This is a genomic window from Arcanobacterium phocisimile, from assembly GCF_016904675.1.
GTDB lineage: Bacteria > Actinomycetota > Actinomycetes > Actinomycetales > Actinomycetaceae > Arcanobacterium > Arcanobacterium phocisimile.
In genome coordinates this window covers 1,730,147-1,787,817 of the sequence record NZ_CP070228.1, presented here as the reverse complement: position 1 = coordinate 1,787,817, position 57,671 = coordinate 1,730,147, and the positions used below count along the sequence as shown (strand labels likewise).

Here is a 57,671-nt window from a genome sequence, read left to right as displayed (position 1 = left end):
CGCCTGAGCTTCTTCCACATCCATGCCAGTTAAGCGCATGATCTTTCGAGAGTAATGGCCTGCATCAACGACTTTAGGTTGGATTGATAGGTGAGATCCATCGATGTCTGTTTTCATCTCGAGTTCGCCTACTTCGAATCCGAGTTCGTTTAAGTGTCGGATTCGGGCATCTACTCGCCACCGTTCGTTGAGAGAGAATGATTCGGCGCTTGTGAGTTCGTTCCAGAGTTCGCGATAACGTCGTTCGAATCGGTCGCCGACGGTGATGGTGTTGAAGTCTTCGTCGAGGACCCCGCCAGCTTGTAGGTCCATAAGCTCACCGATGATATTGGTACGTGCCACGTCGATGTCATACAGTCGTTTGCGTTCGGAGAGGTTGTTTTCAATTTCACCAGTTTCAGCATCGACTAAATAAGCAGCAAATTCACCTGCGGAACGTAAAAATAGGGTATTTGATAGGGAGACGTCTCCCCAGAAGAAGCCGAGAAGATGTAGGCGGACCATTAATACGGTTAATGCGTCGATTAGTCGGTCAGCTGTTTCTGCTCGCATCACTTGCTGGCCGAATAAGGCTCGGTAAGGTAGCGAAAAAGGTAGATGTTTAGTGACAAGTGCAGCGTTGAGTGGTTCTCCCGAATCGGAGGTCCGGCCGGAGACGACTGCGAATGGTTCTACGCAGGGTGCGTCCAAGCGTTCTAGATCGCGTAGGGTTTCGTATTCGCGATATGCAACGGTTTCGCCAATTTCTTTGACTGCGATGATCTGATTTTCCAGCCGGACGAATCGAACGATATGGCGGGAAATGCCGCGCGGGAGCTTGGTGACAATCTCATCGGGCCACTCTTCCAACGGAATATTCCACGGCAGGTCGAGAAGTGCTGGGTTCACAGTAGCGGAAGTGATTTGCAGTGTTTTTGGCATGAGTTGTAGTCCTGAAAAGATTGTTCAGATGTGTCGAGTCGATGGTAACTGTTATGAAACCAAAAATCGAGGGTATGGTTGGAAGTTTGCTATCTCCAACCATACCCTCGATGAGTGGTGTTTAGTCACCTATACGGTTGCCGGTCACTGCTGAGAAGTAGTGAATACGGTCTGCACGTGGACGCAGGTAAACGACGTCGTTCGCGCTTGGTACGTTCTCTGGTGGGATGCGTACCACCATGGTGTCGGAGCTGTCACCGGAACCGAAACGCTGAGTTTCATCGGTGTGACCGACGATTGTTCCGTATACGTAGGCGTCAGAGCCGAGACCTTCAACGAAGGTGACTTTGAGTGGGATTGAGTGTGGTTCAGCTTGTGGAAGCACGTCGAATGCTTCTGGGCGCATACCGATGGTCAATTCGTTCTTTGCTTCATCCTTGATTGCGTCAAGGATGTTTTGTGGTAGATCGAGGCGAGCATCGCCGAAGGCAGTCTGGGCGCCCTCAACACGCCAGTTGCCGAGGTTCATTGCGGGGGAGCCGATGAAGCCAGCGACGAAGGCGTTTGCTGGGCGGGCGAACATTTCGGCTGGAGATGCTACCTGTTGGAGCAGGCCATCCTTGAGGACGGCGATACGGTCGCCCATGGTCAAAGCTTCGGTCTGATCGTGGGTGACGTAGACGGTGGTGACGCCGAGTTCGCGCTGCAGTGAAGCGATCTGTGTACGGGTTTGTACACGGAGCTTCGCATCCAAGTTGGACAGCGGTTCGTCCATCAAGAACACTTGTGGCTTACGGACGATTGCACGTCCCATAGCGACGCGCTGACGTTGACCACCTGACAGAGCCTTTGGCTTGCGCTCGAGATATTCGGTGAGGTCAAGGATCTTTGCAGCTTCTTCTACTCGCTTGCGGATCTCTGCCTTATCTACACCGGCAATCTTGAGAGCGAATCCCATGTTATCTGCGACTGTCATGTGTGGGTAGAGTGCGTAGTTCTGGAACACCATCGCAATATCGCGGTCTTTTGGCGAGACATCGGTGACGTCACGATCGCCGATGAGGATGCGACCAGCGTTCACATCTTCGAGACCAGCAAGCATGCGAAGTGAGGTGGACTTACCACAACCAGATGGTCCGACGAGGACGAGGAATTCACCGTCGGCGATTTCGAGGTTGAGCTTATCTACTGCAGGTTTGTCTGCGCCTGGGTATACGCGTGTTGCGTTTTGGAAAGTAACGGTAGCCATTACTGTATCCCTTCACCGGCAGGTACGTGCCGGACGATCCGTAGTGAAAGGTGCCTGAGTGTCGACTCTGACACGAACTTTGCGTCGGTGCAAAGCTGAATTTATTTTCGCACATTTCAGCACTTTTCGCTACGGCTATGATTGTGTGTGGGATGGTTAGACTAGGCTGGTATTGAGCATACCTTGTGCGATATTAGAAAACTGGGGAGGTGGCATGCGCGAACGCGAAGAGTTGTCAGGCTATAGGCTGCTCAAGAAAATTGGCTACGGCGGTATGTCTACAGTTTTCGAAGCGCTGGATCCGTCGGGTGAACGGGTAGCACTCAAACGTATGAATCCTGGTTTGGTTGGCGATCCGGTGATGCGTGAAAGGTTACTCCGTGAGGTGTCGATGCTTCAGCGAGTGTCGAGTTCGCATGTTGCGCAAATTCTCGACGTCGAACTAGATGATGACGTTTTCATTGTTACTGAGTTGATCGATGGGCCTACGCTCGAAGCTGACATAGCCGATAATGGTGTTTTCAAGGTGCAGGATTTAGCTGATTTAGCAGCTGAGTTGGCACAGGCATTGCGTTCGGTTCATGACGTCGGAGTGTTACACCGCGATATTAAGCCGTCCAACATCATGATTGGTGAAGATGGGGTGGTCTTCATTGATTTTGGTATTTCGCAGGCTGTGGGGGCTACTCGGCTCACGCAGGCAGGTTCTATTGCGCACACTCCGGGCTATATCGATCCGCGTATTATTACGGGTATTGAGCCAGATGAAGGTGCGGATTGGTGGGCGTTAGCGGCCGTGGTCGGATTTGCGGCATGTGGACATCCGTTATTTCATGGCGCTCCGGCAGCGATTATGCGTCAAGTTTTACAGGGGGAACCGGATACTTCGGGAATGGATGTGCGTGTGGCTCAGATTATTCGGGCAGCGTTAGTTCCGGATGTTTCCCAACGGTTGTCGTTTGATGATCTAGTTGAGGAGCTGAGAGCTCTCGACGAATTTTCGGCAGTTGATAGTTCGGTTTCTGATGATTCTTTCAACGACGTGGTGAGCGAAGTCGTAGACGAGTCAGAAGAGGATACTCGCGTGCTAGCGGCAGATCCAGTTGCGCCCACGTTGATTGCGCCGGTTGCGATTTCGTATCCACACAGTTCCCAAGCGGATGCTCCCCGAGCAATGTCTGACGAATCTGAGGGGCGGTCGCAGTTATACGACGAGTCTGTTGCTGTACAGGATTTAGGTGCGGGCGATCCTTACGATTTAGCGCCAGCGCGTTTTGTTTCCACGGTGAGTTTGTTGGGATTGTCCATGGTGGCGGGCTGGGATGTGGCAATAGCGGGGTTAGTAGCTGGTGTCACGTTTTTTATTTTGACTGTTATTGGGTTACTCCGTGAGCGCTATGTTTTGCGTCGACGCCGGGGTAAGCGAGGCAATTTCGCATTGGTTGCGCGGTTGCCGTTGATCGTTATTCATGCCGTTCTGTTGCTTGCTATGGGTGGTGGAATCGCGGCTTTTGTTGGCGGGGCGGGTGCGTGGTTCGGAGCGGATCTCGCTTATAGCTCGGATGTGGTCGAGTTGCGTTTTGTGATTGTCGTGGCGATGATGTTTGGGCTAGTGGCGTTATGGTTCGGTGCCTGGGGACATCATGCACGCAGTGGTTGGCGATTGGTTGTCCGTGAGATTGCACCCTCTGTCGGATACTACCTGTTTTGGTCTTTGGTGGCTCTTCTGGCTCTATTTATTCTGGTAAGTACCGTGTGGTTCGGATATCAAGGAATATATCAGTCGGATATTTATAATATTCTTTCAGCATAGTTTCAGACGTTACTGTTTAATTTCGAAGACAATCGGTTTAAAATCGAAACAGTTTCATCACGTCCATGAAAAGGTAAATAATGACTCCAAAGAACACTCCTGGTCTTTCGCAAGAGCGGATGACGAAAGAAGAACGGCGCCAAGTGGCACGCGAAAAGGCGCGTATGCTCAAAGAGTTAGAAGTAAAGCAGGCCAAGCGGCGTAAAATGATTACCCTTGCGGTCAGTGTGGTGTCGTTGCTTTTAGTGGTGTTTGCAGTTTGGCAGATTGTCACATCGGATAAGGGTGACGCAAAGCAACTTGGTTCATACACCGGAACCTCTCGTGAGGTGTTGACAGATCACGTCGCTGCTGATGGCGGTGTCCTCTTTGATCAAAACCTGGTTGCTACATCTGAGGAATCCGGCACGTCGATTGTGGGTCTGTGGTCGGACTACATGTGCCCTGCATGTGAGGTGTTCGACACGAAGTATGTCCCGCAAATGGAGGAATACGGAACTGCGGGTGAGCTCCAGCTTTCGATGCACGTAGTCAACACGCTCGGTACGGACTTTTCCACAAAGGGCGCTGCGGCATTCTACTATCTGGCGCAGTACGCACCAGAAAAGGTTTGGGAATTCAACCATGCAATGATGGAACGCGGTCAGCAGATCCACGCGCAGAGTGTGCCAGCTAATCAGACTGCGGCTGATATTGCTGACATTGCGAAGAGTGTTGGCGTGGCTGAGGAAGTAGTAAACGACTTGCCAGCTTCGATCCTTGATTCGAAGTGGCAAGATGTTGTGGCAAAGACTGTCAGCACGTTCCGTGATAACGGATTCACCGGGACTCCGACCTTGACTGTTGACGGTCAAGCCGATGATTCGTGGACGAAGGGGAACCCGGACGAAGTTATTCCAGAGATCTTGAAGAAAGCCGCTGGAAAGTAACAAAAGCTAGCGACTAGCAGGAAAACGTGTCGAAGATTACCCGGTAGTGCGATTGGCATTACCGGGTTTTCTCTGACATTATAGTTAAGCACCCCGGTTCGGTTAAACGTTTCGGATGTGTAAGCCTCCTTAGCTCAGTTGGTAGAGCGACGCTCTTGTAAAGCGTAGGTCGTCAGTTCGAGTCTGACAGGGGGCTCTTTTTATTTGAGAGAGCTCCTACAGTGTATTTGTTGTTTCGGTTATTTTTATGCTAGAGAGTGACGATCTGACTGTCGGCAAGGAAATGGCTGTACATCAGTCACGTGTTCGCTGAAAGCTGTGACTTTCACCCAAGGGATTAGTGTCTTCTCATATTGTGGATAGAATCTTAAGGTTTTAGTAAAACGCGTTAACATGGTGACTTCGGCAGCGCTAGACTGCCAGAAAAGGAGAATGTTCCATGCTGGAAATCTTTGACAGCCTAAAAGCCTATTTGTCAGGCTTTAACGATATTATCTACTCATGGATTTTGATTCCGTTGCTTATCGGGGCTGGAATTTATTTTACGATTCGTTCTGCTGGACTTCAGTTTCGGTTATTCGGCAAGATGCTCAAAGTTATTGGCCGTAGTCGAGAAGCAAAGCGTGGTCAGATCTCGTCATTCCAGGCATTCGCGATCGGTTTAGCGGCACGCGTGGGTACTGGAAATATCGCTGGCGTTGCAGTCGCAATTACTCTTGGTGGTGCTGGCGCCGTATTTTGGATGTGGGTAGTGGCCTTGCTTGGCATGGCAACAGCTTTCATTGAGGCTGCGCTGGCTCAGCTATTCAAAGTCCCGTGGTATGACGGAACCTATCGTGGAGGTCCCGCATACTATATCTGGAAAGGCCTAGGGTCTTGGCGTTGGGGTGCCGTATTTGCGGTCGCGCTACTGTTCACATACGGAATCGCGTTCGAACTTGTTCAATCCAATACAATGTCTAACTCTCTCCACGAAGCATACGGATGGCCGACATGGGCAACTGGTATAGTTGTCACAGCACTGACTGGAGCAGTTATTCTTGGGGGCTTGAAAACAGTAGCCCGTGTGACCGAAATTTTGGCACCGGCCATGGCATTGGTGTATATCGGTATTTCGATCCTCGTAATTTTGATGAACATCGAACATATCATTCCAGTCTTCATCGAGATCTTTGAATCTGCTTTCGGTTTGAATGAGGCATTCGCTGGAACCACAGGTGGATTCATGGCGGCTATGATGAACGGCGTCAAGCGTGGACTGTACTCCAACGAAGCCGGTATGGGTTCGGCACCAAATGCCGCATCCACAGCAACCACAATTCACCCAGCTCGCCAGGGGCTTATCCAAGCAATGGGCGTATTTGTTGACACGATGCTTATCTGTTCCGCAACTGCATTCATCATTCTTATCTCAGGTATTTACTCGCCAGGTCAAGAGGTTGAAGGTGCAACCCTGACAACCAATGCTGCTGAATCAGCGCTTGGTCCGTGGGTGCAACCAGTTATGATTGTGCTTGTCATGGTCTTCTGTTTCTCCACACTTATTGGAAACTACGCATACGCTGAAGTGAATATGGACTACCTCTTCCCGACGAAGAAGGCCGGAAATATTGTGTTGCGTATCGTTGTTGTTCTAGCTACCTTTGTCGGTGCTGTTGCCAAGCTCGGCCTTGTCTGGACTATCGCAGATACGTCGATGTTCTTCATGGCAACAATTAATCTGGTTGCAATCCTTTTCCTTGGCTCGTGGGCGCTAGGAGTTCTACGAGACTTCGAATCAACCAAGGGTGAAGGTGCGTTCGTCGCTGTCGATAATCGTTATTTGCCGGGAAATGTTCCAGATACTATCTGGACCAAGGAAACTGCTGGATTAGAGCACTGACCGAAGGTCATTCCTTCTAAACAGGTGGTGGGTCACGGCTTTGAAAGCCGTGACCCACCACCTGTTGAAACGGTTGTGTGCCTAGTTAGCTGTGGTCTATTGAGTAAGCGCCTATTCAGCAACGATAGAGGCGATAGTCTTTGTTGGTCCTACCGCTAAAATCTCATCACCAGGCTCTAACACAGTCTCTGCATAGGCATTAATCCAATGGTCGTTGGGACCTTTAACAGCAATCACCGAAATACCCTTCGAACGGCGTAAACCGAGCTCGGCAAGTGGCTTTCCGGTCATTTCTTGATTGACTGTGGTTGAGACTAAGGCGTACCCGTAACCTAGTTCAACGTAATCATTAAATGACTGTGCGACGATATGTGCGGCACGTCGTCCCATGTCTGATTCTGGATAGAAAATGTGAGTGACACCCATCTGTTCCAGGATTTGACCTTGTTGTGGGGTAGAGGCCTTGGCCCACACTTCTGGGCCATTCATCTTCAACAATGCTGACGTAACCAATATAGATGAAGCAAGATCGTTTCCGATTGCTACCACGACGCGAGAAAAATCTTGGATACCTAACTCGTGAAGTGTTTCCTCATTCGTTGGGTCAGTTGCGACCACATGCGGAAGCTTATTCGCCAAGCTTTGTACAACTGCTGGAGACTTATCAATACCGAGCACGCTGTAGCCGGCGTAAACCAACTCCAATGCCAGAGCGGAACCGAATCGGCCTAGGCCGAACACTGCGACATCGTGTTTGTGGGCAGAATGGCGCAAACGCATACCATCTATCCTTTCCTTAGCCGATTAACGGCCGATCTTTTGGAAGTTCATAGGTCAGTGGGCTTGTTCGCAATGCTAGCGCAGTTGCGATCGTCAATGGCCCCAGACGTCCAATAATCATTAATATTATCAGCACCACTTGGCTTGTTTCGGGCAGAGTTGCGGTGATACCAGTTGACAGGCCAACAGTTGAGAAGGCAGAAACTGACTCAAAAAGGGCCTGATCGAGGTTAGCAGTTGTTTGAACCATGATCATCATCGTTCCAGTCATCACTGCAATTGACGACAGCGACATAACAGTTAACGCTTGGCGTTGAGCTGAACGTGGAAGACGCAGACCCAAAATATTGACTGCGCGACCACCGCGCATCTCTGACCAGACGACGAAACCGATGACGAACGCCGTCGTGATCTTCACTCCGCCAGCTGTGCCACCTGGTCCACCGCCGATGAACATCAGCATATCGGTCATCACGCGGGAAATGTCAGTCATAGAGCCGACGTCGATCGAATTGAATCCTGCTGTGCGCGGAGTTACCGAAGCGAAAAACGCCATCAGGATCTTACCGGCGGAATCCTCGGCAGTGCCCAAGGTGTTCGGGTTGGTCCATTCGGCGAGTGCGAAGAAAACCCAGCCGGTAAGTAATAATCCGGTGGTGCCAACAACTACGAGCCGCGTCGTCATCGGCCAACGCCACCAGTGCATACCGCAACGATAGAGCGCTAGCAAAGCCGGGAAGCCAAAACCGCCAATAATAATGCCGGCAGAAATTGGGATGATAATCCATGGGTCGGTAGCGTAGTCCATCAACGAATTGGTGGAAAGTGCAAAACCTGCATTGTTGAATGCGGATATTGAATGGAACCAGGCTTCGCCAAGTGCGGACTTAAACGAGTGGCCTAAGAAAATAAAACGTAATAGCAATGTGGTCGCAAGTATTGTTTCGACTGTTGCAGTTAAAATAGCGACGCCGATTACTACTTTTCGTACATTGCCTGGTTCGACACCACTGACGGAAGCTGAAGCTACTTCGCGGGTGCGCATATCTAGCCGTCGTGCGAGGACCATCGCAACAAGGGCAACGATGGTCATAGTGCCCATGCCGCCGATCTGGATAAGCAGAGCAATAACTGCTTGGCCAAATGTTGAATAATAGGTGGCGGTATCGACGACTATTAAGCCGGTCACGGCAGTTGCCGACGTGGCAGTGAAAAATGCGACGGAAAATGGAGCGCCGCCTTCGAATTGTGGACCGTACTCGTAGGGTGGTGTTTCCAACGGATACGGCCAAGGAGGCTGCCCGGTCACAGAGACCGGGAGCATTAATAGAAATGTTCCCACCAGCATCGTCGTGATGAATGCCGATATTAGAATATAGGTGGGTCGCATCTTTCGGAGACGGTTCACTTAAGCGATTCTAGATCCCAAGGTTACGTTAGACAACACAAACAGCTATCGTATGTAGTGAACGATTCCCTCTCTACCCTTTCCAAGGATGGTCTATGCGTGCGCTTGTTAAACCTCTCGAAGGTCCTGGTTTAGATTTACGTGATGTTCCAGAACCAACGCCGGGCCGTGGCGAAGTAAAAATTAAGGTGATGCGTGCCGGCTTGTGCGGTACGGATCTTCATATTTTATCGTGGGATGATTTTGCGGCCGCTCATGTGAAGGCCGGACAGACGATCGGACACGAGTTTTATGGCGAAATTGTTGAGCTTGGCCCTGATGTTGCTGAAGGTGAGGGGCAGGGTCAGTTCCATGTTGGGCAGCGTGTTTCAGTAGAGGGTCACGTGGTGTGTGGCCACTGCCGTAACTGCCGAGCAGGTAACCGACACATGTGTCCTAATACTGTGTCTATCGGTGTGGATTGTGATGGTGCGTTCGCTGATTATGTGGTTGTCCCGGTGACGAATCTGTGGGTTCAGCCCGACGAAATCGACCCGGAATTAGGTGCCTTATTCGATCCGCTAGGTAATGCAGTTCACACGGCGTTCCAGTTCCCGTTGACTGCAGAAGACGTACTTGTCACTGGTGCCGGCCCGATTGGAATTATGTGCGCAGCTATCGCCAGGCATGCAGGGGCCCGTAATGTGGTGTTAACTGATATCAATGATGATCGCCTTGAATTAGCGAAAGCGATAGGCGGCGTTGTGGGAATTAATACGGCCCGGGATAATCTTCGAGATCATTTTGCTTCTCTGGGTATGACGGAAGGTTTCGACGTCGGGCTGGAGATTTCTGGCGCGCCGATCGCAATGTCACAGATGATTGACGTGTGTGCTCATGGTGCAAAGATTGCTTTGTTGGGCTTGCCGGCTCGCCAGTATGCGATTGATTGGAATTCGTTGATTTCCCACATGCTCACGTTGAAGGGTGTGTATGGTCGAGCGATGTTTGATACCTGGTTCCGTGCTACATATTTGATGACTGGATCGGAGAAGTTCCGTGAGCAGATCCGCAGCGTCATCACTCACCGGTTTGCTCCGGAAAATTGGGAAGAAGCTTTTGAAACTGCACGCAGTGGATGTGCAGGCAAGATTATTTTGGAATGGAATGACTGATGTTTAGTATTCGGGAAGAATTAGCGAACACGCTCGACGAGATCCGGGCAGCTGGCCTGTTCAAGACTGAACGCGAGATTCTGTCTCCGCAATCGGCACATATTCGTACCGCGGCAGGGGAGTTGTTGAACTTCTGTGCGAATAACTATTTGGGTTTGGCGGATAATCCAGAGATTATCCAGGCGGCTCGCGAGGGCTTGGATAATTATGGTTATGGTACGGCCTCGGTGCGTTTCATTTGTGGTACACAGGATATTCATCGTCAGTTGGAGCGCAAGATCGCTGACTATGTGGGGATGGAAGATGCGATTTTGTTCCCGTCGGCGTTTGATGCCAACGGTGGTATTTTTGAGGTTTTGTTGAGTAAGGACGACGCGGTTGTTTCCGATGAGCTTAACCATGCGTCGATTATCGACGGGGTACGTTTAAGTAAGGCTCAGCGTTTCCGGTACAAGAATTCTGATATGGCACAGTTGCGTGAGCAGCTGGAGGCTGCTCGGGCACAGGGTGTGGGTCGGATTTTGATTGTTACTGACGGTGTGTTCTCGATGGATGGTTACTACGCTAAGTTGCCAGAGATTTGCGATTTGGCAGAAGAGTTTAACGCCATGGTGATGGTTGACGATTCCCATGCGACGGGTATTGTGGGGGAGCACGGCTCGGGTACGCCGTCACAGTTTGGGGTTGCTGATCGGGTAGATATTTTGAGTGGTACCTTGGGCAAGGCGCTGGGCGGTGCTTCGGGTGGCTATATTGCTGGACCGGCAGAGTTGATTGCGTTGCTTAAGCAGCGGGCTCGGCCGTATTTGTTCTCTAATGCGGTGGCTCCTTCGCTGGTTGTGGGATCGTTGAAGGCGCTTGATATTGCGCGTGAGGGCGATGACTTGCGTCAGAAGGTTGCCGATAATGCGACGCTGTTCCGTTCGTTGATGTCGGAGGCTGGTTTTGAGTTGTTGCCTGGTTCGCATGCGATTATTGCAGTGATGTTCCCTGGCGACGACGGCGCTCGGCTTGCGGGCGATATTGCGGCTCGCCTGGGTGAGTTGGGTGTGTATGTTACGGCGTTCTCTTATCCGGTGGTTCCGTTGGGTAAGGCGCGTATTCGTGTTCAGCTTTCGGCTGCGCATTCGGAAGAGGATATTCGGGCGGCGGTTGCGGCCTTTATTCAGGCGCGTGAGGATGTCGTCAAATAGGTTGATGTCTAATGCAGAACTGATAGCAGTGTTGCGGCTAGCAATATGCTGGCGGTGACGATCGTTGAGCGGGCGGGTGCACTTGTGTGTACCCGCCTCGCTTTATGTGCGTGTGCTCTGTGCGTGGAGTGGGAAGCCGGGGTGTGAAGCACTAGTTCTGCCCCAGTGTGGATAATCTGCTTGGTGTGGATAAGAATATTTGGTGATTCGTGATAGTGTTTAGTCTTTTTTGGTGAAAGCATATTCCCAAAATAAGGACCTTATATGAACACTGTGATACGTATAGTGGCGCTCGCTATTGCGTCACTTTTTGCCCTCATTCCCGCGAGCAGTGCCTACGCGGACGATGCCGATCAGCAAGTCTCTAACTCGAACTATCGAATCGAACCCCAAGAACAGCAGCTTCGCGGTTTTTCGATGACCTACCGGCCAGTGGCAGATAGTCATGCGCGTAACGGATACAGTCGCCAAACATTCCATACCAGCCCGATGCTTTTCACTATTTCCGGTGACGATAATGATCGCTATCGCGCATACTGCTTGGAAATCACTGTGTCGATCAACCGTGAATCGCCCACGGCTGTCACCGACTGGGATGGGTTCCTCGGAGATAACGCATTCGGCATCGATCCGCAGGTACGCCGGAAAGTCGGGTGGATCGTTCAGCATTCATACCCGGCGCGAAACCTGGACGAGCTTGCATCAGATATCGGTGTTGCGCAGCTGTCTGTAGCCCAAGCAATTACTGCAACCCAGTCCGCAATCTGGCGGTTAACCGATGGCGTGGAGCCAGATTTTGCCGATTTCGCTGCGCGTTCGCGTGACAAGGACAACGTTGAGGGGATAACGAAGCTCTACGAATACTTGTTGTCTGAACAAAATGTCGGTCTAGAACAACAAAATATGGCAAGCGATATATCTCTGCGCCTCCCGCAAGAAACCGGGGTCGCTGGAGAACTCATTGGGCCGATCGACGTCGTCACCCAGATTTCCGAAGTCCAGATTGACGTGCCGGACGGTGTCATGCTCGTCGATGCTTCCGGTGTTGAAATCGATACGGCACACGTTCATCCAGGTCAAGAAATGTATATTGACGCGCGCAATGCCCGCGAGCAGGGAACAGCTCGTATCGTTGCCAGTGCGAGTGTTGCGCGATATCACGGAAGTTTAATTACGCCGTTAATCTCTGTAGATGAGCACGGGCAGAGCCTTGTGATGGTGCGCGAGTTCCAGAATCACATGGCTGTCGAAGCGAGTGTGAACTGGCTCGGAATGGCAGATGTGTGCCGAGATGTAGAAGGTAAGCCGGTGCGTGACCAGGATACCGGGCAGCCAGTGCGTGCAGATTCGGCTCAATGTGTGCCTGAGGTTCCGTCAACGCCGCAACCGTCTGTGGGACCGGAGCCCCCGAGCCCGCAAGCCGTTGTCGAACAGATCTCCGGAGAATCTAAGACCCCACCCGTGCCACAGCTAGCTAAAACAGGCGCCGAAATTTATCTCCTGTCAGCGTTTGCGGGAGTGTTACTTGCGTCAGGTTTCTTCTTTTCAGTCCTACATGACAAAGAAAGAAACTAGGTGAGTGTCCAATCCACTGGCTGGGCACCTTGCTCGATAAGTAAGGCGTTCGTCCGCGAGAACGGTCGAGAACCGAAAAATCCTCGATGGGCTGAAAGGGGAGAAGGATGCGGGCTGGTAATGCTCGGGACGTCAGGCATGAGACGTGCTAGGGACTGCGCTTGTTTGCCCCACAAGATTGCTACGAGCGGTTCGGAACGTTGCGCCAGAACCCGAATCGCGTGATCGGTGACTGTCTCCCAACCCCGGTTCGCGTGCGAACCGGGGTGCTCGGGTGTTACTGTCAACACTCGGTTTAACAGCATAATTCCGTGCTCGCACCACGATGATAAGTCTCCATGGTCCGGTGGGGTGATTCCGAGGTCGTCATGCAATTCACGATAGATATTGACTAGCGATCGGGGAAGTGGACGCACGTTGCGTTCTACCGAGAATGACAAGCCGACCGGATGGCCAGGTGTTGGGTAGGGATCTTGCCCAACGATGAGCACACGAACGTCAGGGAGAGGATACTGGAAAGCTCGTAGGACATTCGATCCACTGGGAAGATAGCCGCGATGTTCCGCGTTTTCCTCACGTAGGAAATCTCCCATGTGGTGGATGTGGGCGGCAACGGGTTCCATCGCGTGTGCCCAAGAAGGATGCATAACAGTTTCAAGTGTGCTCATAGTCTTCATCTTAATGGGGTACTTCTCATGGGTTCCAATGGGCTCGAACCGAGTAGACTGTTGACTATGGAGCAAGGTAAGAAGGATGAATCAGCTCAACTAACTGAGATGGAAGAGAAAGTTCTTCATGTTGAACAGTCGTGGTGGACGATTGCCAAAACAAAAGAACGGGCGATCAGCCAAGAGCTTCACATCTCTCCCATGCGTTATTATGCGCTCTTGTCGCGTATGCTTGATGATGAACGTGTCTGGAAAGCGAACCCGCAACTTATCGATCGCTTACGTCGGTTGCGAGATGCGCGGATTGAAGAACGCTTTCCACAGTAGTTCTGCTGTCATGGGAAGTTACAGGGAAATAGGTAGGCTAACGCGTGAATGCATATATTGAAGACGAATTTGATCGGTTAGCGAGAGAACGTCAAACCCTTGGTGCGCATCGAAAACCGCGTCGAGTAAGTCCGTGGCTTATTGCGCTTGTTGCGGTGCTTGTTATTGCGCCTCTAGTTGGCTGGGGGATCGGTCTTTGGGCTGCAAGTGATTCGGCGTCTGAGGACGACGCAAATCCACCTGCCACTTCCCAAACTGAACAGCAAGCGCCAGCTGAACAACCAGTAGCGCCAGAATCAACTGAAGAAAACCCAGCAGGGCAGCCAACACCGCAACCTACTGAGCCGGTACTGAACAAAGATGTGAGTGTCCAAGTACTTAATGGCAGTGGAGTAAACGGAGCTGCTGGTCAAACTGCTGAAATGCTAGGCGGGCAAGGGTATACGGCGGTTGAACCTGGCGATTACACTGCTGGACTGCCGACAGAAACCACTGTCTACTATCGAAATGCTGGAAGTATCAAGGAAGCAGAAGATATTGCGAAAAATATCGAAGGTGCAACCGTTGATGATGGTTCCGATCTCGGGTTGTCTGCCGATATCGTCGTCGTTCTGCGCTAATAATCAAAGGCTGAACTTGAGTGCCCTTACCGTCAAAGTTGCGTTAAGGGCACTCAAGTTTTCTCTACTAGAGTAATGTTAAGCTCTCCAACGTCTGTCACCTTGCACTCTCAGCCAGAGAGTGCCAGAATCAATACTGGCACTCTCGACTAGAGAGTGATAGAAACGTTGGTTGGTGAGATACGAATCGTGCACGAAACAGAACGTGTTCGAGAAATATCATCCGTCGCGGGCACCAGCCGTCAACCACCCAAACGGGAGGAAAACCATGGTAAAGATCATTGCTTACAATGAAGAAGCACGCCGGGGAATGGAGCGCGGTCTTGACGCGCTTGCAAACACTGTTAAAGTAACCCTCGGACCAAAAGGCCGTAACGTCGTCCTCGATAAGAAGTGGGGCGCACCAACCATCACAAACGACGGCGTTTCCATCGCCAAAGAAATCGACCTCGAAGATCCATTCGAGAAGATCGGTGCAGAACTCGTTAAAGAAGTAGCGAAGAAGACCGACGACGTCGCCGGTGACGGTACCACCACCGCAACCGTTCTTGCCCAGGCACTCGTCAAGGAAGGCCTGCGCAACGTTGCAGCTGGCGCAAACCCAATCGCGTTGCGTAAGGGCATTGACAAGGCAGTTGCCAAGGTTGTTGAGCAGCTCCTGACAAACGCAAAGGAAGTCGAAACCAAGGAAGAAATCGCAGCCACCGCTGCTATCTCTGCTGGTGATAAGGAAATTGGCGAGCTCATCGCTGAGGCCCTCGACAAGGTCGGCAAGGAAGGCGTTGTGACCGTTGAAGAGTCCAACACCTTCGGCACCGAGCTCGAACTCACCGAAGGTATGTCCTTCGACAAGGGTTACCTCTCGCCATACTTCGTCACTGACGTCGATCGCCAAGAAGCAGTCCTCGAAGACGCATACGTCCTCTTGGTTGAATCCAAGATCTCCAACGTCAAGGACATGCTCCCAATCCTCGAGAAGGTTATGCAGACCGGCAAGCCACTGGTGATCATTGCTGAAGATATCGAAGGTGAAGCACTCGCAACCCTCGTCGTCAACAAGATCCGTGGTACCTTCAAGTCCGCTGCTGTTAAGGCTCCAGGCTTCGGCGATCGCCGTAAGGAAATGCTCCAGGACATGGCTATCCTCACCGGTGGTCAGGTTATTTCGGAAACTGTTGGCCTCAAGCTTGAGAACGCTGACATCGAGCTTCTTGGTCGCGCACGCAAGGTTGTGCTCACCAAGGATTCCACCACCATTGTTGAAGGTGCTGGAACCGCAGAAGACATCGCTGCTCGCGTCTCCACCATCAAGACCCAGATTGAGAACTCCACCTCCGATTACGATCGTGAGAAGCTTCAAGAGCGTCTCGCAAAGCTCGCTGGTGGCGTTGCTGTTATCAAGTCCGGTGCCGCAACCGAAGTTGAACTCAAGGAACGCAAGCACCGCATTGAGGACGCCGTCCGCAACGCAAAGGCTGCTGTTGAAGAAGGTATCGTCTCCGGTGGTGGCGTTGCACTTATTCAGGCAGCAGACCAGGCACTTGCTGACCTTCACCTCGAAGGTGACGAAGCAACTGGTGCAAACATCGTTCGCGTTTCGGTGGCAGCACCACTCAAGCAGATCGCAGTTAACGCTGGTCTCGAAGGTGGAGTTGTTGCTGAAAAGGTTCGCTCACTTCCAGTTGGTCACGGCTTGAATGCCGCAACCGGTGAGTATGAGGATCTTCTCGCCGCTGGCGTGAATGATCCAGTGAAGGTTACCCGTTCTGCACTCCAGAACGCAGCATCCATCGCTGGTCTCTTCCTCACCACTGAAGCAGTTGTGGCAGACAAGCCAGAACCACCAGCTGCTCCAGCACCAGGTGCTGAAGACATGGGTGGCATGTACTAAGAACCGGTAACTGCTTAGTTCTTTCGGCCAGATAATGGCCAAACACAAAGGAGCGAACCTCGGAGATTTTCCGAGATTCGCTCCTTTTGGTAACCAATGCACTATGGGAGCTATAGGCTTACTGTTGTTTCCTTGCCGTGCCTACAGGTGAGGCAGACGTAGGCGAGGGTGAGGGCGATAATGCCAGCTAATCCAGTAACGGGAGTCCATATCTGCTCGATGGCGTTGTAGCGAACATGACCGAAAGCGTCGGTGCGTGCGATGTATTCGAGGATGGCAAGAATTGCGTCGTAGAGTCCGTGAGCGATGATTAACGGTAGGATGCGTCCTTGGCGTGTGACGTATATGGCTGCGAAGATTGCGTCAGGAAAAAGCCATAATACTATGCCGAGTGTTCCGTAGTACAGGTGTAGTATCACCCGGAAGATGAATACTACTGCAATTGATAGGCGTGATGGCATGCGGAAAATATAGATCAAGGTTAATAAAATTAACGCATAGGCAAGTTCTTCCATGCCGCCATTGAACGTGCCGCGGAAGATGTCCCATATTGAAGGAGTATGTAGCAGAGTGTCTATGCCATATTTATCGAGATTAGCAAACCAATGGTGAAAGTCGGTTCCGGTCGCCATTCCCCAGGATCTGAAATAGGTACGAAAAGCGCTTCCTTGCACGAGGAAGATAGAAAAAATTACTCCAAAAATTATCCAGGAGCTATGCCGGGTGGGGAGCGATTGGCGTGAAGGAAACGTATTCCGAGAGAGCATATACCATGCTGCTACTAGCAGGCCTCCGATGATAACCGTGCTCCAGAACCATTGTGACCGGCTTTGTTCAAGGAATGAAAAATAGACTCCAGGAATATAGATGGGCAATGATTTTTGCCAAAAAAGCTGGATGATGCCGGCAATGAATCCGCCAACAGTGATGGTTGTTGCTCCAAGAATCATTGTTGTGCGTAGAGCGGAGAGTATAGTTTTTGGTGCCGCGGGTGTGCGTGCTGTGGGTGTGCGTGTTGTGGTGTGGTTGAGGATTCGTGTGATGAGCCAGGTGGTTGCCCAGCACATGATGATGGGCAGGACGACGTCGTTGGCGGTAGTTTTCAGCGTTCCTAAGAGTGTTCCGGCCCAGACGTCGTTTGGTCTAAATGCGATGGCGTTAAATAGTGCGTGGCTTAATGCTAGTGGCCATACTCGCCGATAGTTCCAATAGTAGTAGATGGAAAAGATTGCTACCCCAGCCCATTGAAGGCTTGACAAGGTGTTAGCGTAAGGGGCGAAGAATATGCCGCGAAATACTGCTGATAGAACCACAGCAAGGGTGAAGCGTAGCGTGAAAGATAAACTTATTCGGCTAAGTATCCACCAGGTGAGGGCAGCACAGATGATTTCAGTGATAATCCCGATAGTAATACTCAGTGCCCATAGTGCGGGCGGGGGGAAGTGTTGGATGAAGCCGAAAGTATCACCGATGAATCCGGCAGTTGAGGTAAATCCTAGTTGCTGAAATTCTTGGGTGTGTATGAGTGCAAAAGATGCTAGTCCGCTAAAGACCACGCAACCAAACAACGCATCCCGAAAGGACAACCGCCGACTGCTAGCCATCCCCCTCGCTGCTCGGTGATGAGACTTTGTTGTCAGCTAATGTTGTTAGCATCGCGAGTTACACCTTTCACGCCAGTCTATTCACTTGAGAGGAAATAGGGTAAATATGCACAGAACCTTTTGTAATAGTTTAACTAATATTTACTATACAGTGCTGTGGTGCGCTCGGTGTTTATTGAGCTAACGATTTTTGCTGGACTACTTTTCCCTAACCGCAGCCAGGGCGCAGTAGGCATCAGTACCAGTAGTGGTGACGACGACGAAGACCTCTTCAACATCTCATCACCTGACGCGACTTGTTCAGTCGCGACCTTCACGCTCTTCACGCGCCTCGTTTTGTTTACGCTCAATTGTTTCCAACGTTTCTTGGACAATCTGTTCGCGGCGCGCAGCCTCAGCCTGCGAATGGTCCAAAACGCGCGGCGGAGCGCCCGGGGTGAACGCATCGTCGAGCTCTTCGAGTGAGGAACGCTTCACAACCGGCACATGTGGTTGAATCACATCAGAAACGACGTCGTCTACAGCGCCGTTATCGTTCTCGCCATCCGCGTCCGCAGTATGAGTCTCATCGAGAATACGTTCAAGCTGAGCTGTTTGGAATAGTTTCGCTGTAGGATCTTCCTTAGCTACCCCCGCCGCTTCGATCGTAGCGTCTGTATCTGGCGAATCCGCCGCCTGATCAGCACAAAGAATAAGCGCGTCAATGCGTTCGAGCTCGGCACGCAAGTTCTGCCGTGCAACCGGCTCCCACGCGGTTGCGAGCGGGGTTAAGAAAATCCGCTTTCGCGCCAACAAATGTTCGGCAATGAGCCGACGAGCCATCAACCAGTCACGTTCGGGAACGTGAGCATATTCTTCACGAACCAGTTGAACATAGGACTTATAGTGCTGCGGAGCAGTAGCTAACGTACCAAAATGAGCATCATAAAGTGCCAGGCGATCGACGTCGATCGAATCAAATCGTGACGTTTCATCCGAACGCTGCGAAACGCCAGGAACATCGTGACGCTTATGCATATGAGTAATCAGTGAAGAGATACGCTCAATGTTCTCTTCCGGAATCCCGATCTGGGAAAAGTATTGTGCCGCAACACGTGCCGACGCAGGCTCATCCTCCCCACCATTGCGCGAATAAACCGCCTCGGGAGAAATATTGAACACCAACCCGTGACCCCACGTAGCTAAGCGAACCAGGCACGGATTTTGCGTCTCCGGAGAGAGAGTATCGACGCGTTTGAGCATATCGAGAAGATGACGCGTATTGTGAAATAAGCGTTCCGGCTCAGCCCAAATCGCCAGGAGATCATGGGCAGTTTGCTCAATGAGCGTACGTTGCGCAGTGGCGCCGGCATCAAGTGCGCTACGCACGAAAGCCTGTACGACCCAACTAGGAACGTTCATATCAAGCATAGATCCTCCATAACAGACGTTCCACGATTCTATACCCCGCTAAGAAACTACCCAAACGCAACAAGGAAAGTAACTAGATAATGGACACGAAGGTGCCAATAAAAGTGCTCTCGCCCCGGAAGTGTTCTAACGTAGGTAATGTGAATAAACAAGGTTTGGAAACAGTTCTGACAGGTCGAGCGCTCATTACCGGCGGAACGTCTGGAATGGGTGCGGCTTTTGCCCGCGCGCTCGCCAAAAAAGGATGCGATCTCGTCCTCGTGGCACGTAACGAGCAGCGATTGAACGACGTCGCCGCTCAAATATCGAGCAAAACTGGTGTTGACGTGCGCGTCATCCAAGCCGATCTCAGCCAGCGTGAAGGAGTCGAGCGCGTCAAAGCTGCCCTCCTTGACCAAACTGACCCAATCTCTATCTTTATCAACAATGCCGGCTCGGGCATGTATTCGCCTATGGCAACCGATGATGCCACGCAACTACGCGCCGGCGCTGAACTCATGGCCCTCGTGCCCATGGAGCTCGGCGGGGCAGCTGCCTACGCCATGAAAGAACGCGGCGCAGGAATCATCGTCACCACCGCCTCGGTCGCCTCACTAGCACCGATGGGAGCCTATGGTGCAGTCAAAGCCTTCGTGCGCGTATGGTCGGAATCCCTGTCTATCGAAGTTGGGCAATACGGCGTCCAGGTCGTCTCGTTCCTACCGGGCTGGGTGCGAACTGAATTCCACGAGCGTTCCGGAGTATCGACGTCGTCGATCCCATCCTGGCTCTGGCTCGATAGCGAACGCGTTATCGACGAAGCTCTGCGCGATATCGAACGCGGAAAAACCCAAACGATTCCATCGAAGCGATTCAAATCACTCGCATTCTTCGCTAAGCACACTCCACGGTTCATTGTCCATAAGGCAGTGAAGAAGTTGAATAAGGGTCGGCGATGAGCGAATATAACCCGGTAGATGATTACTGTTCGGAACGCAAACGAAAGATACGTAAAGCCGTACGCAAAGTGGTGACCCGCCCAGCAATGAACGCATTGCTGGGAACCACCGTGTGGGGCGAGCACAACGTCGAAGGTCTCACCGGGGCCTATATTGTGGTCGGCAACCATTCCTCCCACTTAGATGCGCCGATGGTTTTCTCGCTGCTGCCAGACCACATGACCGACAACCTCGCCACCGGTGCCGCCGCCGACTACTTCTACCGGAAGAAGGGGATCGCCAAGCTCACCTCCGTATTTTTCAATACGTATCCGATTGAGCGTAAAGGAAAAACGACGACGCCGAACACCTCGCGTGCCACCGGCATGACTAGTAAGTTGTTGCGTGCCGGTATCCCGATTTTGATCTTCCCGGAAGGCACCCGTTCCCGCGACGGAAAAATGGGTGTGTTTAAGCCAGGCGCGGCAGCTATCGCAAAAAAAATCGGTGTGCCGATTGTGCCGCTTGCGATGTCGGGCGGGCACGAAGCCATGCCAGTTGGGCGTGTGCTACCTACACTGAATCACCCGGAAGTCAATCTTTTTATCGGCGAACCGATGTTTGGTAAGCTCGAAGAAACTCCGGAAGAATTTATTGCCCGGGTACGTCACCAGATCGAGATGATGCTTGATCAGAAGACGGCGAACCCAGATCCGACGCTTGACTAGTCAGCGTTAAGCGAGTGGCTCGCTGTGACCAGATAGGGTCCGGGGAAGCGGGAACGCCAACCGGACAGTTAATCCGCCACCAGGGGTTTCTTTAATCGTCACCTGGCCGTGGTGTGCGGTCATGATAGCTGCAACGATAGCTAATCCGAGCCCAGAGCCTTCACCACCGCAACGTGCACGCGACGAATCGATCTTGTAGAAACGTTCGAAAATATGGGCGCGATCTTTTTCCGGAATGCCCTGCCCATGATCGCGCACTTCAACAAGGGCTTGGCTGGCATCTTCCGGATCAATGCCAACGGCTACTTCCACCGCAACATCAGGATCGGTGTGAGAACTGACGTTGCCTAACAGGTTTGTTAAAAGCTGGGTGACGCCATCGTTATCGCCCATGATGACGAGGGATTCGACTTCGCCGCCATCGAGATTCGTCACTGCGGCACTGCGCTGAGGGGCGCGGGCAAGGAAGTCTGAGACAGTGTTGAGCGCAACTGCAGCAAGATCAACCGGTTTGGGTTTAATTTCGCCGCGTTCATCGAGGCGTGCGAGCTTAAGTAAGTCTTCAACGAGGTTGGCCATTCGGCCAGACTCGGATTCGATACGGCCAAAAGCTTGGGGTACCGATTCGGTTGGCACGCCGCCGAGTCGATACAGTTCAGCATATCCGCGGATTGTTGCCAGCGGGGTACGAAGCTCATGGGAGGCGTCGGAAACAAAGCGCCGCATACGCTGTTCGGAGGCGGCTTGGGCGTCAAAGAGTGTCTCGATTTCGTCCAGCATCGCGTTGATTGATTCTCCCAACGCATTAACTTCACTACCGGGCTTCATCGCAGGAACACGGGCGGCGAAGTTTCCCCGACGCACGTCGGCACTCACGTGGTTAACAGTGCGCAAACCGCGCAGTGAACGGTGGACAAGCACAATAGATACAAGTGACCCGATGGACATAATCGCCAAAATAAAGAACGTCAAAACTTGACGGAGGTTACCGACTGTACGCTCTACCTGTTCCAACGGCAGACCAATGAGCACATGGCCAACAGTTCGTGGATGAGGGCCGGTTGATGTCAGAGGGACTGAGATAATACGCCATTCGGTATGTGCAAGAGTACCTGGTACAGACCTCGGTTGGTCAATATAGTTTGCGGCAAGCTCGGGCGCATTAAGTGGTTTTCCGAAACGATCTTCAACCGCGTGATGCACTTCTTCAACAGCAGTACCAAAATCGTCACGGATGTAAAGATAAAACTCAGAGGGAAGCAAGGTACTTGAGGAACCTTGGATCAGCGCATCAACGGTCTGTGAGGCGACGATTTGCCCGGAAGATGAAAGGGTCTTATCGGTTTCGGACGTCAAAAATGTGCGCAGGGAGATCGTTGTAAAGGCAGAAACTAACACGAGCGCGCTGCCAAGAAGAACGAGAAAGACCGCAAGGAGCTGCCATGAGAGCCGTCCGGTGAGTGGGGGACGAGATTGACGTTCCGGCATGCGTCACTTATCTGTGCGCATGACGTAACCAATGCCGCGTTTTGTGTGGATCAGCGGAACCAACTCGGCAACTTGGGATGGATCAGTGATACCGAGGGCTTCAGCTGAATCAATTTTGCGACGCAAGTATGAAATATAAGATTCAACAATGGAAGCTTCGCCAATCCAATCATAATCCCACACGTGGTCGAGAATCTGAACTTTAGAAACTACGCGCTCGGCGTTAACCATGAGGTAACGTAAAAGTTTGAATTCTGTAGGAGAGAGCTCTACGAGGTGCCCGGCGCGGCGAACTTCGTACGTGTCCTCATTTAATTCAAGATCGTGATAGCGAATAATGGCCGGCTCTGTTTCGGCGGGATTTGTTCGGCGCAAGATAACTTGGATGCGCGTCACGACTTCTTCGAGTGAAAACGGCTTAGTGACATAATCGTCTGCTCCGGCATTCAGCCCGTGAAGTTTATCTTGGAGGTCATCTTTTGCGGTGAGGAAAAGCACGGGCACGTTCTCGCCGCGCTCGCGGATTCGTCGAAGGACTTCGTAGCCATCGAAGTCAGGCAACATGATGTCAAGCACGATGAGATCAGGAGAAAATTCTTGGACGACGCGTAATGCTTGGTGTCCGTCAGCTGCGGTTTCTACCGAAAAACCAGCAAACTTTAGTGATACTGAAAGTAATTCACGGATCGAAGGCTCATCGTCAACAACGAGAATTTTTGCTGATGTTTTTTCCTCTGTCATATTTCTATTGTTCGTTAAAAAGCTGAAAATCTCCTGAAAATGTTCCGATTAAAGGTATGGATACGGATCAAATTCATCGATGTCGACAGGATGTGTACGATTGAGTGGCAAATTAAATGCCTGCACGTCCAGTTCGAGATCGTGAATAACTAGGCCTTTGTCTTCCAGCTCAGCGAGTGGCAAGGCCAGGAATTCTCGGAAACACATGATTGATACTCGATGACCGGCATCGAGAAGTGCCTCGATTTGTGGCAGGTAGTCGACGTCGTGTGTTCCCAAGACAACATCAGCCCCGGGCCGTTCCTTCAAGATAGCTTCTAGCGTGCGCTGAATACCTTCATCGACAACTTTACGTTCAGCATCTGGTGAAGTGAGCTGAATTGGCTGCCAACCGATAGCGAGAAGTGCTTGGATAAAAGCATTGGCGCTACGCTGCGAAACGTTGAGGAAGAAGAGGCCTTTAGCTGGGTGGTCTTCGCCGTCGCCTGTAGCGTGGTTATTGCCGGTGCGGGATGGGAAGGGACGGAACTCCAAGACTCGATCCCAGCGGGGGCGTTCTTCACCGCGTGGTGGACGCTTAAGGATATTTACGCCGAGCGTGGCATCGATATTTTCACCATCAATAAGAATATACATACTTGTATCCTAGCGCGATGAGTAGAGAAATTCACGGATTTCTCATCTTTACATCGATGGAACTAGGACAGTTGCAGTCCATAATCGACATTATTCCGAAAACGCTGTTGGCATGAACGCCGGTGGGTGGGACAAGCTCTATGCTTGTCCCACCCACCGGCGTTGGTGATCATGGAAGTTGTATTTCCTACCCCGATAATGGACGGGGTAAAGCCACTGGTAATTTGTTGCTTAGCTTTCGATTTGTTCTGGAGCGACCGTAGCTTGTAGTGCTGCTAGGCGAGACTCAACTTCATCATTCGCTGACGATGAGGTCAGTTGTGCAAACTGTTCATCAAGGGACGATGAAGATACTTCAGCTTTTCCGAGAGCGATAGCTTCTTGACGGCGAACTGATTCTTCGAAACGGCCGATCTCGGTTGATGGATCAAGAACGTTAATCGAGCTCATGGCATCTTGTACCTTATTTTGAGCTTCAGCAGACTTAGCGCGAGCTACGAGCTGATTGCGCTTGGAACGCAGATCTTCGAGCTTGGAACGCATGATGTTCAAGCCATCCTTGAGCTTGGTGACAACTTCACGTTGGGAAGCAATCATTGGCTCAGCATCACGTGCTTCTTTTTCTGCAGTGATCTGACGTTCCAGAGCGATCTTGGCAAGATTCTCCATTTTTTGTGCGCCCTCTTCATTACCAGCGGCGCGTAGTTCGTGAGCCTTAGCGACAGCGGCCTGAGCCTTCGTACCCCACTCGTTTGCTGCACGGACGTCTTCGTCATAGTCGGCTTCAGCTAGACGAAGATTTCCAATGGTGACCGCCACAGCGTCTTCAGCTTCGGCAATCGAATTTGTATAATCGCGAACCATTTGATCGAGCATCTTCTGCGGATCTTCAGCCCGATCGATCAACGCATTAATATTCGCTTTCGCGAGCTGAGTCATCCGCCCGAGGATTGATTGCTTTTCAGCCATGATAGAACCTTTCATTGTGACTGAGTGTTTCAGTCATCATTATTACCAGATATCTGTGTTTTGTGTGGTCAGTACGAATAATTAGAAGGATTTGCCGAAGCCGCCGCCGCCCGATCCGAAGCCGCCGCCCGATCCGAAGCCGCCGCCCGATCCTCCGCGGTGTCGGTGGGATGAACCCCCGGAAAATGCGCCATAAATTAATGAACGAGCAACACCGGTTAAAATAGCCCCAGCTAACTCACCACCCAGTTGTTGGCCATGCGACCCACGACCAGAATTTTGATTCGAGTCACGGTAGTCATCTAAATCCGATGTCAGGGCACGATCTGCACGCGAAGCGTAATCCATTGCTGAACTATAAGCAGTGAGCTGTTCAGTTATTGATAGCTGTTGAGCCGATTCGAAAACTGCGTGTGCACGTTGAAGAAGAGTGCGGGTATCAGCCGAGACCACTTCACGATAGCGAGTGACGTCTTCATCAAGCCGGACTAATTTAGCACGAACTTGTTCTTCATAGCGCACAATATTCGTCTGGACGCGTTGGCGCTGTTCATCTTCGGCACGTACACCAACAAGTGCTAAATCAAGATTTCGTTCGGCCTCAGAAAGTTGATCGTTGAGTAGCAATAGATCAACCTGTGAGCTTGAAGTCGCCCGTGCGACAACTGCCTCAGCTTCTTGACGGCGCAACGCAATTGTTTCGTCCGAGCCACCTAGTCGGCGCGCATCAGCAATATCAGACGACAACGATCGGATTGCCGAACTGAGTTCTTCGCGCGCATTCATCAACAGTTGCGGTGCATCGTCAATTCGTTGAATTAACTGAGACGCCTGATCCAACGTTCCTTCAGCAAGTCGGGCATACTGCACACCCTGATTCTTATTCGATGCCGAAATCTGTTCTTGAGCCGACGCCAAATGTTCTTCAACCGCGGAAAGTAAAGATCTGATCTGCTCCGGGTACGTCATCAACGTCACCAGAGAGTCCTTCGGAAAACTATAAGCAAGATTCGCCAACTTATCTGTCAGCAACGGCAACTGAGCACGTAATTCGTCAGAGCGCTCTTCTAGTTCGGCCAGTTTTTCTTCCAAACGCTGAGCAAGATTACGTAACTGGGAAAATTCTTCAGCTTGTGACTCCATAGCTTGCCGAGCACGTTGGGCGGCCACCAAGATTTGGTTATTCATGTGCTGTTGTTGCTCGGGAGTTTCTGGTTCGTCATCATCAAGCAACCGGCGCAGCTCAAACGCTCGCTGAACATCCTGCTGAGCACGTGAAAGTGTTTCGCGAAACTGCGCTGTAGCCTCCATGCCAAACTCGATGCGTGCGAACTCTAATTCAGTTGCGCCGGCGCGAACATCGTCGTCAGCTGCAAGTAATTCGGTAGAAGCCCGCTGGGCAAGTACGTGAGAATCCGCCTGACCCGCAATGAGTTTCTTCCGCTTGCGCCAATAAGCCAGCCCGGCAACACCAGCGCCGCCGACTCCAATAACACCCAGAGCTGGGAGAATATTGGGAACCGTCGACGTTGTTGGCGACGTCGGTGCACTACCACCACTACGCAGTGTACGTACGTGTTCGGCAAATAACCGAATACCACTATCCCATTCGCCGTCGTGGAACTTATCTAACACGTCTTGCGAGGTTGCGTTGTTCAATAACTCTTTAATGGAGCCGCTAGGGGAGTACGCGTAAAGCTCAGAGGTGCCCACACTGATAGCCAGTAAACCATCGCCCTGGCTCAGACCAGACATCTCGAAGGTCTTTTTCGTCCAGTTATCAGGAGCCATAGAATCGAAATCGTCGACAGTAAGAACCCATAGATTACCGTTAGATACTTCCACTACGAGGTTAGACAGCGCACCGCGTTCACGTGAAACGTCTGCATAATCTTCATAGTTGTGAGTAACATCTACAGGTTCAACCGCAAACGCAACTGTGGGAAATAAAGATAAGAATCCAGCTAAACAAGCAGTATAGACATGCGTGCGTTTCATAGCTACGACCTTTCCGTGCATGGGTTAGCTCAAACCTACCAAGGTTTTCCGTCAAAGTTTGGATATCAAATACGCCAGGCGCAAAATCCGTTAGCGGCTACCTGATGGAATAGTGCACTCAAAAAGTGTCATAATGAGATCTAGTAAAGTCTTCGTATCTGGAATTAATCCAGTACCTTGAATATGAAAGAGAGAATGCCGTGCCTACTGGAAAAGTAAAGTTCTTCGATGCTGAGAAGGGCTTTGGTTTTATCACTGGGGACGACGGTGCCCAAGTCTACGTCGCCCAAAGCGCAGTGCCGATCGGGGTTAAGTTGCGTCCAGGAACCCCAGTGGAATATGGGATTGGCGAAACTCGCCGCGGACCGGCAGCTTTGTCCGTTTCTGTTATACGTAAAGAATCCTCACTGCTCGAAGCGAACCGTCGCTCACCGGAAGAACTGGTACCACTCATCGAAGACTTAATCAAGATTCTAGATGTTTCTTCCACACAACTACGTCGTGGCCGATACCCTGAAGGCGGTCCACGCATTGCCCAAGCGCTCCGTGCACTAGCAGATGATTTCGATGTCTAAACGAATTGTACCTGGAAAAAAGGCCGTCAAGGACAAGATTCTTGGGGCGGCGATCGACGTCGCTCGCGAGGCCCTGACCGATATTACGAGGCCGGATAGAGTCGGTGATCATGTTGGCATGGTTCAAGAAGATGAACGCCTTGTGACACATGCCTTCGAGTGCTTGCTACCGGGATACCGCGGCTGGTACTGGACTGTGTCGTTAGTGCGTGCTCCACGAGCCAAAAAAGCCTCGGTTGCGGAATTATCCATTCTTCCAGGTGAGGATGCGTTACTAGCTCCGGACTGGGTACCATGGTCAGATAGATTGCAGCCATCAGACGTTAATCCTTCGGATCGTATGCCGTACAATCCGAACGATCCGTTGTTGGTCGCCAATGTCGATCCTCGATTAGATCAGGGATATGAAACTGTTGGCGTTGACGAGGATGCTATTGCGGCTTGGGAGTTTGGTTTAGGTCGTGCCCGAATCATGTCGGAAAAGGCGCGCTCGCAGGCCTATCGGCGCTGGTATCGGTCAGATGCCGGTCCGCGGAACCAAGCAACACGAGATGCTCAGGCTCCTTGTTCGACATGCGGCTACCTCTTACATATGGGTGGGTCCGCACGTCAGCTATTCGGCGTATGTGCAAATGAATGGTCAGCGTTTGATGGTCGCGTAGTGTCGATGGATCATGGTTGTGGTTCACATTCGGAAACCGATGTGTTGCAACGTGAACGCTTGTGGGAACAAGCTTCGCCAGTTATTGACGACGTCGACATCGAGGTTGCAAAGCAGTAGGGCATGAAGTTCCTGCAGGGTAGAGTTCGAGATTATTCGTGGGGATCGCATAGTGCGATCCCCCGACTTTTCGGCTATTCTCCTGCTGCAAGCCCGGTTGCTGAGTTGTGGTTTGGGGCCCATCCAACGGCACCTTCGTTTGTTTTCGATGATCCGAGGAGGCGATCATACGAACCGCGGGGGGAAGGGAACCAAGCTGGTGTTCTCGATGCTGCTATCTCGGCAGGAGATGTCTACGAAACGGATACGCTCGATGCTTTCATTGGCCGAGATCCACGCGCAGTGCTCGGTGACGATATTGTCGCCCGATACGGTGAGCAGTTGCCTTTCCTGTTAAAGTTGATCGCTCCTAACGAACCGCTATCGCTACAGGTTCATCCTTCGATACAGCAAGCCCAAGCAGGATATGAACGAGAAAATCAGGTCGGGATAGAACTTTCTGACCCGATACGTTGTTATCCAGATCCTAACCATAAGCCGGAAATGGTTTATGCGATCACTAAGTTCGAAGCTCTGGTGGGGTTTCGTAGCCCGCGGCGAATTTTGAGCGTATTGGCTGGGCTAGATTGCGACATTGCTCGCAAGCTTCACGCTATTGTGTTGGCCGAGCCGAATAATCATGGTGTACAGCGCGCGTTCTCTCGGCTTATTTCGCGCGAAACTCGGCCGTCTCCGCAAGCCGTTGCTGAGCTCATCGAAGCATGCGAACGACGTCGTCCAGAAGATTCTCCTTCACCTCGTGCGGATGCGTTGGCGGTGCGTATCGGTCAGTTTTATCCTGGGGATCCGGGAGTTGTGGCGTCACTTTTACTCAATCCAGTTACTTTACATCCGGGCGAGGCATTATTTACGCCGGCGGGTATTGTGCATGCCTATATTTCCGGGTTAGGTGTTGAAGTGATGGCCGCTTCGGATAATGTGTTGCGGGCAGGTTTGACCCGAAAACACATGGATGTTGATGAGTTGCTACGGATTACAGATACGGTGGCCGCTCCACCTATTCGTATCGCGGCTGAGCGTATCACTCCAGTGCAATCGACATTCTATGTGCCGGTCGATGATTTCGAGTTGTCGATCGTGTCTTTGCGCCATGCTGATGAGCGGGTGAGTGTGCGCGGTTGTGGCCCACGTATCATTTTATGTCTTCGCGGTGCGGTCGAACTGTGGGTCAATGGTGAGAATTACTTTGTTAATACCGGGCAATCGCTGTTTTTAGGAGCTGACGATAGTCAGGTTTTTGTGCGGGGCGCGGGTGAGCTCATACAGGTTGAATCCCCATAATCTTACATAGTGAGCAGAAATCGTCTCGAAATGCGGTATTATCTGGTCAGGGTTTCGGTGTTGTGTAAAAGTAGAGCAAGTGAACAGCACTACGGGAGCTGCCCCAGTAAAACAGCCCATTACTGAGACTACATCTGTATCCCTCTTAGAGAAGTACTTTAAAATTTCGCAACGCGGTTCGACGTTACTTCAAGAAATTCGTGGCGGCATCGTTACGTTCTTCTCTATGGTTTATATTCTCGTCCTGAACCCGATCATTCTTTCTGGTCCAGATTCAACCGGTGCATACCTCGGTGGTGGTTCAGAACCAAATATTCCAGCCATCGCCGCAGCGACAGCGCTCATTGCAGGGGTTATGAGCATTATGATGGGTGCCGTTGCAAACTTCCCGATCGCGCTCGCCGCCGGTCTTGGCCTCAACGGCATGATTGCCGGCTTCGTTCAAATTCCAGGAATGACGTGGGCAGATGGTATGGGGATCGTCGTGCTCGAAGGCATTGTGATCGTTCTTCTCGTGCTTACTGGCTTGCGTGAGGCGATCTTCCGCGCTGTTCCAAAGTTCATGCGCTCTGCTATTTCTGTTGGTATCGGACTGTTTATCGCATTTATTGGTCTTGTTAACGCTGGTATCGTGCGCCCTGGATTAGGCACCCCGGTTTCCTTCGCCGTCAACGGCTCCATCTCTACATGGCCGCTCGTTGTTTTCGTCGTTGCGTTGTTGACAATCATCGTCTTGATGGTTCGCAAGGTTAAGGGTGCTTTGCTCTTCGGTATCATCACCGGAACCGTTCTCGCAATCGTTATCGAAAAGCTCGCCAATTTGGGAAATGTTGGGACGGAAAACCCAAGTGGTTGGGGCTTGACGGTTCCAGCTTTCCCAGGAAACCCAATACAGACTCCTGACTTCTCCACAGTAGGCCAGTTCTCCATCACTGGACCTTTTGAGAAGCTTGGTGTTATCGCAGTTATCGTTCTTACCTTCTCGGTTATGCTCGCAGACTTCTTCGACACCCTCGGTACCATGGTCGCTGTGGGAACCGAAGCTGGGTTAGTTGACGAAAGCGGTCAAGTGCCACGGACTCGCCAGATCCTTCTGATTGACTCCCTCGGCGTTGTTGCTGGTGGTATGGGAGGCGTTTCTACCAACACCTCCTTCGTCGAGTCCTCAACTGGTGTCGCTGAAGGCGCGCGTACCGGTTTGGCGTCCATTGTCACGGGTATCGCTTTCCTGCTCGCTACTTTCCTCGCTCCACTGTTCTCCGTTGTTCCAACTGAGGCGGCCGCTCCGGCACTGGTTGTTGTCGGCTTCTTGATCATGCAGCAGGTAACCGAGATTTCATGGGAGGAATTGCGAATTTCGATTCCTGCGTTCATGGCAATCGTCTTCATGCCGTTTACCTATTCCATTACAGTAGGTATCGGTATTGGCTTTATTGTTCACGTGATTGTGGAGATGGTTTTGGGTAATGCGAAGAAGGTCCACCCGTTGATGTATCTCACCAGTGTCGTCTTCGTTATATACTTTGCGCTCGATCCCATCAGCTACCTCTTGGGAATTAAGTAATTCCACTATGTAAATAACGCGTTCAGGACCGGTCTGGCTTTGGCTAGATCGGTCCTGAAATTATGTGTCAGGCACCCGATTGCGAGTAGATATAGGGAATAAAAAGGTCTACGGAGCGTTAAAGTTTGTAGATTTGACTAGAGCGATGAAGTACTATAACTGTAGAGAAGAGGTGTCATATGAGTGATCTGTTAGATACCACAGAGATGTATCTCAAAACTATTTATGAGCTCGTTGAAGAAGGAATTCCCCCGTTGCGAGCTCGCATCGTTGAGCGTCTTGGCCAATCTGGCCCCACTGTTTCAGAAACGGTTGCACGCCTCGAGCGTGATGGCCTCATCGTTATGGGCCGAAACCGTGAAATGTCGTTCACTCCCGAAGGTTACTTGCGTGCAGCGGCAGTTCTGCGTCGGCATCGATTAGCTGAGCTTATGTTGCTTCATGTTGTGAAGGTGCCGTGGGCTCAAGTCCATGACGAAGCATGCCGTTGGGAACACGCAATGTCTGACGATGTTGCGCAACGCATTGATGCATTATTGGGCAGTCCCACACATGATCCTTTTGGGAATCCAGTTCCGCGTGAGGACCCTGAGCCAGGAGACATGCGTTGCGGTTGTGACGACGGGTTGGTTCCGTTAAATAACTCTGCGGTCTTAGATCGCGATGTTCGAGTCGAGCGTATTGCGGAATTTTTACAGTTGGATGTCGATAGCCTCCAAAACCTGGAAGACTTGGGTGTCAAGCCGGGATTGCATGCGAAAGTGGAATCGTTAGAGCCGGTAGTTGTCAGTTTTGATGACGCGCGAATAGTAGTTCCGGATGACTGGGCGACGCATATTTTTGTCTCTTTCGATAACAAAAAATAACAAAAAGTTACCGAATATAACGGCGTGTAATGTGAATCACGAGTAAAGTTATTCGTTGGTAAACTAAGAAAAAATCAGGTTTTCCAGCGTGGAAAAAAGGGGAATTGTTATATCTACGTGTCAGATTGTTGCCTAATCGTTATAAACGATGTAGTCTCTTGCTTGTGCCTACGGGTGCGTTAGATTCAATCTAACTAGAATGACCTAGACATAAAATGGAGAAATAGCTATGGGCCGTCACTCGATTGCCAAGACAGTAGATGTCAATAATCCAAACGCAGTACGCGGCTTAGCGTTAGCTGGAGCTCTTGGCATTATTGCTGGCGCGGGAATTCCTGTAGCAGTTGCAGCACCTCAGGGGCAAGCTAAGGCGGCTCCTCAAAATGCATTGACTGAGTCAGTCTCTCTCAGCGGGGGCGTGACCAAGTCAGCCAACGTAGACATCCAGAGTGTAACGCTTGGTGAAGAGGCTGAATCTGAATGGTCCATCCGGGCAGTTGCTGCTGAAATTGATTTAGGCAATCCGGTTGTCGAGGCTGTAGATAGTGCTCCTGTAGTTACGTCGAACCGAAATGTTTCAGCGGATTCTGGATCGCTTTCTGTGCAGCCTGCCGTTGCCGCTCCAGCGATTGCTTCCGGGGATATTGCATCGATTGCTCGCGCTTATGTTGGTACGCCATACATGTGGGCAGGTTCCACACCAGCTGGTTGGGATTGTTCTGGTTTTACCTCGTGGGTATATTCTCAGGTTGGCGTTGCTCTTCCGCACACATCTGAAGGTCAGCTTGCTTCTGGTACCGTCATTTCTCGTTCGGAGGCTCAGCCTGGAGACATAGTATACTGGCCAGGTCATGTTGGCATTTACATTGGCAATGGTCGTCACGTCGCAGCTTCGACTCCATCAAGTGGAACTATTGAAGGTGAACTTTACGGTAACCCCACGTTCGTTCGTATCGGCTGATAAGAAGACTTTTATATCGGAGGACAAGCTTTTGCTTGTCCTCCGATATGTATACCGTTCTTCATTGAAACAATAAGTGACTCTCGACACATACGGTGAATCCGTGCGATAATGGAAGCAATCAAAGGAGATTGCTATGTCACACGAGAACATTGTCGTAGTAGGTGTTGATGGCTCGCAGGGTGCATCTAGTGCCCTCACCTGGGCGCATGCCCAAGCAAAAGCACGAGGTGCGCGCCTGCATCTCGTCTGCGCCTATGAACTACCCAGCTATGCACCAGAATTCATGCCTACATCGGGAGCGGCCATCCCTGCTGGTGACACCGGATTTTTAAGACAAGCCGCTGAAAAAATGATTAAGGAGAAAGCCCAGGCACTCCAGGGGCAAGGTGTCGACGTGACGTGGTCTCTCGAATTCGGTGATCCCACCGAAGTGTTGGTAGAAATGTCGAAGAAAGTTGCCCTTGTCGTCGTCGGTGGACGCGAAGCGAACTCCAATTCGCTTGCCGATCGGCTCCTGCGTACGGTTTCCTCAGCAGTCCCGTCGAATGCATGTTGTCCTGCAGTGGTCGTTCCGACACAACACCCGGTAGCACAACTACCCGTTAAGCATATCGTCGTAGGTGTCGACGGTTCTCAACATGCAAAAACTGCCTTGCAGCGTGCCGTCTGGGAAGCCGATAGGTGGAATGCGCGCCTAACAGTTGTCGCAGCCGTCAATACGGCGGCAGTAACCTGGATTCCTGCCGAAACATTCCGGGACGGCTTCCTTGAGGAGGTAAAAGAATCCGTCAAGGCCCAGCTTGACGAAGTCGACGAAGGGCGCAAGATCGACGTCGATATCCATGCGTTAGAAGGCAACCCAGCCGAAATGCTCGCAGAATTTTCGCGCGACGTTGATCTCGTTGTTATTGGGACCCGTGGGCGCGGTGGCTTTGCCGGCCTACTCCTTGGGTCAACATCGCAAACACTACTAGCGACAACCTCGTGTCCAACGATGGTTGTGCCACGCCGAGTACGGCCAGGCGACGACGTCGGGCCAGAACCAAATCAAGTTATTGATGATGAATAGGTCGCTGATAAGAATGTGAGATGCGAATCGATGAACCTATGGGCATGCCCAGGTTCATCGATTCCGTCTATATCGGTTAGACTAGACGAGGACTCTTTTAAAAAAGAGTGTGCGCCCTCGTAGCTCAGTGGATAGAGCACGGCTCTCCTAAAGCCGGTGTCGTAGGTTCGATTCCTATCGGGGGCACGCATTTCCACACCAGAACATCTCTGGGCACTGCAAAAAAGGGGAAATACTGTGGCAATTTCGCGAGTTTTACTGTTCTATAAATTCACTCCAATCGCTGATCCAGTAGCTATGAAGCTCTGGCAGTGGGATTTATGTGAGCGCTTGAAACTCCGTGGACGAATTCTGATCTCGAAGCATGGAATTAACGCCACTGTTGGAGGCACTGTTGATGCATGTAAAGCATATGTTAAGCGAATGAAGCAGTATCCAGAATTTGCGGATATTGAGTGGAAGATTTCCGAAGGGCTTGGCACAGATGGGGAGGGCTTTGCTCATGATTTCCCTCGTTTGTCGGTCAAAGTGCGTAAAGAAATTGTAGCGTTTGGTGCTCCAGACGAACTTGAGGTAGATGAAAACGGCGTGGTAGGCGGCGGGCGTCACGTCCGTCCTGAGGAAGTTGAAAAAGTCATTGCGGAGAATCCGGATCTGGTGTTCTTTGACGGGCGTAACGCTATCGAAGCTGAAGTTGGTCGATTCGATGGAGCCGTCGTACCGCCCACCTCTACTACGCATGACTTTATATCGTTGATCGAATCCGGTGAATTTGATGATCTGAAAGACAAACCGATTTTGGCATACTGTACCGGTGGAATTCGCTGTGAAGTTTTAACCGCACTGATGAAGAAACGCGGTTTCGAAAAAATTATGCAGCTGGATGGCGGCATTGTTCGTTACGGCGAAATGTTCGGTAATACCGGACGTTGGAAGGGCTCACTGACAGTTTTCGATAATCGCGAAGTGATGGATTTCGACCGGGGCGAGGTTAACGTTATTGGTTCGTGCCATTCATGTGGAGAGCCTACCAGCAAGCTCCATAACTGTGATGAGCCTTCCTGTCGCGAACGCTTAGTGACATGTGAATCCTGCGCGCAACAGCCAGTATTCTGCCAAAAACATGCGAAAGCACTCGCGTAGATTAATTCCCGAGTGAAGAAGTAGACGGCGAGAGGTACTAACGTGAGCTTTTTTAAGTGGAAGAAAAACGCACAGTCGCAACCAATATCCGATGAATATATCGAAGAGCCCGAAGTATCAGCGGACACCCACGAACGTGTCGATGATGCTCCAGAGCCGAGCGAAGAGCCAACGTTACCTACTCGCACCCCGGAATTGCTTGCTTCACGTGAAACGCTCATGAATGAAGCCTTTAAATCATGGCATGCTGAACTGGAAGAACGAGTAGTCGCAGCTGATGAAAATGAAGCCGGACGTGAGCCAGGTCGAATCGATCTGACGCAGATCCATCCAACTGGTTCTGCTCAGTTTTACGCTTATCAAGCAACACGGTTGTCATCGTTGATTCGCGAAGAGCGTGCTCTTGCGCAAGCAAAAATGCAACTAGCGCGACTCCGGGAAGATCTTGACCTAACTGCACAAACGTATGGACACGCACCAGCAAGTTTGGCGGTTGGGGTTATGACGTGGACCGAATTGCCTGAACCGAAGCATGCTGAAATTCCTGAGGTTAGCTATACAGTAACCGGAGAATTGCAGTTATCGGTAGATGATGCTCTCGCCTCAGAAGTATTTGGCTCAGATTCGGCTGCTGATACTGCTACGCACAAAGCACTGAACAACCAGGAAACATCTCATTCTACTGGTGAGCAAAACTCAGGCATTGTTCATGACGAGGAGATTCGTCAAGCCCGTACTCTTCGCGAGGTTGCCCTTTACCGTCCAGTACGACTTTTTTTCCATTCACAAAAAGATGCTCTGCTCCAGCTCTTGCCAGTTCTCGACATCAACACAGCCGTGATTCGGGCCCTGCGCAACCACGGAGCCGCTTCGGAAGAATTGGCAAATCTTCGACAGATTGCTAGCGAAGGAAGCTCCGTCGAAGTACTGATCACTCGACTAACCGAGCTTGGCCGAATCTATCTTCCGGGTTTTGCCTACGAGTCACAGATTGTTTTAGGTTCCTTTTTCCAACCGGAGCGAACGATGCTTGCTGATTTGGAAGCAATGGAGCCCTATATTCGTACCTCGGGAACTATGCTCGCCCTTGCCGGGGATACTGAGGCTCGTGAGCTAACATCAATTCCGTTACCTCCAGGAAATCCAAAAGATCGCAATCCAGAGCTTGAACGCGGAGTAGGTGATCTCGACCCCGCCGAACTCGATATCGTGGAAGCAGTTGCGGCAGGTCGCTCTCTTGTCGTTGATTGCCCGCCAGGGTCCCAAGGATCGGCAACAATGGCAGCAATTGCTGCAGATACCGTAGCTTCCGGACGATCTATTATGATCGTGCCTTCACGAGCTTCCAGTGCAACCGAGCTCATTGCCGAACTCGAAGCTCATGGTCTGGGTGATTTGGTTGCCGATTTTTCTGATGTTGAATCCATGCCTCATCGTTTACGGACCGGAATGCGTGTGGAACGTCCAGAATTACCCACTGAGGAAACTTTGGAAAACCGTACACAGCTCATGCACGTACGCTCTTCGCTCGAAACTTTCATATATGAGTTGCATGATGTCGATCCACATTGGGGCGTTTCTGTTTACGATCTGCTCGAAAAGCTTGCTGCCTCGACAGAAGGCGAGAATGCCCCGCTCACCAAGGTGCGCTTCGATGCCCAAACACTCGAGAGTATTTCTGGGGAGCATTTGGAAGAGATCAAGGAGCTCTTAGCAACTGCTGGTGAACGCCATGCCTTCGATCCGCAAGTGGCACGGTCGGCCTGGATTGCAACGGATATTGCTGATCCTGCACTGGGTAGTCAAGCTTTAGACGCAGTGCGCCGGCTAAATGAGTTGTCCATCCCAGCTATAGTTGCTCAATCTTCTCGTGCCGCAGGGGAGACTGGTTTAGCTCAGGCGAACACGGTGGCACAGTGGCAAGAACAAATCGATGTGCTCGATGGAATTTCTGAGTCGCTCGATATTTTCCTCCCTCAAATCTTCGAGACCTCTGCAATGGACATGGTGATTGCAACGGCCTCGCGCGAGTGGCGCGACAAGCATGGGCACAACATGCGTGGAGGCGAACGGCGTCGATTTAAGAAACAAGCTCAAGATTTGGTGCGTCCTGGCGTGGTGGTTAAGGACTTGCACGCCGAGTTAGTCAAAGTTCAAGAACGCAGGGAAACGTGGCGGCGATACACAGCTGAGGGCGGTTGGCCTCAGCTACCGCAGGGGCTCAACCAGATGCGTGCTACCAGCGAAGAATTGTTCACCGACTTAAGCTTCTTGTCAGATCATCTTGCTGGTGAAGATTTCTTTTCGATGGACTTCGAACAGTTGCGTACGCGGGTCGGTCATCTTGCTACGGACGCGCCACATATGGCTATTTTCCCAGAGCGTAATGCCGCGATGAATGAGTTACGTAGTCGGGGGCTTGGGCGTTTCTTGGACGATATGCTGGGGCGCGATGTTCGAGCTGAAGATATCGACGCTGAATTCGAACTGGCATACTCGTCGTCGATTTTTGAACAGCTTATCGTCCATTCGACGTCGCTGGCTCATCTTGGTCCACAGGATTTAGCCCGCTTGCTCAATTCGTTGCGTGAACTTGACACTGCTCATTGTGCTTCGAAGGCTGGCCCCGTGAAGTTAGCAGTAGTGAACAATGCTCGCGATTTGATGATTGATCGCCGAAATGACACGTTGAAGCTTGACAGTATGTTAGCCCGAAACGGCGTGTCTGTTCTGCGCGATGTGATTGCCACCTACCAGCGGCTGGTACAGGTTGCTCGTCCGGTGTGGATTGTCCCGGCGACGATCGCAGCGGAGTTTATTCCTCCTATGCCATGGGTTGATCTTGTTATGATGGATGTCTCCGATAACGCAACTGTTGCTTCGGTAGCTTCGTCATTAACTCGCGGACGCCAAATGGTTGTTTTTGGTGATCTGCGCCGTGCCCAACTGGTTGAGCGTGAGAATGGAGTTTTGCGTGCTCTATCTGCAGTTTTGCCGGTATGTCAACTGCCAACAAATCGGGCGCAGCTTGATGAGTTGTCACTTCGAGCGTTGCGTGCTCACGGCTATGATGATGTGCTTGAGCAAATCCCAGCAGTGGATTCTGAGCGCAAGTCGCAACTCGTTGTTGTTGATGGTCGAGGTGTTCCAAGCGCTTCGGGTGAAGGAGCAGTAGAAGCTCCTAAAGTTGAAGTTGATGCAGTTGTTGAAGCTGTTTTGGCGCATGCAATGAGCCGTCCAGATGAGTCGCTGGCAGTGATCACGGTTTCTCCCGTTCATGCTCACCGTATCCGGGAAGCATTGCGGCATATTGGTACTGATTCCTCTGAGCTTTCAGCGCTATATAGCGGCGATAAAGGCGAGCCTTTCGTGGTAGTCGATATTATGGCCGCAGGGGGTTTGCATCGTGATCATGTGATTTTATCGGTCGGTCTGGGCAAGACCGTTCATGGTAGGGTTTTACATTCCTTTGGTGCACTTTCTACGCCGCTTGGCTTAACAGGCATGATTGATGCCATCGAAGCAGCTCGTACTTCGATGACAATTATTTCCTCGATTGCTCCTGGAGAGATCTCGTTGAATCGGGTCTCAACTCCAGGCCCACGGTTATTAGCTGAACTACTTTCTGAGGCTGGCGGATACACCCGTGAAAGTGCGCTACCTGAATCAGAGGGTGACGTGGCGCCGTTGCTCGCTGATTTAGCTCGACGAATTGAGAGTGCAGGGTTCACTACGCGAGCCAATGTTGGTCAAGGCCAGTGGCGCATTCCGCTGATTGTGGGCCACCCTGATATTCCAGAACAGTGGACTGTAGCAGTCGTGTATGACGACGTGAGATATGCAGATACGCAGTCGTTGCGTCGTCGCGATCGCTATCGCCGCCAGACTCTGGAATCGCGTGGCTGGTCAGTTTATCAAACCTTTTCAACGTCTCTTTTTATCGACCCACAAGGTGAGGCGCAACGTGTGATAGATGCAGTTCGGTCGTCTTCTGCAGCGTTACGCGATCCACAAGTCGAGATGGTGCCGAGCGTGGATGAGTGGGGAGAACCTTCTGAATCTGCGGACTCAGCGCGATCGGAGGTTGCGGCAAGCAAGCCTCGCTCCCATCGGCCAGCCGTCATTCCTGGTTTGCAAATTGCTGGCTACACAGATAATGAGCTTGAAGAACTCGTTATGTGGATTGCCTCTGATGGTATTGAGCGCAGCGTTGCGGAATATGTGACTGAAGTGCGAAACGAACTAGCATTGCGCCGTGGTAGTCAGATTGAACGAGTTTTGGCTAATATTGTGCGCCGTGTGGGAGTTGCTCGGGATGAGCAATAGAAAATCGAGACGAGTGGTTCGTTTGTCTCGAGTTGATGCGCAACGGTTGGCTCGTGGCGAGTTTAGTGCGCCTGAGGAGGCGTTACATGTAACAGATGCAGGTCCGGTGATGCAACGATCGAAAACTGGTGTTGTTCAACGATCTGCGCAACCTCAGGCGCTCAGTCCTCACGAACGTGAGTTGATAGAGAATTTACCGCCACATTTCGGAAAAATCTGATGTCGTTTGCGTGGCGGAGCGGGTGGCTGTTGTTTAGCGCTGTGCGAGTAAGTCGCGGATTTCGGTCAGAAGCTGGACGTCTTGTGCAGGTGGTTCACTTGTAGCTTCGATCTTCTTACGCGCCTTTAAAGCGTTCATTGGCACAACGACGCAGAAATAAATGACGGCTGCTACGATGATGAAGTTTGCTACTGCAGTGAGGAAGAAACCCGGTTGGATTGCAGTTTGTCCGATGTGGAATTCGCCAATATGGTCAAATTTTGGCTCTCCGACGATCGCGGAAACCAATGGCATTAAGACCTTTTCAGTTAACGATGAGATTACTGGTGCAAATGCAGCGCCAATAACAACAGCTACTGCGAGGTCGACGACGTTTCCGCGATTAATAAAATCTTTAAAGCCTTGAAGCATAGTGAGTTCCTTTCATGAATGGTGCTTATATACCTTATAGTTACTGAATCTGGGAAGAACGTGATACCACCGCTATGAGCGGCGTGTGCGTCCCTGCGCCCAAAATTACCTTAACGGCTGACTCGGGTATTTCTAAGAAGAACCTGGTTGTGTCGGGGACATCACGGAAGAAATTTGAGTCTCCGGTGTCATGAGCGATACCCGCTACGCGGATATGTTGTGCAAGTAGCACAGCTTCTGGGGTGCGATTGTCGAAGTTTTCGCTAGCGGGGGCAAATAAATCTACGTAACTTCCAGTTTGTAACATGGATAGACCGCCAGTGTCTGCAAGAAGAACAGATGCAATGACGAAACCCGGCGGAGCTTGGTTGAGAAAATCTGGTGAAAGTACTTGGTTTTTTGTGATGGGTGAACCAGCAGTAACAGAGGTGAGAAGATGTAGTCCTAAGAGGTCAGTGGCATCTGAGGGCATGCCGGGTAAAAGTTCATGGACCAATTGGGTTTGAAGATCGTCTGAGGTTATTTCGTGACCTGCTGGTAGATCAGTTGAGGCAACAAATGTATGGTGCGGAGTTTGGTGGGAGAGTTCTAAAGCGGTAGTGACCTGCTGGATGGATAGGGCGGCGATGAGTGTTATTCCAGCCCATCTCCAGCGCCACATTGCTGCGCGAAGTCGCTGATATTTTTGGATTGTTGTAGGCATAACTTAAGTCTGCCAATTTTTCACATGTCCAAGCGTGCTAGTTATCGATGATTGTGGAAAACAGAATCTTGGTGTGAATGTGGATAACAAGCGCCTCACATAGATATATGGCCTAGTTACCGTAGCGTTGCGGCGTTTCACAACACTGTGCAGTGTTTAGTTACCACCAGCAGCAGTTGTAGCGACCCATTCTGACGGCAATAGAGCGTAGGGGATAGGAACATCGAGCTCGTCTTGGGGAAGGTCATCAGAGACGTATTCCCAAGGAAATACCATCTGACCAATGCGTCGAGTCAAGTTTTCAGTTTTCAAAACTCGGTCATACCATCCGCCGCCTTGCCCCATGCGTTGCCCAGAATGAGACACCGCAAGTCCAGGGATAATCATCGCATCAACATTGGCTAGTACGTCTTGTGGTAAGGCCGGGCCAGAGGGTTCTAGTGGTCGACTAGGAGCTAGCTGCGCTAAGTCTGCTTTTCCCCGATATTCTCCCCAAGCACGGGTTAGTCCAGGTCCAAGTTTTGGCAATAAGATCGTTTTCCCTGAAGCTTCCAGTGCGTCAAGAACTGGGCCGGTCGGGGGTTCGTTGGGTAAAGATACGTAGCAGGCAACGACGTCGAGACCAGCAGTAAAATCCATGACCGGCCCAACCCATTCATCAGAAAAAAGATGTGCCTTGGCGTTGCGTCGTTCCCGTATGAGGGCGCGAATCGCCTGTTTTGCTTCTTCGATATCCATTTTTGATGTGTCAGGTAATCTCAGCACGGAGTTCATTTTTCTATTGTCCCACGAATCTCGGTCAAGATGCGCAACCTTCAGCGCGAAGCAGATAAACTGGAACTAACACTAGTTCGAAGGAAGAGACATGAAGTCAGTTGCCGATCACCTTGCCGATTGTTTAGCAATCGCTTCACCCCTACCTGCGTTTACTGTAACTTTGCACGACTCAGTTGGCACAATTCTGGCAGATAACATTCGCTCTTTAGTGGATTTACCGGCAGCTGATTTGGCTGGACGTGATGGATATGCAGTTCGTGCGGCAGATGTTTTTGGTGCAACTGAGGCTATACCCGTAAAGCTCCCCGTTATCAGCGAGATACGTGCAGATTCTACCGGTGCGCAAAGCATTGTTGACGGTGCCTGTATGCGCATCTCGTCTGGTGCCCCTATGCCAACCGGAGCAGATGCGGTTGTTCCGATTGAAGTTACCGATCAAGGACGTGCAGAAGTTACTATAACGGCCGGTGTAGAGCCCGGTGCAAACGTGCGTGGGCGGGCTGAGGATCTACAAGCGGGAACAATTATTTTAGAACCTGGCGTTCGTATTGGTTCACGTCAGGTAGCTATGTTGGCTTCCGCTGGGCACTCGCGAGTGATGGTTCATCCTCGACCACGAGTAGTTATCATGTCTGTTGGTGATGAATTGCAAGAGCCTGGTACCAAAGCACATCGAGGTCGGGTTTTTGATGCGAATTCACATGCATTGGCCTCTGCAGTTAGTGACGCAGGTGGTGATGTTTTCAGAGTTGGTGCAGTTCCAGACGATGCTCGTGAATTGCGGGACATGATTGAGGATCAACTAGTTCGTGCCGATATCATTATTACGACTGGTGGGTTGTCTTACGGTGGCGGAGACACCGTTAAAGATGTCATGCATCAACTAGGTGACGTTCGGTTCGACAACCTTGCAATGTCTCCAGGGCGGCAGCTTGGCGTCGGACGGATAGGCGCAACCGTTGTTTATTGCTTGCCTGGCAATCCAGTTTCTGCGTTGACAAATTTTGAAGTTTTTATTCGACCATCGTTACGTAAGATGGCCGGTCATTCCCACATTCATCGCCAATCGATCAAGGCACGAGTGATTCGGGGTTGGGAATCACCTGCGGGACAGCGTGAGTTTGTACGGGCGCGCGTTTTGGGTAATCCGCGCGATGGATACCAACTCGAGCCAACCGGTGATCCGCGTCGTCCTCTGGTGACTGCGTTATCGGCAGCTAACTGTTTGGCGATCGTGCCAGAAGACCGCACGCAGGTAGCTGTAGGCGATGAACTGGTCTGTGAAGTGTTAGATCGCTAATAGTGTGGTAATACTGTGGCTCATGTCTGATTTTTTCGACAACATGAGCAACACACCATATCGAAATATCCGCTTTATTGAAGGGGTTTATTACCGTTAGAGCATGGGTTTCGGAGGATTTGGCATCGCGATTGTCGCTGTCTTTCTGCTCATTTATCTTGTTCCTCAAGCTTTGCGTGTGCGCCAAGTTCTCGGGGATGCACAGATTGATGATCGGTTTGCAGAAGACTTGCGTTTGATTGACGAGTGTACTTTCGCCGTATCGCCGTCGCCTGCTACCCACGGGAAAATCTTTTTAACGGAGCGAATCATGACACCACTAATGACGAGCGAACAGTTACGTCGCGTCGCACGAGACCGGTCACGTGCTCGTGCTCGAATGGCAACCCGCCATGCCCGACAGATGCGCGGCATGATGATTGGTCTCGTCCTCATGTTATTTACTGTAGGTGCATGGATTGCTGTGGGTATCGCCAGTATTTCTTCTGCCCTTGCTATTGGGGTTACCTCCGTCATGGGTATTTACTCGGCTGGGTTGGGTTTCGTTGTGAACGAGATGCTCAAAGCTGATAAAGAGGATTCAAAGCGTATTGGTGCTGCTAGTAAAATTCTGCGGGAACACTCACGTGCTGGCATGTCGATACCAGAGGCGCAACCTCAAGTGCACTCCGCTGTGCAAATACCTGATTTTAATGAAAACCAGGTGAGCACGGTTGCTGACGACGCCGCAGGTGAACAGACCCCACTCCAAGCGCCAGTCGAGATCTCACCGGTTCGTAAGATGACTCGCGAAGAAATCGAGGCTCGTACGGCTGCTCTCGCAGTTCCAGCCATGCCGTCATATACTTTGAAGTCTGTTGTGCCTCACCAGCCGAGCGAAGCGCAGATGGTCGATGTTCCTTTCCGTCCAACTCGGCTACATGAACGTGTCGGTGACGCTCCAGTTGCTCAAGCACATGCACCGGTTGACGAGGAACAAACAAGCCGTGACGATGTTTTAGGTGGCGGTTCGATGCTCGACGCGTTGCTATCTCGCCGTCGGGCCTAAGACCGATGACAACAGTAGTTTTTCTTCATGCTCCCGGTGAGTCTTTTGATTCCTGGCTCGAAGTGGCGGATCATCTCCCACCTGCATGGGCGCTAGCAGCTCCTCATCTGACGCAATGTGCGTCTCGAGAAGCAATAGGTGAACTTATTGATCGAGATGCTCATAAGGTATCTGATGAACCGGTTGTTCTTGTTGCTCGTGGCTTAGCAGTTCGCGTCGCACAAGATTTCTATAGAACGTTTACGCATCGCGTGGAGTCCGTCATTGCTATCGATGCTGAGTATAGGCCGTCATTGCGTCAATTATTTTCGTTGCGGTCAGAGCCGTATTTTCAAGCTGTGCGAACCATTACTGCTGATATTTCCATAGACATGACTGTTCTTTCGCCGCACGAAGTGCAATACCCGGCACAAACCGCCGCAGCGGTGTACCGGGCTATTGCTGAAAAGTAGCTAGCTAAGTTCAGTTTCCGCAGTTGCAGTTACAATTACCGCCGCAGCCTCCGGAGCCGTTTTGATAGGCTTCTTCGTCGAAGATTTCAATGATGTGACTGGAGTCGAAGCTGATTTCATCGCCGGCTTGTAGTGAAGTAATTACTTCCGGATCAGTGTCTAGTGTTCCGGTAAATCCAGCTGCATCAAGACCGTTGACCATAACCCACATGCGTTCGGCAGCGATCTCGGTTTCTGGGTTAACGAGACCAAAAACTAATTTCACGATATCGCCAGGTTGAACCTTGGCTAGTTCTTCTGCCGCAGGAATAGTTAAGCCGTCAAGCATTGATGCAAGCTCTTGGGCATTCCACAGTTCCCATTCGTGAGTTGTTTCAGTGGTAGTCACGATCGCTCCTTTAATTTGTGATAGCGCACATAGGTTACTGGATAACCCTACATTGGATAAGCCAACGATGTCTTGTCAGGTATGAAATGGTGTATGAAAGTGTGTGTGCCCTGCAGAAAATCTGCAGGGCACACACTGTTAGATCGTATTATTGGCTTATAACACGATGTACCGTTAGGCGTTCTTACGACGCTTGACAGTGAAGGCTATTCCAGCACCTGAAATCATGAGCAGGGCAGCTAGCCAGCCAGCGGTTCCAGTTGAGATACCGGTCTTTGCAAGACCTGGCTTTTCTGGCATGGTTGGCTGAACTGTTGGCTTAGTTGGCTTTTCCGTTGGTTCAGTCGGCTCGGTTGGAGTTATTGGCTGTGCCGGAACTAGCGGGGTGAGGTGTTCAGCGACGGTGACCTTGATGGTCTTGGTTACTGAGGAGCCGTCCTTGAAGGTGATCTTCACGGTCTGGGTCGTTTCGCCAGCTTTGGTGGTGTCTGCTGGGGTAACGATCGTGACGGTTGCGCCTTCGGGGAGGTCAACAAGGCCATCGGTTGGTTCGACTGTGTCGCCAACGAAGACGTCGAGGTCGGTGGTTTCAACGTCTGGAATCGGAACGAGTGGAGTCTGGTTGATACGGAAAGTCACCTTGGTGTTTTTGCAGACCTTACTTGCGGAGGTAAAGTCACTTTCCGGAGCTGGGTCGAAGATGACGAACTTGCCAGAAAAACCTGTCGGGACCTCAGGGATGGTAAAGAAGTCAACACTGTTGAGTTCTTCGTCGACATTGGTTCCTGCAATAAGCTTGCGAGTATCAGCGGGCATATCATCGGTTTCATTGACGTAGTAGTCGACGTTTACCGCTGGTGCCCATACATGCTTGAGTACATCGTTTGAAATCTTGCTCACCGGGTAGGTGTAGGCCTTATCTGTGCAGTTAATGAGGACTTCTTCGGATGCGCCATCGGAGATGAACTCGTATAAGTCTTGTCCCTGAGTGTTTTTTGCGGTTGCATTTTGTGGAAGGACAACAGTGCCGCCGTCGATCACAGTGGTGATCTTGTTGTTCGGCATTGCGGCTGTACCAGGGATCTCAACCTTGGAATCGCCGGAGATATTGAGGAATGAACCTGTCTTTTGCTTGTAGTCAACTCCAAGTGAGTCAGCGATGACAATACTGTTGACAACATTGTACGTCGCATCTTGGAATTGGAGTGCCTCGTGTGGTCCGCTCGTAGCTTGGATATCACTCGAAATCTCACTTTCGAGAATGTTGATGGTGCTATCGCCAGTGTTGATCGAGACGAACGGCTTCTTGAGGAATAAGAAGCCATTGGTGACTGCGTCTGGCGCAGTCACAAGCTCGGTAATGGAGTTGTCGAAGGTGATTTCAGAACCGGCGACGAAAGAGAGGTTATAGTTGCGTACCGTCGTGGAGTAAATTTCGCTGTTACGGAACATCATTTCGCGCTCAGAATTGAGGGCTGCACGCTCGGCTGCGTCCTTGCTCGAATGATCGAGATTGAGTGTGGCGTTATCGAAAAGTACGGTGGCGTTAACGCTTTCTCCTGCATTCTTGGAGAAAATCATCGGACCTTCGAGGGTATCTGGACCAGGAGCTATGTTAAGAGTGGTGTTCTTGACAGTGAATGGGCCGTTAAGGAGCTGACCGTCTACGCCATAGTTCTTGGTAGGGCCAACGTTGATCGAGCTGTCGCCGGAAACGTCACCCATGAAGACAACGCTCTGTCCTGGGACCTTCTGGTTGATCTTAATACCGTAACCACCGCTTGAAGCGAGGTTGATATCACCCAGGTTGTTCAAGGTGAATTCGGACTTGATGTCGAGCGCGTGGCCGACTGCGGTTTCAAAATTGACTTCGATGCCGTCATTGACAACGAAGGTCATTGGGTGATTGATGACGATGCCGCCATCGAAGTTGACGTCCTCGGTGAAGGTAACCGTCTGTGTGGTGACATCTGCTAGGGCAACCTTGAGTTCGTCAAGGCTGGTCGCGGATGTTACCGTAAATTCCTCAGCTGCGAATGCGCTCGGTGCGAAACCGATAGCTAATGCGACAGCGAGTACTGGTGGTATGATCATCTTTTTACTCTCATACCTTAGAGACTACTGGGGTTTGTGCTATCTCGTTGAAGATCTTGTATTTCGCCAAAATCTCTGGGCGTAATGTGGAGTTTTAGCGAATATTTCAAGCCAGAGGACTACACCCCTGGGATTGCAAATTATTATTGTGGCTTACAGCCATCCATTTTCCCGGGCGATATGCGCAGCTTGGGCGCGAGTTGTTGCATCGGTTTTCCCGATCGCTGAAGATAGATGATTGCGTACCGTTCCTTCAGACAAAAACACCTGGCCCGCAATTTCCGCGATCGTGAGCCCATCTTCGGCGATTAAAAGCAGTTCTTGTTCGCGTTTAGTTAACGGATTGGCTCCGGAGAACAACGACTGGGTGGCGAGCGCTGGATCAACGACCTGCCCGCCGCTAGAGATTGTTCGAATCGCATTCGCTAGTTCGTCAGCCGGAGTATCTTTGACAATAAACCCCTTCGCGCCCGCCGCCAGCGCCCGTTGGACATATCCGGGCCGGCCGAAGGTGGTGACAATCAGAACCTTTGTGTCCAGCCCAGCTTCGCACACGGCAACGGTAGCGCTGATCCCGTCAAGTCCCGGCATTTCGATGTCGACGACGGCGACGTCGGCGGGGTGTAACCGTAACGCCTCGACCAGTTCATCGCCGCGGCCAACCTCAGCCACAACTGAAATATCGTCTTCTAAATTCAACAACGCACGCAACGCACCTCGAACGAGTGCTTGATCGTCTGCGATAAGAACACTAATCATGATTGCCTTCGTACCTCTGTTACTCCATTGTTGCCTGGATGATTGTACCTGGCTGATTATTGGGAAGCTCCAGTACGCCACCAGCCGCTGCGATACGCTCAGCCAACCCGATAAGCCCGTGGCCGGAACGCTTCTCAGGCAACCCAACGCCGTCGTCGCTGACTGAAATTTGTGCAGACCGCAACGTAATAGTGACGTGGCGGGCGCGCGCATGCCGCAGAATATTGGTGCTTGCCTCGCGTACCACCCACGAGAAAACGAAACGGAACCGCGGATCGACGTCGTCAACACTGCCGTGAACCGTGACCGCCAAACCGGACTCGCGTAACGTGCGCACGCAGTTCGTGAGTTCGTCGCCCAATACTTGCATTCGCAAGCCGGAGACGGTGGCTCGCACCTCGGCGATCGCCGAACGTGACAAGTCACGAATCGCCTCAATCTCGCTGCGTGCCGCCGCCGGATCCTTGTCCAGCAACCGCAAAGCGAGCTCAGACTTCATCGACATAATCGTCAACGAGTGACCTAAGACGTCATGCATGTCGCGCGAAAGCCGATTGCGCTCCTCAGCAATCGCCTCATGCGTGGCAGCTGCCTGTTTTTCTCGCGCAGCGTGGTCGAAATGGCGCGAACCGGAGGTCATCGCAAAAACACCAATACTAATAAGGAGGAGGGCGTGCGCATCGTTGCTGATAGTCAGCCACCATCCGGCGAACTCCATGAGCGCACTCAAGCCAAGAACAATCAGTGATGCCGGAAGAAGCGGAACGAACATCCCCGTCATCGAACAGATATAAGGGAAGAAGGAAAGCCCGGCTTGGCCGAACATGGCCAGCATCGCAAACGTGATGGCCAGCAATAGTGCAAAAGACGCTCCATACAGGCGCCTGACCTGATCGGCCACCCGCGGGTGATAGACCAAGATCCAAGTGAGCGCATACACAACAGCGAAAACGGCAACGAGACAATAGCCGATTGCACGCTGCGTCGGCGAATACGCACCTATTGCGATGTAGTAGACCGGAAACGCGAGAAACGGCAACCAGACCAGAGCCATCGCCAAGCTCATCACGTAGTCACGGCGGGTGTTCATGTTCCTATCCTATCGAGAAAGCCGGCTATCGTTCGTTTGCTCGGCGCACGCTCAGGCGTGCCCAGACGACGAAGATGAGTAGCCAAGCGGCGACGTTCACCAGCGCATACCACAGCGGTGTGCTGGCAGGGATACCGCTGGAATCGTACATGAGTCCTTCGGTGAGCGGGTAGCGCGCCAACTCGCCCAGTCCCCACAGCGGCGTGAATCGCGAAATGGTTAGCAGCGTGCCTGAGAGTGGAGCGAAGAGGTTGCCGGCAAACGCCAAGAGCACCAAGAGTCCGGAGGCGATACTGATCGAGGTTTCGGCCTTGAAGGTGTTGACCACGGCGATTCCGTAGCAGGCGAACAACGCCACTGTCAGGTAGGAGAGCGTGCAGAATGCTATGAAGCGCAGCACTGGGATCTGTGCACCCATCGCCACTCCGACTACCTGGAGGCAGACCAGCGTGATCGTGGAAATAAGGAAGGCTGCGATGACCTGGTTGAGTAGGCGCGAGGTGGCAGTCAGCGGGGTGAGAGCTAGTTGCCTGCCCCAGCCTTGGAGCTGATCGATGGCGGTGGTTCCGGTGTAGCCCACCGCGGCTTGTGAGAGTGCATAAACGCTCATGTTGATCAGTACAACCATATTGATGTTGCCGTGCCCGATCGGGTTATCGCCGTATTCGGCGCTTCCGCCGAAAATGATGTACATGAGGGTGGGGATGACGATGGTGAAGAAGAGGGCGTCAGGTGAACGCAGGAAACGTCGAACGTCGGCGCGAATGAGGGTGCGGTTCATGGCTAGGCTTCTTTCGGTTCAGTGGCGGCAGTGTCAGCGACAGCGGTGTCGGCGGTGACGAGGGAGGCGAAAGCGTCATCGAGTGACGGGGAAATAATTTCGAGGTCGTAGGCGCCGGCGTTCAGCAGGGCGCGGGCGAGTTCGTCGGATTGCGCGGTGGCACACGAGAGTTGGTGATCGGTGATTGTGGCGCCGAACTGCGTCGTGAATTCGGTGAGCTCGTAGGATTCTACGCGGTCGACGCGGGCGCGCAGGTGGCGGATACCGGTGATAGCTCGCACGTCTTGGGTGGTGCCATCGGCGATGATACGTCCGCGGTTCATCAGGACGACGCGGTCGGCAAAGTTTTCTGCTTCTTCTAAGTAATGGGTGGCGAAGATGACTGTGCGGCCGGTGCGGGCATGTTCGTGCATGGTCTGCCAGAATGCGCGCCGAGCCGTGACATCCATGCCGGTGGTCGGCTCGTCGAGGATAATGAGGCTGGGGTCTGGCAGCAGTGCGAGTGCGAACTTGACGCGTTGTTGTTCTCCGCCGGAGAGTTTGCCGATCTTGCGGCCAAGGAGTGCGGCGAGCTGGGTTTGGTTGACGACGTCGGCGATACGCTCGCCGGTGACGGGGTGGGAGGACTGATATGTGGCGGCGATGTAGTTTAGGGTTTCGCGCACGCTCATATCTTTGATGAGCCCGCCGGTTTGGAGCAGTGCGGAGATTTTTCCGGCACGGATTGCGTGTTTGGGTGCTTCCTCGCCAACGGTGATGATTCCGCTGGTGGGTGCGGTCAGTCCGAGGACCATATCGAGGAGGGTGGTTTTTCCTGCGCCGTTCGGTCCGAGCAGACAGACGATTTCTCCCGAGGTGATGTTCAGTGAGAGGTGATCGACGGCGGTGATGGGACCGTCGGGTGTAGCGAAGGTTTTCGTTACGTCAAAGATTTTCAATAGCTCTGTGTTCATGCTTTAAGTCTCGCAAAGGATGTGTTTGCGAGTAAGTCATGAATGTCAGCTGTTGTGCATGACAGATGTCACGGTTTGACGTAGCCGTACCCCTCTGCCTGCAGTTTGGCGATTTCTACAATGCCGGCAGGAACGATGGCGCAAAAATCTGGAACCATTTCGGGTTTGATTTGACGTTGTTCGAGCGCAATATTGCACACCAAGAAGTGGACGCCTTTTTCCGCAAGGTTTTTTATACGCGACATCCGATGGGGTTCGACGTCGAGCTGAGAGAAGGAGCGTACTGCGGCGCCGTTGGCGACGACGGTGATATTGGTGCCGGGGGTATCGGAATTTAGCAGGACGTTATCGACGGAACGGATAGCGAATGGCCAGCGGTCGTTTTCGTTAACGTGGAATACGAGTTTGATTTCGGACATGGCGACTCCTTTGTCTGACACGCAACTATTGATGTGCTTGGTATCACCTTACCTCGATAATTCGCAGTTGTCTCGACATTAAGACAAGCATGTTTGTGTGGGGCAGGCAGGTAGTATGGGAGGCATGATTATTCTTGCAGGAACACCGTTAGGGAACGACGCCGATGCGTCGGAGCGCTTGAAAGCTTCGTTGGAGAGTGCGGATTTGATTGCGGCCGAAGATACTCGCCGGTTATTGAATCTGGTGGGGAGGTTAGGAATCTCGATCCATGCGCCGGTTGTTCCCTACCATGATCATAATGAGGCGGAAAAAGCGCCGGATCTGATTGCGGCGGCCCAGGCAGGTAAAACGATCGTGATGGTTTCCGATGCTGGGATGCCGTCTATTTCGGATCCAGGGTATCGGTTAGCTGCGCTCGCGGCCCGTGAAGGGGTTGCGCTCACTGTTGTTCCTGGACCGTCCGCGGTGCTCACTGCGTTGGCAATTTCCGGTCTCGCCTCAGATCGGTTCTCGTTCGAAGGTTTCCCGGCGCGCAAGTCAGGGGAGCGCCGGCAGGCCTTTGCGAAATTGAGCCGTGATGAGCGGACTATGATTTTCTTTGAATCCCCGCGCCGCTTGCATGAAACGCTGGTGGATATGAGCGCTGTTTTTGGTGCCGATCGCCAAGCGGCGGTAGCTCGTGAGTTGACGAAGGTCTACGAAGAGGTGCGTCGGGGGAGCTTGGCGGAACTGGTGGAGTGGTCTGCCGGTGAGGTCAAGGGCGAAATCTCTCTTGTGGTGGCCGGCTATCGTGATAACCCCGCTGGGCAGTCGGTGGTCACTCCGGAGTTGATCGCGGATGTTCGGGAATTGACGGAACTGGGTGCGCGTATGAAAGATGCGGCTGGTTTTGTTGCTAAACGTGCAGGTGTGCGTAAAAACGTCCTTTATCAAGCTGTGCTGGATAGTTAAAGTGATTGCATCTTTGTTCGCGATCAGGTGAGGTGAGGTTCTCTACTCTAATTTAGAGACGATTTTTAAAAAAGTGTCACGCTAACCGGGTAGGCTAGGGGTATCTATTGGAAGGATAACGATGGATACCACGAAAAACGAAAACTTTACATCGCAATTAACTGGATCGCAGCGCCTCGATTCAGCAGTAGAATTTTTACAAGCGCGCAAATCTCTCCCGCTTCGAGGACTATTGCTCGTCTTCTGGCTCGCAATTTTCGCATTCGGCGGGATGGCACAAGGGAAAATTTCGACCCTGACCGAATCAGATCCATCATTTTTCCTTCCCGCCTCCGCCCAATCCACACTCGCTGCGCAAGAAGCCGAAGAGTTCCGCGAAGATTCCACTATTCCTGCTCTCATCGTTGTGCAAAACAAAGATGAGAACGCACTTAGTGGTGAACAGATCGGATTACTAGGTAAAATCGCGAAGTCGCTTCCAGATCTGAAACTTGACGACGATCTCCAATTATCCGACGTTAGCGCAGGCCCAATCCCGGTCATCCCGAACGGAGCCCGCACAGCTGTGCTGATGCCGATCATGCTTGACAAAGATATGACGAACGAGCGCACAGCGGATAACGATAAACGAATGGGCGTGGTGATCTCCGAGATCCGTTCGGAGTTGTCAAGCCAATTTTCCGATGCTGGCGCTACCGGTGACAACCTCGTCTCTTATGTCTCAGGACCGGCTGGACTCTCAGCAGATCTGGGTAACGCATTTGCCGGCATTGATTTGACTCTCTTGCTCGTCGCCGTCGTTCTCGTTTTCGTCATCCTCATCGTCGTCTACCGATCGATTTTCATCCCAATCGTCGTCCTATTCACCGCAATCACTGCCTTGTGTGGTGCTGCGTTAGTGGTGTTTAACTTGGCGAAAGCAAATATTATCGATCTTAACGGTCAGACCCAAGGTATTTTGGCAATCTTGGTGATTGGTGCTACCACGGACTACTGTCTGTTACTTATTGCTCGATACCGCGAAGAACTGACGTTACAAGATCACCCGTACACGGCATTAGCGATCGCATTGAAGGGCTCATGGGAGCCAATCTTAGCTTCTGGCGGAACCGTTATCGCTGGCCTATTGATCCTGCTTATCTCTGATCTTTCGTCAACCTCGTCGCTCGGTCCGATTTCGTCGATTGGTATCGTGTTCTCTATGCTTGCAGCACTCACCCTATTGCCCGGCATTTTGATGATCCCAGGCAAACATGCTCGAGTGATGTTCTGGCCCGCGAAAATTCCACACTACGACTCCCGTGACGACGCCGAAAGCCACGGCATGTGGTACAAAGTCGCGAAGTTTGTTGAACGTCGCTACCGCGTCGTATGGGTTGCAACGCTTGCAACACTCCTCGTTCTTGGAAGCTTTGCGTTCACCTTCCAAGCATCAGGAACATCTGCCACCGAACAGTTCACCCAATCGGCTGAGGCCGTCACCGGTTTCGACGTGATTGGCCGCGAGTTCGATGCCGGTTCAGTCCAGCCAACAACTGTTCTTATCGATCAGGACAAGAGCGAAGAAGCTATTGCTGCGCTCAGTGAGCTTGACGGTGTGGCTCGAGTAACCCCACAAGCCAAGGAATCCGAACAGCCAATGGGGCCACCGCCGGGAGCCGGCGCACCTGAAGGTGCAGGTGCTCCAGAGGGTGCAGGTGCTCCAGAGGGTACACGGCCAGCCGGTCAACAACCAGCTGCCGCTGAACCTCTTGTTGTCGATGGTCGCGTACTCCTCAACATCACCACCGCCATGCCAGCGGAAGACAAAGCCACCCAAGACGTTGTTCGCGATATTCGCACCGAACTGACCACAATTGGTGGAAATGCACTGGTTGGTGGACCAGCCGCACAGAGTCTTGACACTCAAGAAACTGCACAAGCTGACTTTGCCAAGATTGTGCCAACAGTCCTCATTGTTATCGCGTTGATGCTCATGGTTCTTTTGCGTTCGATCGTAGCCCCACTCATTGTTCTCGTCGCCAACGTGATCTCGTTTGGAGCTACCTTAGGAATCTGTGCAATCGCTTTCTACCGCATTCTGGATTTCCCCGGTGCAGACGCGTCCGTTCCGCTCTACGCCTTCGTCTTCCTTATTGCACTCGGAATCGACTACACGATCTTCCTTATGTCCCGTGCCCGCGAAGAATCTCTCGGCATCGGTAGCCATGCTGGAATGACGCGCGCAGTTGGTGTTACCGGTGGAGTCATTACCTCCGCAGGTATTGTGCTCGCTGCAACCTTCGCAGCTCTCGGAGTTGTACCATTACTGTTCATGTTGCAACTGGCAATCATCGTTGCTCTGGGCATCATGATCGACACCCTCATCGTACGATCCTTGCTCATCCCAGGGTTGGTCTACGAATTCGGTGACGTGATGTGGTGGCCATGGACATCGAAGAAACTCCCAAACGAAAACCACGCGGCTCTCAAGCAGAGCTAACACCAAACTGGGCTGGTTTAAACCTTAGAGTCATAGCCTCACGCAGTGTTAGCCCCAATACTCAGCCCAACTCGGTACATAAAACACTGTTGGCGCCTAGTTTCCCGTTGTGGGAAACTAGGCGCCAACAGTTAATTAAAGGAGCAATGCAGCTTCTAGCCGCAATCGGAAAACAGGCAATATCAACCTGCCATCATTACTGGCCAGGTTTGAAATCAATATCTGAGAAATCGAAATCAGCCTCATCGACCTCGTCAGAGAAGTCGATATCTTCATCGATGTCAATATCGAACTCATCGAGATCAAGATCGTCAATATCTACATCAGAGGTGAGCTTCGCGGTGATCTCATCGAACCGGTCAGAGTCGTTAAACTCACTGCCATCCTCATCTTGGAAATCATCGTAAACTGGGGCAGTGCGAATAACGCCACCATCAGACTCATCAGGAAGTTCGAAATCGCGGTAATCGGCAGCGCCGTATTCGTCATCTTCGAGATCGTCAGGTATGCCATCGCCGTCGGTGTCATTCCAGGTATCATCATCCCAGGAGTCTGACGGGGTCGAATCCCAATCGGCCTCTGTGCGAGCGTGAGCTTCTACCCACTCGTCAGCAATTCGGGAAATCTCATCTTCATCGTCGTCGTAAAAACCAAAAGCTTGCGTAGAACGAATCTGCTCCACACCGGCCTCATCCATTTCCTGACGGGCGAGAATCCCTAATTCTTCGGTTACCGGAACCGTCAAGTCCGATAGGACGCGGGTAGGAAAACCTGCCTTCAGTGAATCCAACGCGGTTGCCTTGACGCAATGCGATTCCGCAATACCGACCACGTCCACTGCGGTGATTTCTTGCTCACGCAACAACACCTCCAACGGCTCGCCGTCCACGCTTGTACCCTCAAAGCCAGAATAAGCGGCCTGATATTCACCCTTCTTGACCGATTCATCAAGCGGTAAAGCGGCGATCGCTTCATGCAACTCTGCCTCAGCAGTACCGGCAACTCCGTGCGGCGGCCACGTATCAACAAAATCAGGTTCCTCCGCAAAATGTTTCCCAGGATTAACATGCCAATCCTGAGTGGTGACGATATACGAGTAATCGTCAGCGTGCTCGGTAACGAAATCGGCGATGCGTTCAGCTACTGCATTGCCGCCGTCGACACCCAGTGCCCCACCTTCACAGAAGGTAGGCTGCACGTCAACAATAATCAGTGCGCGTTGTGTTTCCATGACTCCTCCAATAACTCACCGTCATTGACTACACTCCAAGCATACGTGCCGAACGTGAGATAGGCACATGCAGTTTCATCTCACAGCGATAGGCGCGTAATCTAGAGATATGAAGATTTTGTCTGCAGTAGCTTGGCCTTACGCCAATGGTCCTCGCCATATCGGCCACGTCGCCGGTTTTGGTGTCCCTTCTGATGTTTTTTCGCGGTACATGCGCATGGCTGGGCACGATGTGCTCATGGTCTCGGGAACCGACGAACACGGCACCCCAATTCTGGTCGCTGCCGATAACGAAGGCGTAACCCCGCAGCAGTTGGCAGACAAAAACAACCGCATTATCGCTGAGGATCTGGTTAACCTTGGCCTGTCTTACGATCTGTTCACACGCACCACCACGCAAAATCACGTCGCCGTCGTCCAGCACCTGTTCGAAGGTTGCCGCGATAACGGATACATGATTGTGGAAGAACAGCTTGTTGCTATCGATCCGAAAACTGGCAACACGCTGCCAGACCGCTTCATTGAAGGAACCTGCCCGATCTGTGGCGCAGCGGGCGCTCGCGGCGATCAGTGTGACAACTGTGGAAACCAGCTCGATCCGCAAGATCTGATCGATCCTGTTTCGAAGGTCTCCGGGCTCGCCCCAAACTTCACCTCCACCGAGCACTACTTCCTCGATCTGCCAGCACTCGCTGAAGCCCTTGGTTCTTGGCTCGATGAGGTAGAGCGTGACGGTTCGTGGCGGCCAAACGTCATCTCCTTCTCCAAGCATCTGCTCGACGATGTCCGCCCACGTGCGATGAGCCGTGACATTTCGTGGGGAATCCCGGTTCCAGGCTGGGAAGATAAACCAAACAAGCGTCTGTACGTGTGGTTCGATGCTGTGGTCGGCTACCTTTCAGCTTCGATCGAATGGGCTCGCCGCCGTGCCGCACAAGGCAACGGTAGCCCAGAAGATTGGCGTGAATGGTGGACCAACCCAGAAGCCCTTTCCTACTACTTCATGGGTAAGGACAACATCGTTTTCCACTCCCAAATCTGGCCAGCAGAACTTCTGGCATACAACGGTGCTGGTTCGCGCGGCGGCAACGCACGCGATTTTGGAACGTTGAACCTGCCAACCCAGGTGGTTGCGTCAGAATTCTTGACGATGGAAGGAAAGAAGTTCTCTTCATCGAAGAATGTCGTGATTTATGTCCGTGATGTTTTGTCACGTTACCAGGCTGATGCATTGCGGTACTTCATCTCGATTGCTGGGCCAGAAACTTCTGACTCGGATTTCACGTGGGCAGAGTTCGTGCGTCGCAACAATTCCGAGCTGGTTGCCGGCTGGGGTAACTTAGTTAACCGAACCGGTGCGATGATTGCGAAGAACTTTGGGGAGATCCCAACCCCAGGTGAACGTGAAGCAATCGACAACGCGCTCTTGGATGCGGTTCGTGGCGGTTTTGATACTGTTGGCCAACTGATTGGTTCCCACCAGCAGCGTGCTGCCCTGAGCGAGATCATGCGTCTGGTCGGTGAAGCAAATGCGTATGTGACGCGCACCGAACCGTTTAAGTTGAAGGCCCCAGAACAGCGCGAACGCTTAGCGACGGTACTGAACACCTTGGTTCAAGCGGTGTCAGATCTGAACACGATGATGAGCGTATTCTTGCCTCATTCATCGAATGCGATCGATCAGGTGCTCGGCGGGCAAGGTGATATCGCTCCGATGCCACGCATCGAAGAAGTCACCGATCTGGATACCGAGTACCCGTATCCGATTATTACTGGTGATTATTCGGATGTGCGCCCGTGGGAGCCGCGCGAGGTTGTGCCAGGCACCCCGATTGCCAAGCCGAAGCCAGTATTTGCCAAGCTCGATGAATCGATTATTGCAGAAGAGCTCGAACGCCTAGGCATCACTGAGTAGTCAGTTCTGGCTAGTTTATGGGCAACTCGAAAGCTAAAAAGGAACGGCGGCGGCTGGTCCTGGATATCCCAGACCGGCTGCCGGTTCCTATTGTTGATAACCACACCCATATTTCACCAGATCCGGTAGTTGGCGGTGACGGGCAGACGCCGATTCAGAATCGTTCAGAAGACGGCAGTTTACGGATGCCGGTTTTGCTGGAGACTCTGCGGGCCGGCATGGCACA

51 protein-coding genes and 2 tRNA genes (2 of these 53 running past the window's edge) are annotated in these 57,671 nt (G+C 51.8%); 30 read left to right on the top strand and 23 right to left on the bottom strand.

Going from position 1 to position 57,671, the window contains the following annotated elements:
- Nucleotides 1-921: the 5' portion of a DUF4032 domain-containing protein gene (locus JTE88_RS08120; protein WP_204424224.1), read on the bottom strand. Its footprint begins 330 nt before the window's first position; 921 of the gene's 1,251 nt are visible here — the first part of the coding sequence; it begins with the start codon at nucleotides 919-921; its stop codon lies off the left edge, out of view.
- Nucleotides 922-1,042: 121 nt separating this feature from the next.
- Nucleotides 1,043-2,170, bottom strand: coding sequence for an ABC transporter ATP-binding protein (locus JTE88_RS08115; RefSeq protein WP_204424222.1), 1,128 nt, complete (start codon nucleotides 2,168-2,170; stop codon nucleotides 1,043-1,045).
- A gap of 214 nt (nucleotides 2,171-2,384) precedes the next feature.
- On the opposite strand from JTE88_RS08115, the gene JTE88_RS08110 reads away from it, so the two are divergent.
- The 4 genes from JTE88_RS08110 to JTE88_RS08095 all read left to right on the top strand — a co-directional run bounded on the left by JTE88_RS08110 (nucleotide 2,385) and on the right by JTE88_RS08095 (nucleotide 6,794).
- Nucleotides 2,385-3,983 (top strand): serine/threonine-protein kinase, encoded by a 1,599-nt coding sequence (locus JTE88_RS08110; protein ID WP_204424221.1) that lies wholly within the window; start codon nucleotides 2,385-2,387, stop codon nucleotides 3,981-3,983.
- An 80-nt stretch (nucleotides 3,984-4,063) separates the two neighbouring features.
- On the top strand, nucleotides 4,064-4,912 hold the full coding sequence (locus JTE88_RS08105) for a DsbA family protein (protein WP_204424220.1): 849 nt from the start codon (nucleotides 4,064-4,066) through the stop codon (nucleotides 4,910-4,912).
- A 123-nt stretch (nucleotides 4,913-5,035) separates the two neighbouring features.
- Nucleotides 5,036-5,108 (top strand) — tRNA-Thr (locus JTE88_RS08100).
- A gap of 243 nt (nucleotides 5,109-5,351) precedes the next feature.
- Complete coding sequence (locus JTE88_RS08095) at nucleotides 5,352-6,794, top strand: alanine/glycine:cation symporter family protein (protein ID WP_204424218.1); 1,443 nt, start codon at nucleotides 5,352-5,354, stop codon at nucleotides 6,792-6,794.
- Nucleotides 6,795-6,905: 111 nt separating this feature from the next.
- Here JTE88_RS08095 and JTE88_RS08090 read toward each other — a convergent pair whose 3' ends face one another.
- Nucleotides 6,906-7,574, bottom strand: a complete 669-nt coding sequence (locus tag JTE88_RS08090; protein ID WP_204424217.1) for a potassium channel family protein — start codon at nucleotides 7,572-7,574, stop codon at nucleotides 6,906-6,908.
- Nucleotides 7,575-7,590: 16 nt separating this feature from the next.
- Nucleotides 7,591-8,982 (bottom strand): TrkH family potassium uptake protein, encoded by a 1,392-nt coding sequence (locus JTE88_RS08085; RefSeq protein ID WP_239519514.1) that lies wholly within the window; start codon nucleotides 8,980-8,982, stop codon nucleotides 7,591-7,593.
- Between the two features lie 95 nt (nucleotides 8,983-9,077).
- Between JTE88_RS08085 and tdh the strand changes: the two genes are divergently transcribed.
- The 3 genes from tdh (at nucleotide 9,078) to JTE88_RS08070 (ending at nucleotide 12,904) form a co-directional block, all read left to right on the top strand.
- Nucleotides 9,078-10,136 (top strand): L-threonine 3-dehydrogenase, encoded by a 1,059-nt coding sequence (tdh, locus tag JTE88_RS08080; protein ID WP_204424216.1) that lies wholly within the window; start codon nucleotides 9,078-9,080, stop codon nucleotides 10,134-10,136.
- On the top strand, nucleotides 10,136-11,329 hold the full coding sequence (locus JTE88_RS08075) for a glycine C-acetyltransferase (protein WP_204424214.1): 1,194 nt from the start codon (nucleotides 10,136-10,138) through the stop codon (nucleotides 11,327-11,329). The genes tdh and JTE88_RS08075 overlap by 1 nt, the downstream gene beginning before the upstream one ends.
- A 264-nt stretch (nucleotides 11,330-11,593) precedes the next feature.
- Entirely contained in the window at nucleotides 11,594-12,904 is a 1,311-nt protein-coding gene (locus JTE88_RS08070) for a thioester domain-containing protein (RefSeq protein WP_204424213.1), read from the top strand.
- Here JTE88_RS08070 and JTE88_RS08065 read toward each other — a convergent pair.
- The gene (locus tag JTE88_RS08065) at nucleotides 12,901-13,581 is read right to left on the bottom strand and encodes a uracil-DNA glycosylase (RefSeq protein WP_239519513.1); all 681 of its coding nucleotides are present in this window, start codon (nucleotides 13,579-13,581) and stop codon (nucleotides 12,901-12,903) included. The two genes, JTE88_RS08070 and JTE88_RS08065, sit on opposite strands and share 4 nt — an antisense overlap.
- Before the next feature lie 57 nt (nucleotides 13,582-13,638).
- Here JTE88_RS08065 and JTE88_RS08060 point away from each other — a divergent pair, with 57 nt between their 5' ends.
- The 3 genes from JTE88_RS08060 to groL all read left to right on the top strand — a co-directional run bounded on the left by JTE88_RS08060 (nucleotide 13,639) and on the right by groL (nucleotide 16,410).
- Complete coding sequence (locus JTE88_RS08060; RefSeq protein WP_204424209.1) at nucleotides 13,639-13,899, top strand: DUF3263 domain-containing protein; 261 nt, start codon at nucleotides 13,639-13,641, stop codon at nucleotides 13,897-13,899.
- A 44-nt stretch (nucleotides 13,900-13,943) separates the two neighbouring features.
- Nucleotides 13,944-14,519: a LytR C-terminal domain-containing protein gene (locus JTE88_RS08055; protein WP_204424207.1), complete on the top strand. Its 576-nt coding sequence runs from the start codon at nucleotides 13,944-13,946 to the stop codon at nucleotides 14,517-14,519.
- 268 nt (nucleotides 14,520-14,787) lie between these two features.
- Nucleotides 14,788-16,410 carry a chaperonin GroEL gene (groL, locus tag JTE88_RS08050; protein ID WP_204424206.1) on the top strand — a complete coding sequence of 541 codons (1,623 nt, stop codon included), beginning with the start codon at nucleotides 14,788-14,790 and terminating at the stop codon, nucleotides 16,408-16,410.
- A gap of 110 nt (nucleotides 16,411-16,520) precedes the next feature.
- On the opposite strand, the gene JTE88_RS08045 is transcribed toward groL, so the two are convergent.
- Together JTE88_RS08045 and JTE88_RS08040 are read right to left on the bottom strand one after the other, a co-directional pair.
- Nucleotides 16,521-18,014 (bottom strand): CPBP family glutamic-type intramembrane protease, encoded by a 1,494-nt coding sequence (locus JTE88_RS08045; RefSeq protein ID WP_204424204.1) that lies wholly within the window; start codon nucleotides 18,012-18,014, stop codon nucleotides 16,521-16,523.
- 300 nt (nucleotides 18,015-18,314) lie between these two features.
- Entirely contained in the window at nucleotides 18,315-19,424 is a 1,110-nt protein-coding gene (locus JTE88_RS08040) for an HD domain-containing protein (protein ID WP_204424202.1), read from the bottom strand.
- A 140-nt stretch (nucleotides 19,425-19,564) separates the two neighbouring features.
- On the opposite strand from JTE88_RS08040, the gene JTE88_RS08035 reads away from it, so the two are divergent.
- Together JTE88_RS08035 and JTE88_RS08030 are read left to right on the top strand one after the other, a co-directional pair.
- Nucleotides 19,565-20,362: an SDR family NAD(P)-dependent oxidoreductase gene (locus JTE88_RS08035; RefSeq protein WP_204424200.1), complete on the top strand. Its 798-nt coding sequence runs from the start codon at nucleotides 19,565-19,567 to the stop codon at nucleotides 20,360-20,362.
- A complete protein-coding gene (locus JTE88_RS08030) occupies nucleotides 20,359-21,069 on the top strand; it encodes a lysophospholipid acyltransferase family protein (RefSeq protein ID WP_204424199.1) in 711 nt (236 codons plus the stop codon). Before JTE88_RS08035 ends, JTE88_RS08030 begins: the two co-directional genes overlap by 4 nt.
- A 6-nt stretch (nucleotides 21,070-21,075) precedes the next feature.
- Here the strand turns inward: JTE88_RS08030 and JTE88_RS08025 are convergent, their stop codons facing one another.
- The 5 genes from JTE88_RS08025 to JTE88_RS08005 all read right to left on the bottom strand — a co-directional run bounded on the left by JTE88_RS08025 (nucleotide 21,076) and on the right by JTE88_RS08005 (nucleotide 26,901).
- Nucleotides 21,076-22,557, bottom strand: coding sequence for a sensor histidine kinase (locus JTE88_RS08025; RefSeq protein ID WP_204424197.1), 1,482 nt, complete (start codon nucleotides 22,555-22,557; stop codon nucleotides 21,076-21,078).
- A gap of 3 nt (nucleotides 22,558-22,560) precedes the next feature.
- Entirely contained in the window at nucleotides 22,561-23,298 is a 738-nt protein-coding gene (locus JTE88_RS08020; protein ID WP_204424195.1) for a response regulator transcription factor, read from the bottom strand.
- Nucleotides 23,299-23,346: 48 nt separating this feature from the next.
- The gene (locus JTE88_RS08015; protein WP_204424193.1) at nucleotides 23,347-23,934 is read right to left on the bottom strand and encodes a nuclease; all 588 of its coding nucleotides are present in this window, start codon (nucleotides 23,932-23,934) and stop codon (nucleotides 23,347-23,349) included.
- Between the two features lie 231 nt (nucleotides 23,935-24,165).
- Entirely contained in the window at nucleotides 24,166-24,903 is a 738-nt protein-coding gene (locus JTE88_RS08010; protein WP_204424192.1) for a PspA/IM30 family protein, read from the bottom strand.
- Between the two features lie 81 nt (nucleotides 24,904-24,984).
- Nucleotides 24,985-26,901, bottom strand: coding sequence for a TPM domain-containing protein (locus JTE88_RS08005; protein ID WP_204424190.1), 1,917 nt, complete (start codon nucleotides 26,899-26,901; stop codon nucleotides 24,985-24,987).
- A gap of 200 nt (nucleotides 26,902-27,101) precedes the next feature.
- On the opposite strand from JTE88_RS08005, the gene JTE88_RS08000 reads away from it, so the two are divergent.
- From JTE88_RS08000 to JTE88_RS07950, 11 genes are all read left to right on the top strand, one after another.
- The gene (locus JTE88_RS08000; RefSeq protein WP_204424188.1) at nucleotides 27,102-27,476 is read left to right on the top strand and encodes a cold-shock protein; all 375 of its coding nucleotides are present in this window, start codon (nucleotides 27,102-27,104) and stop codon (nucleotides 27,474-27,476) included.
- Entirely contained in the window at nucleotides 27,469-28,257 is a 789-nt protein-coding gene (locus JTE88_RS07995; protein ID WP_239519512.1) for a DUF3027 domain-containing protein, read from the top strand. Before JTE88_RS08000 ends, JTE88_RS07995 begins: the two co-directional genes overlap by 8 nt.
- A 3-nt stretch (nucleotides 28,258-28,260) precedes the next feature.
- Nucleotides 28,261-29,538 carry a mannose-6-phosphate isomerase, class I gene (gene manA, locus JTE88_RS07990; protein ID WP_204424185.1) on the top strand — a complete coding sequence of 426 codons (1,278 nt, stop codon included), beginning with the start codon at nucleotides 28,261-28,263 and terminating at the stop codon, nucleotides 29,536-29,538.
- Nucleotides 29,539-29,617: 79 nt separating this feature from the next.
- Entirely contained in the window at nucleotides 29,618-31,102 is a 1,485-nt protein-coding gene (locus JTE88_RS07985; RefSeq protein WP_420826933.1) for an NCS2 family permease, read from the top strand.
- 179 nt (nucleotides 31,103-31,281) lie between these two features.
- Nucleotides 31,282-31,968 (top strand): metal-dependent transcriptional regulator, encoded by a 687-nt coding sequence (locus JTE88_RS07980; RefSeq protein WP_204424183.1) that lies wholly within the window; start codon nucleotides 31,282-31,284, stop codon nucleotides 31,966-31,968.
- 229 nt (nucleotides 31,969-32,197) lie between these two features.
- On the top strand, nucleotides 32,198-32,929 hold the full coding sequence (locus JTE88_RS07975; protein WP_204424182.1) for a C40 family peptidase: 732 nt from the start codon (nucleotides 32,198-32,200) through the stop codon (nucleotides 32,927-32,929).
- Between the two features lie 136 nt (nucleotides 32,930-33,065).
- Nucleotides 33,066-34,001 carry a universal stress protein gene (locus JTE88_RS07970; protein ID WP_204424180.1) on the top strand — a complete coding sequence of 312 codons (936 nt, stop codon included), beginning with the start codon at nucleotides 33,066-33,068 and terminating at the stop codon, nucleotides 33,999-34,001.
- A 113-nt stretch (nucleotides 34,002-34,114) separates the two neighbouring features.
- Nucleotides 34,115-34,187, top strand: a tRNA-Arg gene (locus JTE88_RS07965).
- Between the two features lie 51 nt (nucleotides 34,188-34,238).
- A complete protein-coding gene (gene trhO, locus JTE88_RS07960; protein ID WP_204424178.1) occupies nucleotides 34,239-35,144 on the top strand; it encodes an oxygen-dependent tRNA uridine(34) hydroxylase TrhO in 906 nt (301 codons plus the stop codon).
- 42 nt (nucleotides 35,145-35,186) lie between these two features.
- Nucleotides 35,187-39,470: a hypothetical protein gene (locus tag JTE88_RS07955; RefSeq protein ID WP_204424176.1), complete on the top strand. Its 4,284-nt coding sequence runs from the start codon at nucleotides 35,187-35,189 to the stop codon at nucleotides 39,468-39,470.
- 13 nt (nucleotides 39,471-39,483) lie between these two features.
- On the top strand, nucleotides 39,484-39,690 hold the full coding sequence (locus JTE88_RS07950; protein WP_204424174.1) for a hypothetical protein: 207 nt from the start codon (nucleotides 39,484-39,486) through the stop codon (nucleotides 39,688-39,690).
- A 33-nt stretch (nucleotides 39,691-39,723) separates the two neighbouring features.
- Here the strand turns inward: JTE88_RS07950 and mscL are convergent, their stop codons facing one another.
- The 3 genes from mscL to JTE88_RS07935 all read right to left on the bottom strand — a co-directional run bounded on the left by mscL (nucleotide 39,724) and on the right by JTE88_RS07935 (nucleotide 41,542).
- Nucleotides 39,724-40,101, bottom strand: coding sequence for a large conductance mechanosensitive channel protein MscL (mscL, locus tag JTE88_RS07945; RefSeq protein ID WP_204424172.1), 378 nt, complete (start codon nucleotides 40,099-40,101; stop codon nucleotides 39,724-39,726).
- A gap of 40 nt (nucleotides 40,102-40,141) precedes the next feature.
- On the bottom strand, nucleotides 40,142-40,804 hold the full coding sequence (locus JTE88_RS07940) for an SAF domain-containing protein (protein WP_204424170.1): 663 nt from the start codon (nucleotides 40,802-40,804) through the stop codon (nucleotides 40,142-40,144).
- Nucleotides 40,805-40,960: 156 nt separating this feature from the next.
- Nucleotides 40,961-41,542, bottom strand: a complete 582-nt coding sequence (locus JTE88_RS07935) for a 5-formyltetrahydrofolate cyclo-ligase (RefSeq protein ID WP_239519511.1) — start codon at nucleotides 41,540-41,542, stop codon at nucleotides 40,961-40,963.
- Nucleotides 41,543-41,669: 127 nt separating this feature from the next.
- Between JTE88_RS07935 and JTE88_RS07930 the strand changes: the two genes are divergently transcribed.
- The 3 genes from JTE88_RS07930 (at nucleotide 41,670) to JTE88_RS07920 (ending at nucleotide 44,381) form a co-directional block, all read left to right on the top strand.
- On the top strand, nucleotides 41,670-42,881 hold the full coding sequence (locus JTE88_RS07930) for a molybdopterin molybdotransferase MoeA (protein ID WP_204424167.1): 1,212 nt from the start codon (nucleotides 41,670-41,672) through the stop codon (nucleotides 42,879-42,881).
- Nucleotides 42,882-42,984: 103 nt separating this feature from the next.
- Nucleotides 42,985-43,929, top strand: coding sequence for a hypothetical protein (locus tag JTE88_RS07925; protein ID WP_204424166.1), 945 nt, complete (start codon nucleotides 42,985-42,987; stop codon nucleotides 43,927-43,929).
- Nucleotides 43,930-43,934: 5 nt separating this feature from the next.
- On the top strand, nucleotides 43,935-44,381 hold the full coding sequence (locus JTE88_RS07920; protein ID WP_204424164.1) for a hypothetical protein: 447 nt from the start codon (nucleotides 43,935-43,937) through the stop codon (nucleotides 44,379-44,381).
- Nucleotides 44,382-44,391: 10 nt separating this feature from the next.
- Here the strand turns inward: JTE88_RS07920 and JTE88_RS07915 are convergent, their stop codons facing one another.
- The 7 genes from JTE88_RS07915 to JTE88_RS07885 form a co-directional block, all read right to left on the bottom strand.
- On the bottom strand, nucleotides 44,392-44,769 hold the full coding sequence (locus tag JTE88_RS07915) for a DUF2314 domain-containing protein (RefSeq protein ID WP_204424162.1): 378 nt from the start codon (nucleotides 44,767-44,769) through the stop codon (nucleotides 44,392-44,394).
- Nucleotides 44,770-44,943: 174 nt separating this feature from the next.
- Nucleotides 44,944-46,863 (bottom strand): Rib/alpha-like domain-containing protein, encoded by a 1,920-nt coding sequence (locus tag JTE88_RS09185; protein WP_204424161.1) that lies wholly within the window; start codon nucleotides 46,861-46,863, stop codon nucleotides 44,944-44,946.
- Between the two features lie 153 nt (nucleotides 46,864-47,016).
- Complete coding sequence (locus JTE88_RS07905) at nucleotides 47,017-47,622, bottom strand: response regulator transcription factor (protein WP_204424159.1); 606 nt, start codon at nucleotides 47,620-47,622, stop codon at nucleotides 47,017-47,019.
- Between the two features lie 19 nt (nucleotides 47,623-47,641).
- Nucleotides 47,642-48,712 (bottom strand): sensor histidine kinase, encoded by a 1,071-nt coding sequence (locus JTE88_RS07900; protein WP_204424158.1) that lies wholly within the window; start codon nucleotides 48,710-48,712, stop codon nucleotides 47,642-47,644.
- Between the two features lie 25 nt (nucleotides 48,713-48,737).
- Complete coding sequence (locus JTE88_RS07895; RefSeq protein WP_204424157.1) at nucleotides 48,738-49,493, bottom strand: ABC transporter permease; 756 nt, start codon at nucleotides 49,491-49,493, stop codon at nucleotides 48,738-48,740.
- 2 nt (nucleotides 49,494-49,495) lie between these two features.
- Complete coding sequence (locus JTE88_RS07890) at nucleotides 49,496-50,446, bottom strand: ABC transporter ATP-binding protein (RefSeq protein WP_204424155.1); 951 nt, start codon at nucleotides 50,444-50,446, stop codon at nucleotides 49,496-49,498.
- Between the two features lie 68 nt (nucleotides 50,447-50,514).
- The gene (locus JTE88_RS07885) at nucleotides 50,515-50,865 is read right to left on the bottom strand and encodes a DsrE family protein (RefSeq protein ID WP_204424153.1); all 351 of its coding nucleotides are present in this window, start codon (nucleotides 50,863-50,865) and stop codon (nucleotides 50,515-50,517) included.
- A gap of 124 nt (nucleotides 50,866-50,989) precedes the next feature.
- On the opposite strand from JTE88_RS07885, the gene rsmI reads away from it, so the two are divergent.
- Nucleotides 50,990-51,817, top strand: coding sequence for a 16S rRNA (cytidine(1402)-2'-O)-methyltransferase (gene rsmI, locus JTE88_RS07880; RefSeq protein WP_204424152.1), 828 nt, complete (start codon nucleotides 50,990-50,992; stop codon nucleotides 51,815-51,817).
- Nucleotides 51,818-51,938: 121 nt separating this feature from the next.
- Nucleotides 51,939-54,299 (top strand): MMPL family transporter, encoded by a 2,361-nt coding sequence (locus tag JTE88_RS07875; RefSeq protein ID WP_204424150.1) that lies wholly within the window; start codon nucleotides 51,939-51,941, stop codon nucleotides 54,297-54,299.
- A 196-nt stretch (nucleotides 54,300-54,495) separates the two neighbouring features.
- Here JTE88_RS07875 and JTE88_RS09315 read toward each other — a convergent pair whose 3' ends face one another.
- The gene (locus JTE88_RS09315) at nucleotides 54,496-55,530 is read right to left on the bottom strand and encodes an isochorismatase family protein (RefSeq protein WP_204424148.1); all 1,035 of its coding nucleotides are present in this window, start codon (nucleotides 55,528-55,530) and stop codon (nucleotides 54,496-54,498) included.
- Between the two features lie 109 nt (nucleotides 55,531-55,639).
- Here JTE88_RS09315 and metG point away from each other — a divergent pair, with 109 nt between their 5' ends.
- Nucleotides 55,640-57,445 (top strand): methionine--tRNA ligase, encoded by a 1,806-nt coding sequence (metG, locus tag JTE88_RS07865; RefSeq protein WP_204424146.1) that lies wholly within the window; start codon nucleotides 55,640-55,642, stop codon nucleotides 57,443-57,445.
- 17 nt (nucleotides 57,446-57,462) lie between these two features.
- Nucleotides 57,463-57,671: the 5' end (the start) of a TatD family hydrolase gene (locus JTE88_RS07860; protein ID WP_204424144.1), read on the top strand. The gene runs 754 nt beyond the window's last position; the window shows 209 of its 963 coding nt (coding positions 1-209); it begins with the start codon at nucleotides 57,463-57,465; its stop codon lies beyond the right edge, outside the window.

Excerpts from the sequence above, each read along its gene's own strand:
- JTE88_RS08010 (WP_204424192.1), bottom strand. The coding sequence starts at position 24,903 with ATGGCTGAAAAGCAATCAATCCTCGGGCGGATGACTCAGCTCGCGAAA.
- JTE88_RS08110 (WP_204424221.1), top strand. The coding sequence starts at position 2,385 with ATGCGCGAACGCGAAGAGTTGTCAGGCTATAGGCTGCTCAAGAAAATT.
- mscL (WP_204424172.1), bottom strand. The coding sequence starts at position 40,101 with ATGCTTCAAGGCTTTAAAGATTTTATTAATCGCGGAAACGTCGTCGAC.
- JTE88_RS07885 (WP_204424153.1), bottom strand. The coding sequence starts at position 50,865 with ATGTCCGAAATCAAACTCGTATTCCACGTTAACGAAAACGACCGCTGG.
- JTE88_RS09315 (WP_204424148.1), bottom strand. The coding sequence starts at position 55,530 with ATGGAAACACAACGCGCACTGATTATTGTTGACGTGCAGCCTACCTTC.
- JTE88_RS08040 (WP_204424202.1), bottom strand. The coding sequence starts at position 19,424 with ATGCTTGATATGAACGTTCCTAGTTGGGTCGTACAGGCTTTCGTGCGT.
- rsmI (WP_204424152.1), top strand. The coding sequence starts at position 50,990 with ATGATTATTCTTGCAGGAACACCGTTAGGGAACGACGCCGATGCGTCG.
- JTE88_RS07900 (WP_204424158.1), bottom strand. The coding sequence starts at position 48,712 with ATGAACACCCGCCGTGACTACGTGATGAGCTTGGCGATGGCTCTGGTC.
- JTE88_RS08015 (WP_204424193.1), bottom strand. The coding sequence starts at position 23,934 with ATGTATATTCTTATTGATGGTGAAAATATCGATGCCACGCTCGGCGTA.
- JTE88_RS07925 (WP_204424166.1), top strand. The coding sequence starts at position 42,985 with ATGGGTTTCGGAGGATTTGGCATCGCGATTGTCGCTGTCTTTCTGCTC.
- JTE88_RS08045 (WP_204424204.1), bottom strand. The coding sequence starts at position 18,014 with ATGGCTAGCAGTCGGCGGTTGTCCTTTCGGGATGCGTTGTTTGGTTGC.
- JTE88_RS07970 (WP_204424180.1), top strand. The coding sequence starts at position 33,066 with ATGTCACACGAGAACATTGTCGTAGTAGGTGTTGATGGCTCGCAGGGT.
- JTE88_RS08065 (WP_239519513.1), bottom strand. The coding sequence starts at position 13,581 with ATGAAGACTATGAGCACACTTGAAACTGTTATGCATCCTTCTTGGGCA.
- JTE88_RS08070 (WP_204424213.1), top strand. The coding sequence starts at position 11,594 with ATGAACACTGTGATACGTATAGTGGCGCTCGCTATTGCGTCACTTTTT.
- metG (WP_204424146.1), top strand. The coding sequence starts at position 55,640 with ATGAAGATTTTGTCTGCAGTAGCTTGGCCTTACGCCAATGGTCCTCGC.
- JTE88_RS08105 (WP_204424220.1), top strand. The coding sequence starts at position 4,064 with ATGACTCCAAAGAACACTCCTGGTCTTTCGCAAGAGCGGATGACGAAA.
- JTE88_RS07875 (WP_204424150.1), top strand. The coding sequence starts at position 51,939 with ATGGATACCACGAAAAACGAAAACTTTACATCGCAATTAACTGGATCG.
- JTE88_RS07930 (WP_204424167.1), top strand. The coding sequence starts at position 41,670 with ATGAAGTCAGTTGCCGATCACCTTGCCGATTGTTTAGCAATCGCTTCA.
- JTE88_RS08030 (WP_204424199.1), top strand. The coding sequence starts at position 20,359 with ATGAGCGAATATAACCCGGTAGATGATTACTGTTCGGAACGCAAACGA.
- JTE88_RS08095 (WP_204424218.1), top strand. The coding sequence starts at position 5,352 with ATGCTGGAAATCTTTGACAGCCTAAAAGCCTATTTGTCAGGCTTTAAC.
- JTE88_RS08090 (WP_204424217.1), bottom strand. The coding sequence starts at position 7,574 with ATGCGTTTGCGCCATTCTGCCCACAAACACGATGTCGCAGTGTTCGGC.
- JTE88_RS08020 (WP_204424195.1), bottom strand. The coding sequence starts at position 23,298 with ATGACAGAGGAAAAAACATCAGCAAAAATTCTCGTTGTTGACGATGAG.
- manA (WP_204424185.1), top strand. The coding sequence starts at position 28,261 with ATGAAGTTCCTGCAGGGTAGAGTTCGAGATTATTCGTGGGGATCGCAT.
- groL (WP_204424206.1), top strand. The coding sequence starts at position 14,788 with ATGGTAAAGATCATTGCTTACAATGAAGAAGCACGCCGGGGAATGGAG.
- tdh (WP_204424216.1), top strand. The coding sequence starts at position 9,078 with ATGCGTGCGCTTGTTAAACCTCTCGAAGGTCCTGGTTTAGATTTACGT.
- JTE88_RS09185 (WP_204424161.1), bottom strand. The coding sequence starts at position 46,863 with ATGATCATACCACCAGTACTCGCTGTCGCATTAGCTATCGGTTTCGCA.
- JTE88_RS07935 (WP_239519511.1), bottom strand. The coding sequence starts at position 41,542 with ATGGATATCGAAGAAGCAAAACAGGCGATTCGCGCCCTCATACGGGAA.
- JTE88_RS07895 (WP_204424157.1), bottom strand. The coding sequence starts at position 49,493 with ATGAACCGCACCCTCATTCGCGCCGACGTTCGACGTTTCCTGCGTTCA.
- JTE88_RS07940 (WP_204424170.1), bottom strand. The coding sequence starts at position 40,804 with ATGCCTACAACAATCCAAAAATATCAGCGACTTCGCGCAGCAATGTGG.
- JTE88_RS07905 (WP_204424159.1), bottom strand. The coding sequence starts at position 47,622 with ATGATTAGTGTTCTTATCGCAGACGATCAAGCACTCGTTCGAGGTGCG.
- JTE88_RS08005 (WP_204424190.1), bottom strand. The coding sequence starts at position 26,901 with ATGAAACGCACGCATGTCTATACTGCTTGTTTAGCTGGATTCTTATCT.
- JTE88_RS08115 (WP_204424222.1), bottom strand. The coding sequence starts at position 2,170 with ATGGCTACCGTTACTTTCCAAAACGCAACACGCGTATACCCAGGCGCA.
- JTE88_RS07920 (WP_204424164.1), top strand. The coding sequence starts at position 43,935 with ATGACAACAGTAGTTTTTCTTCATGCTCCCGGTGAGTCTTTTGATTCC.
- JTE88_RS07975 (WP_204424182.1), top strand. The coding sequence starts at position 32,198 with ATGGGCCGTCACTCGATTGCCAAGACAGTAGATGTCAATAATCCAAAC.
- JTE88_RS08060 (WP_204424209.1), top strand. The coding sequence starts at position 13,639 with ATGGAGCAAGGTAAGAAGGATGAATCAGCTCAACTAACTGAGATGGAA.
- JTE88_RS08025 (WP_204424197.1), bottom strand. The coding sequence starts at position 22,557 with ATGCCGGAACGTCAATCTCGTCCCCCACTCACCGGACGGCTCTCATGG.
- JTE88_RS07995 (WP_239519512.1), top strand. The coding sequence starts at position 27,469 with ATGTCTAAACGAATTGTACCTGGAAAAAAGGCCGTCAAGGACAAGATT.
- JTE88_RS08075 (WP_204424214.1), top strand. The coding sequence starts at position 10,136 with ATGTTTAGTATTCGGGAAGAATTAGCGAACACGCTCGACGAGATCCGG.
- JTE88_RS07980 (WP_204424183.1), top strand. The coding sequence starts at position 31,282 with ATGAGTGATCTGTTAGATACCACAGAGATGTATCTCAAAACTATTTAT.
- JTE88_RS07890 (WP_204424155.1), bottom strand. The coding sequence starts at position 50,446 with ATGAACACAGAGCTATTGAAAATCTTTGACGTAACGAAAACCTTCGCT.